This is a genomic window from Franzmannia qiaohouensis (genome assembly GCF_031451695.1).
Taxonomy (GTDB): Bacteria; Pseudomonadota; Gammaproteobacteria; order Pseudomonadales; family Halomonadaceae; genus Franzmannia; species Franzmannia qiaohouensis.
This window is the reverse complement of the sequence record NZ_JARWAM010000015.1, coordinates 56,716-111,763: the sequence shown is the minus strand read 5'-3', so window position 1 is coordinate 111,763 and position 55,048 is coordinate 56,716. Positions and strand designations below refer to the sequence as shown.

61 protein-coding genes (2 of these 61 running past the window's edge) are annotated in these 55,048 nt (G+C 65.1%); 43 read left to right on the top strand and 18 right to left on the bottom strand.

The window, feature by feature from the left end:
* The 34 genes from rpoB to rplQ all read left to right on the top strand — a co-directional run.
* Nucleotides 1-2,490 carry the 3' portion of a DNA-directed RNA polymerase subunit beta gene (rpoB, locus tag QC821_RS18355; protein WP_309724452.1) on the top strand. Its footprint begins 1,587 nt before the window's first position, so only the last 2,490 of its 4,077 coding nucleotides appear in the window; its start codon lies off the left edge, out of view; its stop codon occupies nt 2,488-2,490.
* A 10-nt stretch (nt 2,491-2,500) separates the two neighbouring features.
* Complete coding sequence (gene rpoC / locus QC821_RS18350) at nt 2,501-6,718, top strand: DNA-directed RNA polymerase subunit beta' (protein ID WP_309724450.1); 4,218 nt, start codon at nt 2,501-2,503, stop codon at nt 6,716-6,718.
* 163 nt (nt 6,719-6,881) lie between these two features.
* Nucleotides 6,882-7,256: a 30S ribosomal protein S12 gene (gene rpsL, locus QC821_RS18345; protein WP_095623214.1), complete on the top strand. Its 375-nt coding sequence runs from the start codon at nt 6,882-6,884 to the stop codon at nt 7,254-7,256.
* Nucleotides 7,257-7,366: 110 nt separating this feature from the next.
* Complete coding sequence (gene rpsG, locus QC821_RS18340; protein ID WP_076749619.1) at nt 7,367-7,837, top strand: 30S ribosomal protein S7; 471 nt, start codon at nt 7,367-7,369, stop codon at nt 7,835-7,837.
* 78 nt (nt 7,838-7,915) lie between these two features.
* Nucleotides 7,916-10,036 carry an elongation factor G gene (fusA, locus tag QC821_RS18335; RefSeq protein WP_309724447.1) on the top strand — a complete coding sequence of 707 codons (2,121 nt, stop codon included), beginning with the start codon at nt 7,916-7,918 and terminating at the stop codon, nt 10,034-10,036.
* Nucleotides 10,037-10,065: 29 nt separating this feature from the next.
* The gene (gene tuf / locus QC821_RS18330) at nt 10,066-11,259 is read left to right on the top strand and encodes an elongation factor Tu (RefSeq protein WP_163501189.1); all 1,194 of its coding nucleotides are present in this window, start codon (nt 10,066-10,068) and stop codon (nt 11,257-11,259) included.
* Between the two features lie 167 nt (nt 11,260-11,426).
* Nucleotides 11,427-11,738, top strand: coding sequence for a 30S ribosomal protein S10 (gene rpsJ / locus QC821_RS18325; protein WP_016419080.1), 312 nt, complete (start codon nt 11,427-11,429; stop codon nt 11,736-11,738).
* 154 nt (nt 11,739-11,892) lie between these two features.
* Complete coding sequence (rplC, locus tag QC821_RS18320; protein ID WP_163501188.1) at nt 11,893-12,531, top strand: 50S ribosomal protein L3; 639 nt, start codon at nt 11,893-11,895, stop codon at nt 12,529-12,531.
* A gap of 14 nt (nt 12,532-12,545) precedes the next feature.
* Entirely contained in the window at nt 12,546-13,154 is a 609-nt protein-coding gene (gene rplD, locus QC821_RS18315) for a 50S ribosomal protein L4 (protein WP_095623211.1), read from the top strand.
* Nucleotides 13,151-13,447 carry a 50S ribosomal protein L23 gene (gene rplW / locus QC821_RS18310; protein WP_076749611.1) on the top strand — a complete coding sequence of 99 codons (297 nt, stop codon included), beginning with the start codon at nt 13,151-13,153 and terminating at the stop codon, nt 13,445-13,447. The genes rplD and rplW overlap by 4 nt, the downstream gene beginning before the upstream one ends.
* A gap of 17 nt (nt 13,448-13,464) precedes the next feature.
* On the top strand, nt 13,465-14,292 hold the full coding sequence (gene rplB / locus QC821_RS18305; protein ID WP_095623210.1) for a 50S ribosomal protein L2: 828 nt from the start codon (nt 13,465-13,467) through the stop codon (nt 14,290-14,292).
* Between the two features lie 22 nt (nt 14,293-14,314).
* On the top strand, nt 14,315-14,590 hold the full coding sequence (gene rpsS, locus QC821_RS18300) for a 30S ribosomal protein S19 (protein ID WP_008959165.1): 276 nt from the start codon (nt 14,315-14,317) through the stop codon (nt 14,588-14,590).
* A gap of 18 nt (nt 14,591-14,608) precedes the next feature.
* The gene (gene rplV, locus QC821_RS18295; protein ID WP_076749609.1) at nt 14,609-14,941 is read left to right on the top strand and encodes a 50S ribosomal protein L22; all 333 of its coding nucleotides are present in this window, start codon (nt 14,609-14,611) and stop codon (nt 14,939-14,941) included.
* A gap of 11 nt (nt 14,942-14,952) precedes the next feature.
* Nucleotides 14,953-15,651, top strand: coding sequence for a 30S ribosomal protein S3 (rpsC, locus tag QC821_RS18290; RefSeq protein WP_076749607.1), 699 nt, complete (start codon nt 14,953-14,955; stop codon nt 15,649-15,651).
* 15 nt (nt 15,652-15,666) lie between these two features.
* On the top strand, nt 15,667-16,080 hold the full coding sequence (gene rplP / locus QC821_RS18285) for a 50S ribosomal protein L16 (RefSeq protein WP_076749606.1): 414 nt from the start codon (nt 15,667-15,669) through the stop codon (nt 16,078-16,080).
* Nucleotides 16,080-16,271 (top strand): 50S ribosomal protein L29, encoded by a 192-nt coding sequence (gene rpmC / locus QC821_RS18280; RefSeq protein WP_076749605.1) that lies wholly within the window; start codon nt 16,080-16,082, stop codon nt 16,269-16,271. The genes rplP and rpmC overlap by 1 nt, the downstream gene beginning before the upstream one ends.
* Nucleotide 16,272: 1 nt before the next feature.
* Nucleotides 16,273-16,533, top strand: a complete 261-nt coding sequence (gene rpsQ, locus QC821_RS18275) for a 30S ribosomal protein S17 (protein ID WP_076749603.1) — start codon at nt 16,273-16,275, stop codon at nt 16,531-16,533.
* A 54-nt stretch (nt 16,534-16,587) separates the two neighbouring features.
* A complete protein-coding gene (gene rplN / locus QC821_RS18270) occupies nt 16,588-16,959 on the top strand; it encodes a 50S ribosomal protein L14 (RefSeq protein WP_008959163.1) in 372 nt (123 codons plus the stop codon).
* 14 nt (nt 16,960-16,973) lie between these two features.
* Nucleotides 16,974-17,288, top strand: coding sequence for a 50S ribosomal protein L24 (gene rplX, locus QC821_RS18265; RefSeq protein WP_009723895.1), 315 nt, complete (start codon nt 16,974-16,976; stop codon nt 17,286-17,288).
* Between the two features lie 18 nt (nt 17,289-17,306).
* Nucleotides 17,307-17,846 carry a 50S ribosomal protein L5 gene (gene rplE, locus QC821_RS18260; RefSeq protein WP_076749600.1) on the top strand — a complete coding sequence of 180 codons (540 nt, stop codon included), beginning with the start codon at nt 17,307-17,309 and terminating at the stop codon, nt 17,844-17,846.
* Between the two features lie 10 nt (nt 17,847-17,856).
* Nucleotides 17,857-18,162: a 30S ribosomal protein S14 gene (rpsN, locus tag QC821_RS18255; RefSeq protein WP_095623208.1), complete on the top strand. Its 306-nt coding sequence runs from the start codon at nt 17,857-17,859 to the stop codon at nt 18,160-18,162.
* A gap of 32 nt (nt 18,163-18,194) precedes the next feature.
* Complete coding sequence (gene rpsH, locus QC821_RS18250) at nt 18,195-18,587, top strand: 30S ribosomal protein S8 (RefSeq protein WP_163501186.1); 393 nt, start codon at nt 18,195-18,197, stop codon at nt 18,585-18,587.
* A 9-nt stretch (nt 18,588-18,596) separates the two neighbouring features.
* Nucleotides 18,597-19,127 carry a 50S ribosomal protein L6 gene (gene rplF / locus QC821_RS18245; protein ID WP_309724434.1) on the top strand — a complete coding sequence of 177 codons (531 nt, stop codon included), beginning with the start codon at nt 18,597-18,599 and terminating at the stop codon, nt 19,125-19,127.
* Between the two features lie 9 nt (nt 19,128-19,136).
* A complete protein-coding gene (gene rplR / locus QC821_RS18240) occupies nt 19,137-19,487 on the top strand; it encodes a 50S ribosomal protein L18 (protein ID WP_095623205.1) in 351 nt (116 codons plus the stop codon).
* Nucleotides 19,488-19,499: 12 nt separating this feature from the next.
* Nucleotides 19,500-20,000, top strand: a complete 501-nt coding sequence (gene rpsE, locus QC821_RS18235) for a 30S ribosomal protein S5 (protein WP_095623204.1) — start codon at nt 19,500-19,502, stop codon at nt 19,998-20,000.
* Between the two features lie 6 nt (nt 20,001-20,006).
* Entirely contained in the window at nt 20,007-20,189 is a 183-nt protein-coding gene (rpmD, locus tag QC821_RS18230) for a 50S ribosomal protein L30 (protein WP_095623203.1), read from the top strand.
* A 3-nt stretch (nt 20,190-20,192) separates the two neighbouring features.
* Nucleotides 20,193-20,627, top strand: coding sequence for a 50S ribosomal protein L15 (rplO, locus tag QC821_RS18225; RefSeq protein ID WP_095623202.1), 435 nt, complete (start codon nt 20,193-20,195; stop codon nt 20,625-20,627).
* Nucleotides 20,628-21,959 (top strand): preprotein translocase subunit SecY, encoded by a 1,332-nt coding sequence (gene secY / locus QC821_RS18220; RefSeq protein WP_309724430.1) that lies wholly within the window; start codon nt 20,628-20,630, stop codon nt 21,957-21,959. It abuts the gene before it with no gap.
* Between the two features lie 28 nt (nt 21,960-21,987).
* Entirely contained in the window at nt 21,988-22,101 is a 114-nt protein-coding gene (rpmJ, locus tag QC821_RS18215; RefSeq protein WP_009099023.1) for a 50S ribosomal protein L36, read from the top strand.
* Nucleotides 22,102-22,368: 267 nt separating this feature from the next.
* Entirely contained in the window at nt 22,369-22,725 is a 357-nt protein-coding gene (rpsM, locus tag QC821_RS18210) for a 30S ribosomal protein S13 (RefSeq protein WP_095623200.1), read from the top strand.
* A 39-nt stretch (nt 22,726-22,764) separates the two neighbouring features.
* Nucleotides 22,765-23,151: a 30S ribosomal protein S11 gene (rpsK, locus tag QC821_RS18205; protein ID WP_011505752.1), complete on the top strand. Its 387-nt coding sequence runs from the start codon at nt 22,765-22,767 to the stop codon at nt 23,149-23,151.
* 12 nt (nt 23,152-23,163) lie between these two features.
* Complete coding sequence (rpsD, locus tag QC821_RS18200; protein WP_095623199.1) at nt 23,164-23,784, top strand: 30S ribosomal protein S4; 621 nt, start codon at nt 23,164-23,166, stop codon at nt 23,782-23,784.
* Nucleotides 23,785-23,865: 81 nt separating this feature from the next.
* The gene (locus QC821_RS18195) at nt 23,866-24,864 is read left to right on the top strand and encodes a DNA-directed RNA polymerase subunit alpha (RefSeq protein ID WP_095623198.1); all 999 of its coding nucleotides are present in this window, start codon (nt 23,866-23,868) and stop codon (nt 24,862-24,864) included.
* Nucleotides 24,865-24,903: 39 nt separating this feature from the next.
* The gene (gene rplQ, locus QC821_RS18190) at nt 24,904-25,290 is read left to right on the top strand and encodes a 50S ribosomal protein L17 (protein ID WP_076749583.1); all 387 of its coding nucleotides are present in this window, start codon (nt 24,904-24,906) and stop codon (nt 25,288-25,290) included.
* A gap of 205 nt (nt 25,291-25,495) precedes the next feature.
* Here the strand turns inward: rplQ and uvrA are convergent, their stop codons facing one another.
* Nucleotides 25,496-28,357, bottom strand: a complete 2,862-nt coding sequence (gene uvrA, locus QC821_RS18185; RefSeq protein WP_309724417.1) for an excinuclease ABC subunit UvrA — start codon at nt 28,355-28,357, stop codon at nt 25,496-25,498.
* Nucleotides 28,358-28,537: 180 nt separating this feature from the next.
* On the opposite strand from uvrA, the gene QC821_RS18180 reads away from it, so the two are divergent.
* The 4 genes from QC821_RS18180 (at nt 28,538) to QC821_RS18165 (ending at nt 32,229) form a co-directional block, all read left to right on the top strand.
* Nucleotides 28,538-29,923, top strand: coding sequence for an MFS transporter (locus QC821_RS18180; RefSeq protein WP_309724468.1), 1,386 nt, complete (start codon nt 28,538-28,540; stop codon nt 29,921-29,923).
* A gap of 67 nt (nt 29,924-29,990) precedes the next feature.
* Entirely contained in the window at nt 29,991-30,599 is a 609-nt protein-coding gene (ssb, locus tag QC821_RS18175; RefSeq protein WP_309724415.1) for a single-stranded DNA-binding protein, read from the top strand.
* 2 nt (nt 30,600-30,601) lie between these two features.
* A complete protein-coding gene (locus tag QC821_RS18170; protein WP_309724413.1) occupies nt 30,602-31,474 on the top strand; it encodes a sugar nucleotide-binding protein in 873 nt (290 codons plus the stop codon).
* Nucleotides 31,471-32,229 carry a lysophospholipid acyltransferase family protein gene (locus QC821_RS18165; RefSeq protein ID WP_309724411.1) on the top strand — a complete coding sequence of 253 codons (759 nt, stop codon included), beginning with the start codon at nt 31,471-31,473 and terminating at the stop codon, nt 32,227-32,229. Before QC821_RS18170 ends, QC821_RS18165 begins: the two co-directional genes overlap by 4 nt.
* Nucleotides 32,230-32,306: 77 nt before the next feature.
* On the opposite strand, the gene fabB is transcribed toward QC821_RS18165, so the two are convergent.
* Both fabB and fabA read right to left on the bottom strand, forming a co-directional pair.
* Entirely contained in the window at nt 32,307-33,524 is a 1,218-nt protein-coding gene (gene fabB, locus QC821_RS18160; RefSeq protein ID WP_309724409.1) for a beta-ketoacyl-ACP synthase I, read from the bottom strand.
* Between the two features lie 12 nt (nt 33,525-33,536).
* Nucleotides 33,537-34,052, bottom strand: a complete 516-nt coding sequence (gene fabA / locus QC821_RS18155; protein ID WP_309724407.1) for a 3-hydroxyacyl-[acyl-carrier-protein] dehydratase FabA — start codon at nt 34,050-34,052, stop codon at nt 33,537-33,539.
* A 226-nt stretch (nt 34,053-34,278) separates the two neighbouring features.
* Here fabA and QC821_RS18150 point away from each other — a divergent pair, with 226 nt between their 5' ends.
* Nucleotides 34,279-36,108: a putative bifunctional diguanylate cyclase/phosphodiesterase gene (locus QC821_RS18150; protein ID WP_309724405.1), complete on the top strand. Its 1,830-nt coding sequence runs from the start codon at nt 34,279-34,281 to the stop codon at nt 36,106-36,108.
* Here QC821_RS18150 and QC821_RS18145 read toward each other — a convergent pair.
* The 9 genes from QC821_RS18145 to QC821_RS18105 all read right to left on the bottom strand — a co-directional run bounded on the left by QC821_RS18145 (nt 36,081) and on the right by QC821_RS18105 (nt 44,777).
* Nucleotides 36,081-36,614 carry a DUF2878 domain-containing protein gene (locus QC821_RS18145; protein WP_309724403.1) on the bottom strand — a complete coding sequence of 178 codons (534 nt, stop codon included), beginning with the start codon at nt 36,612-36,614 and terminating at the stop codon, nt 36,081-36,083. The genes QC821_RS18150 and QC821_RS18145 overlap by 28 nt on opposite strands.
* Nucleotides 36,611-37,879, bottom strand: coding sequence for a class I SAM-dependent methyltransferase (locus tag QC821_RS18140; protein WP_309724401.1), 1,269 nt, complete (start codon nt 37,877-37,879; stop codon nt 36,611-36,613). Before QC821_RS18140 ends, QC821_RS18145 begins: the two co-directional genes overlap by 4 nt.
* Complete coding sequence (locus QC821_RS18135; protein ID WP_309724400.1) at nt 37,876-38,637, bottom strand: DUF1365 domain-containing protein; 762 nt, start codon at nt 38,635-38,637, stop codon at nt 37,876-37,878. Before QC821_RS18135 ends, QC821_RS18140 begins: the two co-directional genes overlap by 4 nt.
* Complete coding sequence (locus QC821_RS18130) at nt 38,634-39,809, bottom strand: NAD(P)/FAD-dependent oxidoreductase (protein ID WP_309724398.1); 1,176 nt, start codon at nt 39,807-39,809, stop codon at nt 38,634-38,636. Before QC821_RS18130 ends, QC821_RS18135 begins: the two co-directional genes overlap by 4 nt.
* A complete protein-coding gene (locus QC821_RS18125) occupies nt 39,806-40,606 on the bottom strand; it encodes an SDR family NAD(P)-dependent oxidoreductase (protein WP_309724396.1) in 801 nt (266 codons plus the stop codon). The genes QC821_RS18130 and QC821_RS18125 overlap by 4 nt, the downstream gene beginning before the upstream one ends.
* Before the next feature lie 90 nt (nt 40,607-40,696).
* Nucleotides 40,697-41,143, bottom strand: coding sequence for a nuclear transport factor 2 family protein (locus tag QC821_RS18120; protein WP_309724394.1), 447 nt, complete (start codon nt 41,141-41,143; stop codon nt 40,697-40,699).
* Between the two features lie 33 nt (nt 41,144-41,176).
* On the bottom strand, nt 41,177-42,589 hold the full coding sequence (gene phrB / locus QC821_RS18115; RefSeq protein WP_309724392.1) for a deoxyribodipyrimidine photo-lyase: 1,413 nt from the start codon (nt 42,587-42,589) through the stop codon (nt 41,177-41,179).
* Nucleotides 42,590-42,658: 69 nt separating this feature from the next.
* Entirely contained in the window at nt 42,659-43,570 is a 912-nt protein-coding gene (locus tag QC821_RS18110; RefSeq protein WP_309724390.1) for a MerR family transcriptional regulator, read from the bottom strand.
* Between the two features lie 184 nt (nt 43,571-43,754).
* Nucleotides 43,755-44,777, bottom strand: coding sequence for an NAD(P)/FAD-dependent oxidoreductase (locus QC821_RS18105; protein WP_309724388.1), 1,023 nt, complete (start codon nt 44,775-44,777; stop codon nt 43,755-43,757).
* Nucleotides 44,778-44,885: 108 nt separating this feature from the next.
* Here QC821_RS18105 and QC821_RS18100 point away from each other — a divergent pair, with 108 nt between their 5' ends.
* Nucleotides 44,886-45,803 carry a TIGR01777 family oxidoreductase gene (locus QC821_RS18100; RefSeq protein ID WP_309724386.1) on the top strand — a complete coding sequence of 306 codons (918 nt, stop codon included), beginning with the start codon at nt 44,886-44,888 and terminating at the stop codon, nt 45,801-45,803.
* Between the two features lie 17 nt (nt 45,804-45,820).
* Here QC821_RS18100 and rapA read toward each other — a convergent pair whose 3' ends face one another.
* Together rapA and QC821_RS18090 are read right to left on the bottom strand one after the other, a co-directional pair.
* Entirely contained in the window at nt 45,821-48,769 is a 2,949-nt protein-coding gene (rapA, locus tag QC821_RS18095) for an RNA polymerase-associated protein RapA (protein ID WP_309724384.1), read from the bottom strand.
* A 136-nt stretch (nt 48,770-48,905) separates the two neighbouring features.
* Nucleotides 48,906-49,706, bottom strand: a complete 801-nt coding sequence (locus QC821_RS18090) for a redoxin family protein (protein WP_309724383.1) — start codon at nt 49,704-49,706, stop codon at nt 48,906-48,908.
* Between the two features lie 135 nt (nt 49,707-49,841).
* Here QC821_RS18090 and QC821_RS18085 point away from each other — a divergent pair, with 135 nt between their 5' ends.
* Genes QC821_RS18085 through QC821_RS18075 form a run of 3 tightly spaced genes read left to right on the top strand, consistent with a single transcriptional unit; the run spans nt 49,842 to nt 52,677 of the window.
* Entirely contained in the window at nt 49,842-50,069 is a 228-nt protein-coding gene (locus tag QC821_RS18085) for a hypothetical protein (RefSeq protein ID WP_309724381.1), read from the top strand.
* Nucleotides 50,070-50,075: 6 nt separating this feature from the next.
* Nucleotides 50,076-51,647, top strand: coding sequence for a phospholipase D family protein (locus tag QC821_RS18080; RefSeq protein ID WP_309724379.1), 1,572 nt, complete (start codon nt 50,076-50,078; stop codon nt 51,645-51,647).
* Nucleotides 51,648-51,681: 34 nt separating this feature from the next.
* Complete coding sequence (locus QC821_RS18075) at nt 51,682-52,677, top strand: GlxA family transcriptional regulator (RefSeq protein WP_309724378.1); 996 nt, start codon at nt 51,682-51,684, stop codon at nt 52,675-52,677.
* On the opposite strand, the gene QC821_RS18070 is transcribed toward QC821_RS18075, so the two are convergent.
* From QC821_RS18070 to QC821_RS18055, 4 genes are all read right to left on the bottom strand, one after another.
* A complete protein-coding gene (locus tag QC821_RS18070; protein ID WP_309724376.1) occupies nt 52,674-53,399 on the bottom strand; it encodes an ABC transporter permease in 726 nt (241 codons plus the stop codon). The two genes, QC821_RS18075 and QC821_RS18070, sit on opposite strands and share 4 nt — an antisense overlap.
* A gap of 1 nt (nt 53,400) precedes the next feature.
* On the bottom strand, nt 53,401-54,108 hold the full coding sequence (locus tag QC821_RS18065; protein ID WP_309724374.1) for an ABC transporter permease: 708 nt from the start codon (nt 54,106-54,108) through the stop codon (nt 53,401-53,403).
* Between the two features lie 76 nt (nt 54,109-54,184).
* A complete protein-coding gene (locus QC821_RS18060) occupies nt 54,185-54,958 on the bottom strand; it encodes a transporter substrate-binding domain-containing protein (RefSeq protein WP_309724372.1) in 774 nt (257 codons plus the stop codon).
* Nucleotides 54,959-54,992: 34 nt separating this feature from the next.
* Nucleotides 54,993-55,048: the 3' end of an ABC transporter ATP-binding protein gene (locus QC821_RS18055; RefSeq protein ID WP_309724370.1), read on the bottom strand. 736 nt of this gene lie beyond the right edge of the window; only the last 56 of its 792 coding nucleotides appear in the window; its start codon lies off the right edge, out of view; its stop codon occupies nt 54,993-54,995.

The window sequence follows — 55,048 nt, the reverse complement described above, 5'->3', positions numbered from 1 at the left end:
ACCCACAAGCGTCGCGTGTCGGCACTCGGCCCGGGCGGCCTGACCCGCGAGCGCGCCGGTTTCGAGGTGCGTGACGTTCACGCCACCCACTACGGTCGCCTGTGCCCGATCGAGACGCCGGAAGGCCCCAACATCGGCCTGATCAACTCGCTGGCCACCTACAGCCACACCAACAGCTACGGTTTCCTTGAGACACCGTACCGCAAGGTCGTGGATCGTCAGGTCACCGACGATGTGGTGCACCTCTCGGCGATCGAGGAGGGCGACTTCATCATCGCCCAGGCCTCGGCCACCGTCGACGAGTCGAACAAGCTGATCGACGACCTGGTGCAGGTCCGCCACCGCGGCGAGACCACCTTCATGGCGCCCGACAAGGTGACCCTGATGGACGTCTCGCCGCGCCAGGTGGTCTCGGTGGCCGCGGCGCTGATCCCGTTCCTCGAGCACGATGACGCCAACCGCGCCCTGATGGGGTCGAACATGCAGCGTCAGGCGGTACCGACCCTGCGTGCCGACAAGCCGCTGGTGGGGACCGGCATGGAGCGCTTCGTGGCCCGCGACTCCGGCGTTTGCGCCGTGGCCGGCCGCGGCGGTGTGATCGACTCGGTCGACGCCAAGCGCATCGTGGTGCGGGTCAACGAGGACGAGATCATCGGCGGCGAAGCCGGCGTCGATATCTACAACCTGACCAAGTACGTGCGTTCCAACCAGAACACCTGCATGAACCAGCGTCCCATCGTGCGCCCCGGCGACGAAGTGGCGCGCGGCGACATCCTCGCCGACGGCCCGTCCGTCGACATGGGTGATCTGGCCCTGGGCCAGAACATGCGCATCGCCTTCATGCCCTGGAACGGCTACAACTTCGAGGACTCGATCCTGGTCTCGGAGCGCGTGGTGCAGGAAGATCGCTTCACCACCATCCACATCCAGGAACTGACCTGCGTGTCTCGCGACACCAAGCTGGGCGCCGAGGAGATCACCTCGGACATTCCCAACGTGGGTGAGTCGGCCCTCGGCAAGCTCGACGAGGCCGGCGTGGTCTACATCGGTGCCGAAGTCGGCCCCGGCGACATCCTGGTCGGCAAGGTCACGCCCAAGGGCGAGACCCAGCTGACCCCGGAAGAGAAGCTGCTGCGCGCGATCTTCGGCGAGAAGGCCAGCGACGTGAAGGACACCTCGCTGCGCGCGCCGACCGGCATGCGCGGTACCGTGATCGACGTCCAGGTCTTCACCCGCGACGGTGTCGAGAAGGACTCACGGGCCCTCTCCATCGAGCAGATGCAGCTCGACGAAGTGCGCAAGGATCTTCAGGAGACCTACCGCATCGCCGAAGACGCCACCTTCGAGCGCCTCAAGCGCACCCTCGACGGCCAGGCCGTCAACGGTGGGCCCAAGCTCAAGAAGGGCGACGTGCTCAGCGACGAGTACCTCGAGGAGCTGCCGCGTCAGCAGTGGTTCAAGCTGCGTCTGCAGGACGAGTCGCTCAACGAGCTGCTGGCCCAGGCCGACGAACAGCTCGAGAATCGTCGCAAGGAGATGGACGAGCGTTTCGAGGACAAGAAGCGCAAGCTGACCCAGGGCGACGATCTGGCGCCGGGCGTGCTCAAGATCGTCAAGGTCTACATGGCGGTCAAGCGGCGTATCCAGCCGGGTGACAAGATGGCTGGGCGTCACGGTAACAAGGGCGTCATCTCGGCCATCATGCCGATCGAGGACATGCCCTTCGACGCCGGTGGCGAGCCGGTCGACGTGGTCCTCAACCCGCTCGGCGTGCCGTCGCGGATGAACGTCGGTCAGGTCCTCGAGACCCACCTCGGCATGGCCGCGCGTGGCCTGGGGATGAAGATCGAGCGCATGCTGCGCGAGGCTCGCGACCAGCAGGTCGGCGAGATCCGCGAGTTCCTCGGCAAGATCTACAACACCGCTGGTACCCGTCATGAGGACATCGATTCGCTGTCCGACGACGAGGTGATCGCCCTGGCCAAGAACCTGCAGGGCGGCGTGCCCATGGCGACCCCGGTCTTCGACGGCGCCAAGGAGCACGAGATCAAGCACCTGCTGACCCTTGCCGACCTGCCGGATTCCGGTCAGATGACGCTGTTCGACGGGCGTACCGGCGAATCCTTCGACCGGCCGGTGACGGTGGGCTACATGTACATGTTGAAGCTCAACCACCTGGTCGATGACAAGATGCACGCGCGTTCTACCGGCTCCTACTCGCTGGTCACCCAGCAGCCGCTGGGCGGCAAGGCGCAGTTCGGTGGTCAGCGCTTCGGCGAGATGGAGGTCTGGGCGCTGGAGGCGTACGGCGCAGCCTATACCCTCCAGGAGATGCTCACGGTCAAGTCCGACGACGTCGAAGGGCGGACCAAGATGTACAAGAGCATCGTCGACGGCGACCACACCATGCAGGCAGGCATGCCGGAGTCCTTCAATGTGCTGGTGAAGGAAATCCGCTCGCTGGGCATCGATATCGAGTTAGAGAGCTAGGAGCCCCCCAATGAAAGATTTGGTGAAAGTCCTCAAATCGCAGGCTCAGTCCGAAGAGTTTGACGCGATCAAGATCACGCTCGCGTCACCGGAAATGATCCGCTCCTGGTCCTACGGCGAAGTGAAGAAGCCCGAGACCATCAACTACCGCACCTTCAAGCCGGAGCGGGATGGCTTGTTCTGCGCCAAGATCTTCGGTCCGGTGAAGGACTACGAGTGCCTGTGCGGCAAGTACAAGCGCATGAAGCACCGCGGCATCATCTGCGAGAAGTGCGGCGTCGAGGTGACCAAGGCTGCGGTGCGCCGCGAGCGCATGGGCCATATCGAGCTGGCCAGCCCCGTCGCGCACATCTGGTTCCTCAAGTCGCTGCCGTCGCGCATCGGCATGTTCCTCGACATGACCCTGCGCGACATCGAGCGCGTGCTCTACTTCGAGAGCTTCGTGGTCATCGACCCGGGCATGACCACGCTGGAGCGCGGCCAGCTGCTCAACGACGAGCAGTACTTCGAGGCCCTCGAGGAGTTCGGTGACGACTTCGACGCCCGCATGGGCGCCGAAGCGGTCCAGGCGCTGCTCAAGGACATCGATCTGGCCGAGGAGATCGATCGGCTGCGCGAGGAGATTCCGCAGACCAACTCCGAAACCAAGATCAAGAAGCTGTCCAAGCGCCTCAAGCTGCTCGAGGCCTTCTACAAGTCCGGCAATGCGCCGGCGTGGATGGTCATGGAAGTGCTGCCGGTGCTGCCGCCGGACCTGCGTCCGCTGGTGCCGCTGGACGGCGGCCGCTTCGCGACCTCGGATCTCAACGATCTGTACCGCCGGGTGATCAACCGCAACAACCGTCTCAAGCGGCTGCTCGACCTCAATGCGCCGGACATCATCGTGCGCAACGAGAAGCGCATGCTGCAGGAGTCGGTGGACGCGCTGCTCGACAACGGCCGTCGCGGCCGGGCCATCACCGGGTCCAACAAGCGCCCGCTGAAGTCGCTGGCCGACATGATCAAGGGCAAGCAGGGGCGCTTCCGTCAGAACCTGCTGGGCAAGCGCGTCGACTACTCCGGCCGTTCGGTGATCACCGTGGGCCCGACCCTGCGCCTGCACCAGTGCGGCCTGCCCAAGAAGATGGCGCTGGAGCTGTTCAAGCCGTTCATCTACTCCAAGCTGCAGTCGCTGGGCTACGCCTCGACGATCAAGGCGGCCAAGAAGATGGTCGAGCGCGAGCTGCCCGAGGTGTGGGACATCCTCGCCGATGTCATCCGCGAGCACCCGGTGCTGCTCAACCGCGCGCCGACCCTGCACCGCCTCGGCATCCAGGCCTTCGAGCCGCTGCTGATCGAGGGCAAGGCGATCCAGCTGCACCCGCTGGTATGTGCCGCCTACAACGCCGACTTCGACGGTGACCAGATGGCGGTCCACGTACCGCTGACGCTGGAAGCCCAGCTCGAGGCGCGGGCGCTGATGATGGCCACCAACAACGTGCTGTCACCGGCCAACGGCGAGCCGATCATCGTACCGTCCCAGGACGTGGTGCTGGGTCTGTATTACATGACCCGCGAGAAGATCAACGCCAAGGGCGAGGGGATGGTCTTCTCCAACCTCAAAGAGGTCGAACGCGCCTACGGTACCCAGAGCGTCTCCATGCACGCTCGCGTCAAGGTGCGTCTGACCGAGTACCTGGCGGAGGAAGATGGCGGCGAGAAGATCGAACAGACCTCGATCTTCGATACCACCGTGGGCCGTGCCCTGCTGTTCCGTATTCTGCCCAAGGGGGCGCCTTTCGAGCTGGTCAACCAGCCGATGAAGAAGAAGGCGATCTCCAAGCTGATCAACGAGGTCTACCGCCGCGCCGGCCTCAAGGAAGCGGTGATCTTCGCCGACCAGCTGATGTACACCGGCTTCCGCATGGCGACCTGGTCGGGTGCCTCGATCGGCGTCAACGACTTCGTCATCCCCGAGTCCAAGAAGGGCATCGTCGATGCCGCCGAGGACGAGGTGAAGGAGATCGAGGACCAGTTCTCCTCGGGCCTGGTTACCGCCGGCGAGAAGTACAACAAGGTCATCGACATCTGGTCCAAGGCCAACGACAAGGTGGCCAAGGCGATGATGGCGGGGATCTCCAAGGAGACCGTGGTCGACCGCGACGGCAACGAGGTGGAGCAGGACTCGTTCAACAGCGTGTTCATCATGGCCGACTCCGGGGCGCGTGGTAGTGCCGCCCAGATCCGCCAGCTGGCGGGCATGCGTGGCCTGATGGCCAAGCCCGACGGCTCGATCATCGAGACCCCGATCACCGCCAACTTCCGTGAGGGTCTGAACGTACTGCAGTACTTCATCTCCACCCACGGCGCGCGTAAGGGCCTGGCGGATACGGCACTCAAGACCGCCAACTCCGGCTACCTGACCCGTCGCCTGGTCGACGTCGCCCAGGATCTGGTGATTACCGAGACCGACTGCGGCACCGAAGAGGGCCTGACCCTGCACCCGGTGATCGAGGGTGGCGACATCATCGTCTCCCTGGCGCAGCGTGTGCTGGGCCGTGTGGTGGCGCAGGACGTCATCGACCCGGCCACCGACGAAGTGTTGATTCCGCGCGGCACCCTGCTCGACGAGAAGTGGTGCGCCGACCTCGACACCATGGGTGTCGACGAGATCGTGGTGCGCTCGACCATCGCCTGTGAGACCGCTCACGGCGTCTGCTCGGCCTGTTACGGTCGCGACCTGGCGCGTGGCCATCAGGTCAATATCGGTGAGTCGGTGGGCGTCATCGCCGCCCAGTCGATCGGCGAGCCGGGCACCCAGCTGACCATGCGTACCTTCCACATCGGTGGTGCCGCCTCGCGGGCCTCGGCGGTGGACAGCGTGCAGGTCAAGCACGGTGGGCGCGTGCGCCTGCACAACATCAAGTCGGTAGAGCGCGCCGACGGCAAGCTGGTGGTGGTTTCACGCTCCAGCGCCCTGGCCGTCGCCGACGACCACGGCCGCGAGCGCGAGTACTACAAGCTGCCCTACGGCGCCGAGCTGTCGGTCAAGGACGGCGATGCCGTCGACGCCGGGCAGGCGGTGGCCAAGTGGGATCCGCACACCCACCCCATCGTTGCCGAGGTCGAGGGCAAGGTGCAGTACATCGACATGGACGAAGGCATCTCCATCCACCGCAGTGTGGACGAGATGACCGGCCTGTCGTCGATCGAGGTGATCGAGTCGGCGGCGCGTCCCGCCGCCGGCCGTGAAAAGCGCCCGATGATCATGCTGACCAACGATGCTGGCGAGCACGTGGCACTGCCGGGCTCCAACACGCCGGTGCAGTATCTGCTGCCGGGCAAGGCGATCATCTCGGCGGAGAACGGCGCCAAGGTTGGTATCGGTGAGGTAGTGGCGCGCATTCCGGTGGAGGCGTCCGGCAACAAGGACATCACCGGTGGTCTGCCCCGCGTGGCCGACCTGTTCGAAGCGCGCAAGCCGAAAGAGCCGGCGATCCTGGCCGAGATCAGCGGCGTGATCAGCTTCGGCAAGGAGACCAAGGGCAAGCGCCGCCTGGCGATTACCCCGGAATCCGGCGATCCGTTCGAGATGCTGATCCCCAAGTGGCGCCAGATTGCGGTGTTCGAGGGCGAGACCGTCGAGAAGGGCGAAGTGATCTCCGATGGTCCCAGCAACCCCCACGATATCCTGCGTCTGCTGGGTGTGGCGGAGCTGGCCAAGTACATCACCGCCGAAGTCCAGGAGGTCTACCGCCTGCAGGGCGTCGGCATCAACGACAAGCACATCGAAGTGATCGTGCGTCAGATGCTGCGCAAGATCGAGATCACCGATGCCGGTGACTCCAGCTTCATCACCGGCGATCAGGTCGAGCTGGTGCGGGTGCTGGAAGAGAACGCGCGGCTGGCGGCGGAGGACAAGTTCCCCGCCAAGTACGACCGCCTGCTGCTCGGCATCACCAAGGCCAGCCTGGCCACCGAGTCGTTCATCTCCGCGGCCTCCTTCCAGGAGACCACGCGGGTACTGACCGAAGCGGCGGTGACCGGCAAGCGCGACTACCTGCGCGGCCTCAAGGAAAACGTGGTGGTGGGACGCCTGATCCCGGCCGGTACCGGCCTCACCCACCACGCCGAGCGCAAGCGCAAGCGTGAAGACGCCGAGCTTACGCTCAGCCCGTCGGCCTTCGACGTCGAGCAGGAGTTGGGCGCTCAGCTCACCGCCCTCGATGCCGATGACGACGACATCTAGGCAGTGTCTTGCATTGCGGCGCCGGCAACGGCGCCGCACTGGTCGGGCCTAGGCTTGACGGGCATTGCAGCAAGACAGTAGAATGCGCAGCCTTTAATAGTGGGGTGGGTACGCCCGCACCCACAGGAAAGGCTAAGGCAATCATTGGAGTCAGCAACAGACCATGGCAACTATCAATCAGCTCGTGCGCAAGCCGCGCAAGCGTCCCGTCGCCAAGAGCGACGTGCCGGCGCTGCAGGCCTGCCCGCAAAAGCGCGGCGTTTGCACCCGCGTCTACACCACCACCCCGAAGAAGCCGAACTCGGCCCTGCGTAAGGTATGCCGCGTGCGCCTGACCAACGGCTTCGAAGTGTCGTCCTACATCGGCGGTGAAGGCCACAACCTCCAGGAGCACTCCGTGGTCCTGATTCGCGGTGGCCGCGTCAAGGATTTGCCCGGTGTGCGCTATCACACCGTGCGCGGCGCTCTCGACACCTCGGGTGTCCAGAACCGTAAGCAGGGCCGTTCCAAGTACGGCACCAAGCGTCCCAAGTCCTAACTCGGGACGTCACGACACACAGCATTGCAACGGTCAGATAAGAGTAAGGTCGAGCGGCCCGCTGGGCGTGTCTCGGGTTTACCTGAAGGACCCTTTACTGAGGGCTTATCATGCCTAGAAGAAGAGTAGCAGCGAAGCGCGAGATTCTGCCGGATCCCAAGTTCGGAAGTGAGCGCCTGGCTAAGTTCATGAACCACCTGATGATCAGCGGCAAGAAGTCTGTTGCTGAGAAGATCGTCTATGGTGCGCTGGATATCGTCATCGAGCGCAGCAAGGAAGAGCCGCTGGAGATTTTCGACAAGGCGCTGGAAACCATCCAGCCCATGGTCGAGGTCAAGTCTCGTCGGGTCGGTGGTGCAACCTACCAGGTGCCCGTGGAAGTTCGTCCCTCTCGCCGTCAGGCCCTGGCCATGCGCTGGCTGGTAGACGCCGCTCGCAACCGTGGTGAAAAGACCATGGTGCAGCGTCTCGCCGGCGAAATGCTGGATGCTGCCGAAGGCAAGGGTGCGGCAGTCAAGAAGCGCGAAGACGTGCACCGCATGGCAGAAGCCAACAAGGCCTTCTCCCACTACCGGTTCTAAGCACGGCGCGCTCGCCGACTTCCATACACGACGTGCTGCCCTGACGGGTAGCACGTGCAACCAATGGGGAATTCCATCGTGGCACGCAAGACTCCGCTCAAGCGTTACCGCAACATTGGTATCGTCGCCCACGTTGACGCCGGTAAGACAACTACCACCGAGCGTGTCCTGTTCTATACCGGCCTGTCGCACAAGGTTGGCGAGGTTCATGATGGCGCCGCCACCATGGACTGGATGGAGCAGGAGCAGGAGCGTGGTATCACCATCACCTCCGCAGCGACCACCTGCTTCTGGCAGGGCATGAACAAGCAGTTCGATGAGCACCGCATCAACATCATCGACACCCCGGGGCACGTCGACTTCACCATCGAAGTCGAGCGTTCGCTGCGCGTGCTCGACGGCGCGGTAGTGGTGCTGTGCGGCTCCTCCGGCGTGCAGCCGCAGACCGAGACCGTGTGGCGTCAGGCCAACAAGTATGAAGTGCCGCGCATGGTGTTCGTCAACAAGATGGACCGCGCCGGCGCCGACTTCTTCATGGTCGTCGACCAGCTCAAGGAGCGCCTCGGTGCCAATGCGGTGCCGATCCAGATCAACTGGGGCACCGAGGAAGACTTCAAGGGCGTCATCGACCTGCTGCAGATGAAGGCGATTCTGTGGAATGAAGAAGACCTGGGCATGAGCTATGACCTGGCCGACATCCCCGCCGAGCTGCAGGAAACCGCAGAGAAGTATCGCGAGGAGATGGTCGAGGCCGCTGCCGAAGGCTCCGAGGAGCTGATGGACAAGTACCTCGAGGGCGGCGAGCTGACCATCGAAGAGATCAAGGCCGGCCTGCGCGCGCGCACCCTGGCCAACGAGATCGTGCTGGTCACCTGCGGTTCGGCGTTCAAGAACAAGGGCGTCCAGGCCGTGCTCGACGGCGTCATCGAGTTCATGCCGTCACCCACCGAGGTCAAGGCCATCGAGGGTGAGCTGGACGACAAGGATGGCACCATCGCCACCCGCGAAGCTGACGACAGCGCGCCGTTCGCGGCCCTGGCGTTCAAGATTGCCACCGACCCGTTCGTCGGCACCCTGACCTTCATCCGCGTCTACTCGGGCGTGCTGAAGTCGGGCGACAGCATCTTCAACTCGGTCAAGAGCAAGAAGGAGCGCGTCGGCCGTATCGTGCAGATGCACTCCAACTCGCGCGAGGAGATCAAAGAGGTCTACGCCGGCGACATCGCCGCCTGTATCGGCCTCAAGGATGTCACTACCGGTGACACCCTGTGCGACCTGAACGACAAGATCGTGCTGGAGCGCATGGAGTTCCCGGATCCGGTGATCTCGGTGGCCGTCGAGCCGAAGTCCAAGGCCGACCAGGAGAAGATGGGCGTGGCACTGGGCAAGCTGGCCCAGGAGGATCCGTCGTTCCGCGTCAAGACCGACGAAGAGACCGGCCAGACCATCATCTCCGGCATGGGTGAGCTGCACCTCGACATCATCGTTGACCGCATGCGTCGCGAGTTCAAGGTCGAGGCCAACATCGGCAAGCCGCAGGTCGCCTACCGCGAAACCATTCGCGGCAGCGTCGAGCAGGAAGGCAAGTTCGTGCGCCAGTCCGGCGGTCGTGGCCAGTTCGGCCATGTCTGGCTGCGCATCGAGCCGTTTACCCAAGCGGAAAAGGAAGAGGACGAAGAAGTCCACTTCAAGTTCTCCTCCGAAATCGTCGGCGGCGTGGTTCCCAAGGAATACGTGCCCGCTGTCGAGAAAGGGGCCTACGAGCAGCTGCAAAACGGTGTCATCGCGGGCTACCCGATGATCGACGTCAAGGTCACGCTGTATGATGGCTCCTATCACGACGTGGACTCCAACGAGACCGCGTTCAAGATCGCCTCTTCCATGGCGATCAAAGAAGGTGCCAGAAAGGCCAAGGCCGTGCTGCTGGAGCCGATGATGAAGGTCGAAGTCGTGACCCCCGAGGAATTCATGGGTGACGTCATGGGCGACCTGAACCGTCGTCGCGGTCTGGTGCAGGGCATGGATGACTCGTCTTCGGGCAAGATCATCCGCGCAATGGTGCCGCTGGGCGAGATGTTCGGTTATGCGACCGACCTGCGCTCTCAGACCCAGGGCCGCGCAAGCTACTCCATGGAGTTTGCAAAGTACGACGAGGCGCCCTCCAGCGTCGTTGAAGCCGTCATCAACCAGAACGGTTAACCGTTAGCTAACGTAAAGAGGTTATAGCAGTGGCTAAGGAAAAATTTGAACGTTCCAAACCGCACGTCAACGTCGGCACCATCGGTCACGTCGACCACGGTAAGACCACACTGACTGCGGCCCTGACTCGCGTGTCTGCCGAGGTGTTCGGCGGCGAATGGCGCCAGTTCGACAGCATCGACAACGCTCCGGAAGAGCGTGAGCGCGGCATCACCATCGCCACCGCTCACGTCGAGTACCAGTCCGAAGAGCGCCACTACGCGCACGTCGACTGCCCGGGCCACGCCGACTACGTCAAGAACATGATCACCGGTGCTGCCCAGATGGACGGCGCTATCCTGGTCTGTTCCGCCGCCGACGGCCCCATGCCGCAGACCCGCGAGCACATCCTGCTGTCGCGTCAGGTCGGCGTGCCGTACATCGTCGTGTTCCTGAACAAGGCCGACATGGTCGACGACGAAGAGCTGCTCGAGCTGGTCGAGATGGAAGTGCGTGAACTCCTCTCCGAGTACGACTTCCCGGGTGACGACACCCCGATCATCATCGGCTCTGCGCTGATGGCGCTGAACGGTGAAGACGACAACGGCATGGGCACCACCGCCGTTGCCAACCTGATCAAGGCCCTGGACGAGTACATCCCGGAGCCGGAGCGTGCCATCGATCAGCCGTTCCTGATGCCGATCGAGGACGTGTTCTCCATCTCGGGTCGCGGCACCGTGGTTACCGGTCGTATCGAGCGCGGTATCGTCAAGGCTGGCGAAGAGATCGAGATCGTCGGTATCAAGGACACCACCAAGACTACCGTCACCGGTGTCGAGATGTTCCGCAAGCTGCTCGACGAAGGTCGTGCCGGTGAGAACGTCGGCGCCCTGCTGCGTGGCACCAAGCGTGACGACGTCGAGCGTGGCCAGGTACTGGCCAAGCCGGGCACCATCAACCCGCACACCGTCTTCGAAGCCGAAGTCTACGTGCTGTCCAAGGAGGAGGGTGGTCGTCACACGCCGTTCTTCAAGGGCTATCGTCCGCAGTTCTACTTCCGTACCACCGACGTGACCGGTACCTGTGAACTGCCGGAAGGTGTCGAGATGGTCATGCCGGGCGACAACGTCAAGATGGTTGTCACCCTGATCGCTCCGATCGCCATGGAAGACGGCCTGCGCTTCGCGATCCGCGAAGGCGGTCGTACCGTCGGCGCCGGTGTCGTCGCCAAGATCATCCAGTAAGCCTTAGGCTCACCCGATGATCGAAGGGGGCTCCTGCGGGGGCCCCCTTTCTGCGCATGTTTTCGCCAGAGTGTTTGACTCCGGCTGACACCATGCCTATAATGCGCATCCTTTGAATGCGTGGGTAGACGGCTCGCGCCGTCGACATCCATTGGAGTTTAGGGCTAATGCAGAACCAAAAGATTCGCATTCGGTTGAAAGCGTTCGACCATCGCCTGATCGACCAGTCCGCCGCGGAGATCGTAGAAACCGCCAAGCGTACCGGTGCTCAGGTTCGTGGTCCGATCCCGCTGCCGACCAATCGTGAGCGCTACACCATTCTGATCTCGCCACACGTCAACAAAGACGCGCGCGACCAGTATGAGATCCGCACTCACAAGCGTGTGCTCGACATTGTCGAACCCACAGAAAAGACCGTTGACGCACTGATGAAGCTCGACCTCGCCGCTGGCGTGGACGTGCAAATCAAACTCGACTGAGACCTCACTAGACACTTGCGGCCCAGCGCCCGGCATACAGATCGCCGAGCAGCAGCCGCCACGCCGAGATGGCGTCATACAACGTGCTAGTGGAATGCTCTGGAAAGGGCAGCCATAGCGGGTGATAGCCCCGTACACTATTAGGAGACTGAACATGACTATCGGTTTGGTCGGTAAGAAGGCGGGCATGACCCGTGTCTTCACCGAAGATGGCGCATCCGTGCCCGTAACCGTTATCGAGGTTGAGCCTAACCGCGTGACTCGCGTCAAGACCGTCGATGCCGACGGCTACAGCGCAGTCCAGGTTACAACCGGTTCCCGCAAGGCCAAGCACCTGACCAAGGCGCAAGCTGGACAGTTTGCCAAGGCAGGTACCGAGGCCGGTCGTTCACTGATGGAATTCCGTCTCGCCGAAGGCGACGAAGCTCCGGAAGTGGGTGGCGAACTCACCGTATCCCTCTTCGAAGCTGGTCAGATCATCGATGTGACCGGTACCTCCAAGGGCAAGGGCTTCCAAGGCGCCGTCAAGCGCTGGAACTTCCGCACCCAGGACAACACCCACGGTAACTCGCTGTCGCATCGCGCGCCGGGTTCCATCGGCATGTGCCAGACCCCGGGTCGCGTCTTCAAGGGCAAGAAGATGGCCGGTCAGATGGGCAATGTCCGCTGCACCGTGCAGAGCCTGGAAGTCGTCCGTGTCGACGCCGAACGCAACCTGCTGCTGATCAAGGGCGCTGTCCCTGGTGCGCCGGGTAGCGATGTCGTCGTGCGCTCTTCCGTCAAAGCTCGCTGAGGGGGTTGGAACCGATGAATTTGAATCTCGCAGGTGCCAGCGCCGGCACTGTCGAAGTGTCCGATGCGACCTTTGGCAAAGAATTCAACGAAGCACTGGTACACCAGGTCGTCACCGCCTATCTGGCCGGTGGTCGCCAGGGTAGCCGTGCCCAGAAGAACCGCTCTGACGTGCGCGGCGGCGGCAAGAAGCCGTGGCGCCAGAAGGGCACCGGTCGTGCCCGTGCCGGTACCATCCGCTCGCCGCTGTGGCGTAGCGGCGGTGTGACCTTTGCAGCGCGTCCCCAGGACCACTCGCAGAAGGTCAACCGCAAGATGTACCGTGCGGCGATGCGTTCGATCCTCTCCGAGCTGGTGCGTCAGGAGCGTCTGGTGGCGGTCGAAGAGATCACCGTCGACGCGCCCAAGACCAAGCAGCTGGTCGCCAAGCTCGGCGAACTGGGTCTGGAGAAGGTGCTGATCGTGACCGAAGAGGTCGACGAGAAGCTTTACCTGGCCGCCCGCAACATCCCCAACGTGGATGTCGTGGACGTTGCCGCTGCCGACCCGGTGAGCCTGGTCGCCTTCGACAAGGTGCTGGTCACCGTCTCTGCTCTGCGTAAATTCGAGGAGAAGCTGGCATGAACCAGGAACGTGTATTCAAGGTTCTGCTTGGTCCGCACATGACCGAGAAGGCCGCCTTCGCCGCTGAGCGCAATCAGTATGTGTTCAAGGTGGCGGATGATGCGACCAAGCCGGAAATCAAGAAAGCCGTCCAGGCTCTCTTCGGCAAGAAGGTCGATCGCGTGCAGGTCTTGAACATGAAGGGCAAGACCAAGCGCACCGCACATGGCATCGGCCAGCGCAAGGGTTACCGCAAGGCGTATGTGACCCTGGCCGCGGGCGAGACGCTCGAAGACTTCTCTGGCGCCGAATAAGGGCAGGAGTACGGATCATGGCAGTAGTCAAGACTAAACCCACTTCCGCCGGTCGTCGTCACGTCGTCAAGATTGTCAACGACGAGATCTACAAGGGCCGCGCTTACGCGCCGCTGCTTGAGAAGAAGTCCAAGTCCGGTGGACGTAACAATAACGGTCGCATCACCACCCGCCACGTGGGCGGTGGTCACCGTCAGCACTATCGTATGGTCGACTTCAAGCGCACCAAGGATGGCGTTCCCGCCGTCGTTGAGCGCATCGAGTATGACCCGAACCGCAGTGCCCACATTGCACTGCTCAAGTACCTGGACGGCGAGCGCCGCTACGTCATCGCGCCCAAGGGCGTGAAGGCTGGCGATACCCTCGAGTCCGGCGTCAACGCAGCCATAAAGCGGGGCAATACCCTGCCGCTGCGTAACATCCCGGTGGGCTCCACCGTGCACTGCATCGAGCTGAAGCCCGGCAAGGGCGCACAGATCGCACGCAGCGCCGGTACCAGCGCGCAGCTGGTCGCCCGCGAAGGCAACTATGCTTCGCTGCGTCTTCGCTCCGGCGAGATGCGCAAGGTCCTGGCCGAGTGCCGTGCGACCCTGGGTGAAGTGAGCAACTCCGAGCACAGCCTGCGTCAACTTGGCAAGGCCGGTGCGAAGCGCTGGAGAGGTGTGCGTCCGACTGTTCGCGGCGTGGCAATGAACCCGGTGGATCACCCGCACGGTGGCGGTGAAGGCCGCACCAGCGGTGGTCGTCACCCGGTCTCCCCGTGGGGTATCCCCACCAAGGGCCACAAGACCCGTAAGAACAAGCGCACCGACAAGCTTATCGTTCGTCGCCGCAAGGCCAAGTAACACACATTAAGGGGTAACGGCTGTGCCACGTTCACTGAAGAAAGGTCCTTTTATCGACCTTCATCTGCTGAAGAAGGTTGAGGCTGCAGTGGAGAAGAGCGACCGCAAACCGATCAAGACCTGGTCGCGTCGCTCCATGATCCTGCCGAACATGGTGGGCCTCACCATTGCAGTCCATAACGGTCGCCAACACGTCCCGGTGCATGTCTCCGAGGAAATGGTTGGCCACAAGCTGGGCGAATTCGCTGCCACCCGCACTTATCGCGGTCATGCGGCGGACAAGAAAGCCAAACGGTAAGCCAGAGAGGATTGAGAGATGGAAGTCACAGCTAAGCTGCGTGGCGCTCGTTTATCCGCCCAGAAGGCCCGTTTGGTGGCTGACCAGGTGCGCGGTAAACCGGTCGCCGAAGCTATTGACCTGCTGACCTTCTCACCGAAGAAGGCTGCCAAGCTGGTCAAGAAAGTGCTTCAGTCCGCCATCGCGAATGCGGAAGAAAACAACGGCATGGACATCGACGAGCTGCGTGTCTCGACCATCTGTGTCGATGAGGGCATGACGCTCAAGCGCATCCAGCCGCGCGCCAAAGGCCGTGCGGATCGTATCTTGAAGCGCACCTGCCACATCACCGTCAAGGTAGCCGAGAAGTAGGAGTCGACCAGATGGGTCAGAAAGTAAATCCGACAGGTATTCGGCTGGGTATCGTCAAAGACCATACCTCGGTGTGGTACGCCGAGCGCGGTGCCTATGCCGACAAGCTGAACAACGATCTCGAAGTGCGTCGCTTCCTCGAGGAGCGTCTGAAGAATGCGTCCGTGAGTCGCATCCACATCGAGCGTCCGGCCAACAACGCCCGTATCACCATTCACACTGCCCGTCCGGGCATCGTGATTGGCAAGAAGGGTGAAGACGTCGACAAGCTGCGTCGCGACGTCACCCAGATGATGGGTGTGCCGGTGCACGTCAACATCGAAGAGGTCCGCAAGCCGGAACTCGACGCCCAGCTCGTCGCGCAGAACATCGCCGGCCAGCTCGAGCGCCGTGTGATGTTCCGTCGCGCCATGAAGCGTTCCGTACAGAACGCCATGCGCCTCGGCGCAGGCGGCATCAAGGTGATGCTGTCCGGTCGTCTTGGCGGTGCGGAAATCGCACGTACCGAATGGTACCGCGAAGGCCGTGTGCCGCTGCATACCCTGCGTGCGGACATCGACTACGCCACCTACGAAGCCAAGACCACCTACGGCATCATCGGTGTCAAGGTCTGGGTCTTCAAGGGTGAAATCCTCGGGGGCATCGAAGAGGTTCGCGCCAAGGCTAAGCAGCCGACGAACGCGCCCTCCAAGAAGAAAGGTTCCAGGTAAGGGGAGAGCGAATCGATGTTACAACCCAAGCGTATGAAATTCCGCAAGATGCAGAAAGGCCGCAACCGTGGCCTGGCGCATCGCGGTAGCAAAGTGAGTTTCGGTGAGTATGGCCTCAAGGCCACGGGTCGCGGTCGCGTTACCGCCCGCCAGATCGAAGCGGGTCGTCGTGCCATCAGCCGTCACGTCAAGCGTGGTGGCAAGATCTGGATCCGTGTGTTCCCGGATAAGCCGATCTCCAAGAAGCCCCTGGAAGTCCGTATGGGTAAGGGGAAGGGCTCGGTCGAGTATTGGGTCGCTCAGATCCAGCCAGGCCGTGTCCTGTACGAGATCGAAGGCGTTTCTGAAGAGCTGGCGCGTGAGGCATTCAGCCTGGCCGCTCAGAAGTTTCCGGTCTCCACCACCTTTGTGAAACGGACGGTGATGTGATGAAAGCCCAGGAAATTCGTGAAAAGTCAGTAGAAGAGCTTAATGAGCAGCTCTTTGAACTCCTCCGCGAGCAGTTCAACCTGCGCATGCAGAAGGCCACCGGCCAACTGAGCCAGACTCATCTGCTCAAGCAGGTCCGTCGGGATATCGCCCGCGTCAAGACTGTGCTCAACGAGAAGGCAGGTGACTGAGATGGCCGAAGAAAAGAAAGCCCGTACGCTCACCGGCAAGGTGGTGAGCGACAAGATGGACAAGTCCATCGTCGTTATGATCGAGCGCCGCGAGCGTCACCCGATCTACGGTAAGTACATGAAGCGCTCCACCAAGCTGCACGCCCATGACGAGGCGAATCAGGCTAAGGACGGCGACACCGTTTCCATTCAGGAATCGCGTCCCCTGTCCAAGAAGAAAGCCTGGACGTTGGTCGAGGTGGTCGAGCAAGCCAAGGGCTAAGTTCGACAAGCGCCTTCGAAACCAGTGCAGTCAGATTAGGTTTGGAGAAAACCGATGATTCAGACTCAGACAATGCTGGATGTCGCCGACAACAGCGGAGCGCGCCGGGTGCAATGCATCAAGGTGCTGGGCGGTTCACACCGTCGCTACGCCCGAGTGGGTGACATCATTAAGGTAACGGTGAAAGAAGCCATCCCGCGGGGCAAGGTCAAAAAGGGCCAGGTTCTCAAGGCGGTGGTCGTTCGCACCCGCAGCGGCGTCCGTCGTCCCGACGGTTCGCTGATCCGCTTCGATGGAAATGCGGCGGTTCTGTTGAACAACACCAACGAGCAGCCGATCGGAACCCGTATTTTTGGGCCGGTCACTCGTGAACTTCGTAATGAAAAGTTCATGAAGATCATTTCCTTGGCGCCTGAAGTGCTGTAAGGAGCGAGGCGGATATGCAAAAGATCAAACGTGATGACGAAGTAATCGTCATCGCCGGCAAGGATAAGGGCAAGCGTGGCACCGTTAAGCGGGTTCTCGAAAACCGCTTCGTGGTGTCCGGTGTGAACATGATCAAGCGTCACACCAAGCCCAATCCCATGGCGGGCAATCAGGGCGGTATCGTCGAGCGCGAGGCTCCGATTCACGCGTCCAACGTAGCCATCTTCAATTCGGAGACCGGTAAGGCGGATCGCGTCGGCTTCCAGGTGAAGGAAGACGGTACCAAGGTACGTATCTACAAGTCGACGCAGACGCAGATCGACGCCTAACGCGAGTCGGGTAGCAAAATGGCGAACTTGAAAGAACGTTATCAGAACGAGGTGGTGGCTCAACTCAAAGAGCAGTTCAGCTACGCCAACGTTATGCAGGTACCCCGGATCACCAAGGTGACCCTCAATATGGGTATCGGCGAAGCGACCAGCGATAAAAAGCTGATCGAAAATGCCGTCGGTGACCTGGAGAAGCTCTCCGGTCAGAAGCCGATGGTCACCAAGGCACGCAAGTCCATCGCGGGCTTCAAGGTGCGTGAAGGCTGGCCCATTGGTATCAAGGTCACACTGCGCAGTGCGCGCATGTGGGACTTCCTGGACCGCCTGGTGAATATCGCGATCCCCCGCGTACGTGACTTCCGTGGTCTCAACCCGAAGTCCTTCGACGGTCGTGGCAACTACTCGATGGGGGTGCGTGAGCAGATCATCTTCCCGGAGATCGAATATGATAAGATCGACCGGATCCGTGGTCTGGACGTCACCATCACCACCACTGCCAACACCGATGAAGAAGGTCGTGCGCTGCTGAGCGCGCTGAACTTCCCGTTCAAGAAATAAGGGTGGGATCATGGCAAAGAAAAGCATGGTAGAGCGCGAACTCAAGCGTACCAAGATGGTCGAGAAGTACGCTGCCAAGCGGCGCGAGCTCAAGGCTATCATCAACGACGTGAACGCTTCCGACGAAGAGCGCTTCGACGCGCAGCTCAAGCTGCAGCAGCTGCCGCGCGACTCCAGCCCGGTGCGTCAGCGTAACCGCTGCCGGATCACTGGCCGTCCGCACGGCTTCTACAACAAGTTCGGCCTCGGCCGTAACAAGCTGCGTGAAGCCGCCATGCGTGGCGACGTCCCTGGACTCAAAAAGTCCAGCTGGTAACGGCCACGTAGAATCATCAGGAGCGCAACGTAATGAGCATGCAAGATACGCTGGCGGATATGTTTACTCGTATCCGCAATGCGCAAATGGCCACCAAGGAGACGGTCACCATGCCGTCCTCCAAGCTGAAGGTCGAGGTGGCCCGCGTATTGAAGGAAGAGGGCTACATTCACGACTTCGCCGTCGCTGAAGGTGCCAAGCCCGAGCTGACCGTGACCCTCAAGTACTTCGAGGGCAAGGCCGTCATCGAGCACATTCAGCGGGTGTCCAAGCCGTCCCTGCGCCAGTACAAGGGCAAGGCTTCACTGCCGAAAGTCGCCGATGGCCTGGGTATCGCGATCGTTTCCACCTCCAATGGCGTGATGACCGATCGTGCGGCCCGTCAGGCTGGTGTCGGTGGCGAAGTCATCTGCACCGTATTCTAGGAGTTTGGAATGTCCCGCGTAGCCAAATATCCGGTTAAATTGCCTAGCGGCGTCGAGGCTAAACTCGACGGCGACCAGCTGAGCGTCAAGGGCGCTCAAGGCACGTTGTCCATGAGCATTCATGGCGACGTGATCATCGGCCAGGAAGAGGGTCAGCTGACCTTCGTGCCGAGTGAGTCCGCCAAGAGCTGGGCAATGGCCGGCACTACCCGTGCACTGGTCCAGAACATGGTCACCGGTGTAAGCGAGGGCTTCACCAAGTCCCTCGAGATCAATGGCGTCGGCTATCGTGCCCAGGCAAGTGGCAAGACGCTCAACCTGACACTCGGCTTCTCCCACCCGGTCGAATACACGCTGCCGGAAGGTGTCTCTGCGGAAACCCCGAAGAACACCATCATCGTGCTGAAGAGCGCGAGCAAGCAGCAGCTCGGCCAGGTCGCCGCGGAAATCCGCGCCTTCCGTCCGCCCGAACCCTATAAGGGCAAGGGTATCCGGTACGGCGACGAGCAGGTCCGCCGCAAAGAAGCCAAGAAGAAGTAAGGCAGGGTTATGAACGCGAAGAAAGAATCTCGTCTCCGTCGTGCCCGCCGCGCTCGCGCCAAGATTCGCGAGCTGGGCGTGTTCCGCCTGTGCGTAAACCGTACCCCACGCCACATCTATGCGCAGATCATCTCGCCGGATGGTGGCAAGGTCCTGGCCAGCGCTTCGACGCTGGACAAGGCCCTGCGCGAGGGTGCGACAGGTAATTCGGACGCCGCCTCCAAGGTTGGCGCGCTGATTGCCGAACGCGCCAAGCAAGCGGGCATCACTCAGGTTGCCTTCGACCGGGCCGGTTTCAAGTACCACGGTCGAGTCAAGGCCCTGGCCGACGCCGCTCGTGAAGGCGGCCTGGAATTCTAAAGGGTTTTTACGATGGCGAAGAACGAACAGAACAACGGCGATCTGCAAGAGAAACTCGTGCAGGTCAACCGTGTCGCCAAGGTGGTCAAGGGTGGCCGTATCTTCGGTTTCACCGCACTGACCGTCGTTGGTGATGGCAATGGTCGTGTCGGCTTCGGCCGCGGCAAGGCGCGTGAAGTGCCGGTCGCGATCCAGAAAGCCATGGACCAGGCGCGCCGTAACATGATCAAGGTCAGCCTCAGCGGCCACACGCTGCAGTACCCGGTGAAGGCCCGTCACGGCGCCTCCAAGGTATTCATGCAGCCGGCCTCAGAGGGTACCGGGATCATCGCCGGTGGTGCCATGCGCTCCGTGCTCGAGCTGGCTGGCGTCCATGACGTCCTGGCCAAGTGCTACGGTTCCACCAACCCGGTGAACGTGGTGCGCGCGACCATCAATGGTCTCGCCTCCATGCAGTCTCCGGACGACATCGCCGCCAAGCGCGGCCTGTCTGTCGAAGCGATCTCGGGGTAAGACACCATGGCAGCAACACTCAAGGTTACCCAGACCCGCAGCACCATCGGCATTCTGCCCAAGCACAAGGCCACCATGAAGGGTCTCGGGCTGCGCAGGATCGGTCATGCGGTCGAACTGGAAGACACCCCCGCCGTACGCGGCATGATCCACAAGGTGAACTACCTTGTGCGCGTTGAGGGAGAGTAATCCATGAAACTCAATAGCCTGAGCCCGGCACCGGGCTCCAAGCACGCCGAGAAGCGCGTCGGTCGTGGCATTGGCTCCGGTCTGGGCAAGACCGGTGGCCGTGGCCACAAGGGCCAGAAGTCGCGCAGCGGTGGCTCGGTCAAGCCCGGTTTCGAGGGCGGTCAGATGCCGCTGCAGCGTCGTCTGCCCAAGTTCGGCTTCACTTCCATGAAGTCGCTGGTATCCGAGGAAGTGCGCCTGGCCGAGCTGGCCAAGGTCGCGGGTGGCGACGTCACCCTGCAGTCCCTCAAGGATGCCAACGTGCTCAAGGACGCCACGCAGCATGCGAAGGTGATCCTCTCCGGCGAACTGAACACGGCGGTTACCGTTCGCGGCATCAAGGTCACCAAGGGTGCCCGTGCTGCGATCGAAGCTGCCGGCGGCAAGGTAGAGGACTAAATGGCTAAGTCAGGAAAAATGCCGGCGATGGGCAGCGGTCTGGGTGAACTGTGGGCGCGTTTGCGCTTCGTGCTCCTCGCCATCGTGGTGTACCGGATCGGTGCCCACATCCCCGTGCCCGGTATCAATCCTGACCAGCTTGCTGCCTTGTTCAGGGAGCAGCAGGGCACCATCCTGGGCATGTTCAACATGTTCTCGGGTGGCGCCCTGGAGCGCATGAGTATCTTCGCCCTCGGCATCATGCCGTACATCTCGGCGTCGATCATCATGCAGCTGCTGACTGCGGTCTCGCCCCATCTTGAACAGCTCAAGAAGGAAGGCGAGGCCGGCCGCCGCAAGATCAGCCAGTACACGCGCTACGGTACGGTGGTGCTGGCCTTCATCCAGGCAGTCGGCATGTCCGTCGGCCTGGCCGGCCAGGGCATCGCCTACACTCCCGACTTCAGCTTCTATTTCACGGCAGTGACGACCTTTGTCGCCGGCGCCGTGTTCATGATGTGGCTGGGCGAGCAGATTACCGAGAAGGGCATCGGCAACGGCATTTCGCTGCTGATCTTCGCCGGGATCGTCGCAGGTCTGCCGGGTGCTGTGGGTCAGGCGTTCGAGCTGGCGCGCAACGAAGGCGCCTGGAACGTACTGCCGCTGCTGGCGCTGTCGGTACTGGGTATCGCCACCGTGGCGTTCGTGGTGTTCATCGAGCGCGGCCAACGCCGTATCACGGTGAACTATCCGCGCCGTCAGGTGGGAAACAAGATGTATGCCGGCCAGAGCAGCTATCTGCCGCTGAAGGTCAACATGGCGGGTGTCATCCCGGCCATCTTCGCGTCGAGCATACTGCTGTTCCCCGCCTCGCTGGGCCAGTGGGTCAGCGCCGGCGAGGGCATGGAGTGGCTGCAGACGGCGTCGTTGGCTCTCGGGCCGGGACAGCCACTGTATATCTTGCTTTTCGGCGCGGCGGTGATATTCTTCTGCTTCTTTTACACAGCGCTGGTCTTCAACCCCAAGGATGTCGCTGACAACCTCAAGAAGTCAGGGGCCTTCCTGCCGGGCATACGCCCTGGTGAGCAGACTGCTCGCTATGTCGACAAGGTCATGACCCGTCTGACCCTGTTCGGTGCCTTGTACATCACTGCGGTTTCCCTGATGCCCCAGTTCCTGATCGTGGCGTGGAACGTGCCGTTCTTCTTCGGCGGTACCTCGCTTCTGATCGTGGTCGTGGTCATCATGGACTTCATGGCCCAGGTGCAGTCGCATCTCATGTCGCACCAGTATGAGTCGGTGATGAAGAAGTCCAACCTGAAAGGCTACGGTAGCGGCGGCATCATGCGCTGAGGCGCGCCGTTGCGATTTGGAGAGAACGATGAAAGTTCGAGCTTCCGTAAAGAAAATGTGCCGTAACTGCAAGATCATTCGACGCAATGGCGCCGTGCGCGTCATCTGCATCGAACCGCGGCACAAGCAGCGCCAGGGTTGATTCCTGGTCTGTGATTCAACCGGGTGCCGGCATGCCCCTTGCCCTCTGGTAGGGAAAGGGGTATGCTGTTGCGCCTTTTGTAGATGATTAATCGAGCAAGCCGCTCAGAAAACGCCGACTGAATCGGCGAGCGGAGTGAAGCGCTAGGCGCACGGCGCGCAGGAACCAGAGCCTATTGGTATAGGCGAGGATTTCGAGCACCGCGCAACGCAGCGATTCGCCCGCGCAGCCATTCAAGCGGTTTTTCGCAAACTTCGGAGTAAGCTGATGGCCCGTATTGCAGGCGTCAATATCCCGGACAACAAGCATGCGGCGATCTCGCTGACCTATATCTTCGGGATTGGCCGCACTCGTGCACAGGAAGTCTGTGCTGCTGCCGGTATTGCGCCGACCACCAAGATCCAGGAACTGTCCAACGAAGAGCTGGACACCCTGCGTTCTGAAGTCGGCAAGTACACCGTAGAAGGTGACCTTCGTCGTGATGTGACGCTGAATATCAAGCGTCTCATGGACTTGGGTTGCTACCGTGGTCTGCGTCATCGTCGTGGTCTTCCGCTGCGTGGTCAGCGTACCAAGACCAATGCGCGTACCCGCAAGGGCCCGCGCAAGCCGATCCGCAAATAACACGCATGTTCTGGCGTTAAGACAGGAAGAAACATCAACATGGCTAACCCGCGTAGTAACCGTAAAAAGGTGAAAAAGCAGGTAGTGGATGCGGTTGCCCACATCCATGCCTCTTTTAACAACACGATCGTGACGATCACAGACCGCCAGGGCAACGCTCTGTCATGGGCGACTGCCGGTGGTTCGGGTTTTCGTGGTTCTCGCAAGAGCACCCCGTTCGCTGCTCAAGTGGCAAGCGAACGTGCAGCGACTGCTGCAGCCGAGTATGGTGTGAAAAACGTCGACGTGCTGGTCAAGGGCCCCGGTCCAGGCCGTGAATCCGCCGTGCGCGCGCTCAACGCCGCCGGTTTCCGCGTGCAAAGCATCACCGACGCGACGCCCGTTCCCCACAACGGCTGCCGTCCGCCGAAGAAACGCCGCGTTTAAGGAGACAGATTCATGGCTCGTTACATTGGACCGAAGTGCAAACTGTCTCGTCGTGAGGGTACCGACCTCTTTCTGAAGAGCGGTGTCACTCCCTTCGAGAAAAAGTGCAAATCCGAGCAGATCCCGGGTGTGCACGGCCAGCGCCGTCAGCGTCTTTCCGACTACGGCTTGCAGCTTCGTGAGAAGCAGAAAGTGCGTCGTATGTATGGCGTACTCGAAAAGCAGTTCCGCAACTACTACAAGGAAGCGGCCCGCATCAAGGGCGCGACCGGTGAAGTGTTGCTGCAGCTGCTCGAATCCCGACTGGACAATGTCGTCTACCGCATGGGCTTCGGCTCGACTCGCTCTGAAGCGCGTCAGCTGGTCAGCCACAAGGCGATCGTCGTCAATGGCAAGACCGTCAACGTGGCGTCCTACAAGGTCAAGCCGGGTGACGTGGTGTCCGTTCGTGAGAAGGCCAAGAACCAGGCTCGCATCCAGTCGGCACTGGCGATCTCCGCCAACCGCGGCGATGTGGCATGGATCGACGTCGACTCCAAGAAGATGGAAGGCACTTTCAAGGCCCTGCCTGAACGTGGCGACTTGTCTGCCGACATCAACGAAAACCTGATCGTCGAGCTGTACTCGAAGTAATCACCCGACGGGTGATGCCGGGCCCGCAAGGGCCCGGTGCAGAGTACCGAGTATCCGTTTGGCAGCCTGAAAGGTGTTCATATGCAGCGTTCAGTGACAGAGTTTCTCCGTCCTCGCGATATCAAGGTCGAAGAGATCAGCGCGCACCACGCGAAGATCGTGCTCGAACCGTTCGAGCGCGGCTTCGGTCACACCCTGGGGAATGCTCTGCGTCGCATCCTGCTCTCGTCGATGCCCGGCTGTGCCGTGGTGGAAGCCGAGATCGCGGGTGTCGATCACGAGTACAGTGCGATCGAAGGGGTCCAGGAAGACGTCATCGAGATCCTCCTGAACCTCAAGGACGTGGGGATCAAGATGCACAGCCGCGACGAGGCGGTGCTCTCGCTGAACAAGCAGGGCCCGACCATCGTGACCGCGGGTGACATCGCCACCGACCACGACGTCGAGATCGTCAACCCCGAGCACGTCATCGCCCACGTCAACGAGGGCGCCGAGCTGCAGATGCAGCTCAAGATTGCTCGCGGTCGTGGCTATGAGCCGGCGGATACCCGCCTTGGTGCGGATGACGAATCACGGGCCATTGGTCGCCTGCAGCTGGATGCGACCTTCAGCCCCGTTCGCCGGGTTTCCTACGCCGTTGAAGCGGCGCGTGTCGAGCAGCGTACTGACCTCGACAAGCTGGTCATCGACCTGGAAACCGACGGCACCCTGGATCCGGAAGAGGCGATCCGTCGCAGCGCGACCATCCTGCAAGAGCAGTTGGGTGCGTTCGTCGACCTGGAAGCCGACAAGGAACAGGAAGTGGAGGAGGAAGAGGATCATATCGATCCCATCCTGCTGCGTCCCGTAGACGATCTCGAGTTGACCGTCCGCAGTGCCAACTGCCTGAAGGCCGAGAATATCTACTACATCGGCGATCTGATCCAGCGCACCGAGGTGGAGCTGTTGAAGACCCCGAATCTCGGCAAGAAGTCGTTGAATGAAATCAAGGACGTGTTGGCTGCGCGCGGTCTGTCCCTAGGCATGCGGTTGGAGAATTGGCCGCCGGCAAGCCTGAAGGACGACAAGGCCTCCGCGTGAGCGTCGACTCGAGTCCCAGTTTGGTAAGGAATCACAACCATGCGTCATCGTAAGAGTGGTCGCCACTTAAACCGTACCAGCTCGCATCGCCAGGCCATGTTCAAGAACATGTGCGTGTCGCTGGTCGAGCATGAAATGATCAAGACTACCCTGCCCAAGGCCAAGGAACTGCGTCGTCATATCGAGCCGCTGATCACCCTGGCCAAGCAGGACAGCGTCGCCAACCGTCGTCTGGCCTTCAGCCGCACCCGCTCGAAAGAGACGGTCGGCAAGCTCTTCAACGAGCTGGGTCCGCGTTACGTCGAGCGTCCGGGCGGTTACGTCCGTATTCTCAAGTGCGGTTTCCGCACCGGCGACAACGCGCCCATGGCCTACGTCGAACTGGTCGACCGTCCGATTGCCGAAGAGGCTGCCGCCGAGGAGTGATCCCCGGCGTTGCCTTCGGCACGGCAGACAAAACCGGCTCCTTTCGAGGAGCCGGTTTTTTTACAGGCAGCCGGAGGCCAGCTGTTCTTGCCGCGTACAACGCTCACACGCTGTGAACCCCTCCTTGGGCGCTCCATTCTTCATCCATGAAGAATGAGGTTCGCTTGTGTACGCGCCAAGCGCTGGCCTGATGGCACTTGGCGATTTAAGCGGTGGCCTCCGGCTCGGTTTTGTGGGTCTTGGCACGTGCCAGCAGCGGCTTGAGGAAGTGGCCGGTGTGAGACCCTGCCATCTTGGCGACCTGCTCCGGGGTGCCCTCGGCAATGATCTGACCGCCGCCGGAGCCGCCTTCCGGGCCGAGGTCGATGATCCAGTCGGCGGTTTTGATCACATCCAGGTTGTGCTCGATGACCACGATGGTGTTGCCGTGGTCGCGCAGGCGGTGCAGCACGGTAAGCAGCTGGCGGATGTCCTCAAAGTGCAGGCCGGTGGTGGGCTCGTCGAGGATGTAGAGCGTCTGGCCGGTATCGCGCTTGGCCAGCTCGCGAGCCAGCTTGACGCGCTGCGCTTCGCCGCCGGAGAGCGTGGTGGCGCTCTGGCCGAGGCGAATGTAGGAGAGCCCGACGTCGAGCAGGGTCTGCAGGCGGCGGGCAATGGCGGGTACCGGTGAGAAGAACTCCAGCGCCTCCTCGACGGTCATCTCCAGCACCTCGTGGATGCTCTTGCCCTTGTAGTTGATCTCCAACGTCTCGCGGTTGTAGCGCTTGCCCTTGCAGACGTCGCAGGGCACGTAGATGTCGGGCAGGAAGTGCATCTCGACCTTGATCATGCCCTCGCCCTGGCACGCCTCGCAGCGCCCGCCCTTGACGTTGAAGCTGAAGCGTCCCGGCTTGTAGCCCCGCGAGCGCGCCTCCTGGGTGCCGGCAAACAGCTCGCGGATCGGCGTGAAGATGCCGGTGTAGGTGGCCGGGTTGGAGCGCGGCGTGCGGCCGATGGGGCTCTGGTCGATGTCGATGACCTTATCGAGCTGCTCGAGGCCCTCGATGCCAACATGGGGAGCCGGGGTCAGGGTGGTGGCGCGATTGAGCTCGCGTGCAGCGATCGGCATCAGGGTGCCGTTGATCAGCGTCGACTTGCCGGAGCCGGAGACGCCGGTGATGCAGACCAGCAGCCCCAGCGGCAGCGTCAGGGTCACGTCCTGAAGGTTGTTGCCCGTGGCGCCGGTGAGGCGCAGCTGCTTCTCGGGGTTGCCGGGAATCCGCCACGGCGGTACCTCGATGCGCCGTGTGCCGGCCAGGTACTGGCCGGTCAGCGACTGCTTGCACTCCTTGATCTGCTGCGGGGTACCCTGGGCGACGATCTGGCCGCCGTGGACGCCGGCGCCCGGGCCGATGTCGAGCACATGGTCGGCGGCGAGGATCGCCTCCTCGTCGTGCTCGACCACGATCACGGTATTGCCCAGGTCGCGGAGATGCACCAGGGTCTTGAGCAGGCGGTCGTTATCGCGCTGGTGCAGGCCGATGGAGGGCTCGTCGAGGATATACATCACCCCCACCAGGCCGGCGCCGATCTGGCTGGCCAGGCGGATGCGCTGGGCCTCGCCGCCGGAGAGGGTCTCGGCGCTGCGCTCCAGGTTGAGATAGTCGAGGCCGACGTTGACCAGGAACTCCAGGCGCGCCTGGATCTCGTTGACGATCTTGACGGCGATCTCGCCCTTGCGCCCGGGCAGTGCCAGCTGCTGGAAATAGCGCAGCGCCTCGCCGATCGGCATGCGCACCATCTCCGGCAGCGTGCGATCGTCGATATAGACGTGGCGTGACTCCTGGCGCAGCCGGGTGCCGTGGCAGCTGGGGCAGGGCTGTACGGCGAGGTACTTGGCCAGGTCCTCGCGCACCATGTTGGATTCGGTCTCGCGGTAGCGGCGCTGCATATTGGGTAGCACGCCCTCGAAGGGGTGCTCGCGGGTGACCTTGCGACCGCGGTCGTTGACGTAGCTGAAGGCGATGTCGTCGTGACCGCTGCCGTGGAGGATCACCTCCTGTTCGTGGCGGGCGAGATCCTGCCAGGGCGTCTCCAGAGCGAAGCGGTAGTGGCTGGCCACCGCCTGCAGCTGGTTGAAGTAGTAGACGCTGCGTCGGTCCCAGCCCTTGATCACGCCCTCGGCCAGCGACAGTTCGGGGTGGCTGATCAGCTTGGCCTGGTCGAAGAACTGCTGAACGCCAAGGCCGTCGCAGCTCGGGCAGGCGCCGGCGGGGTTGTTGAACGAGAACATCCGCGGCTCGAGCTCGGCGATGGAGTAGCCGCAGACCGGGCAGGCGAAGCGCGCCGAGAAATTGATATCCTCGTGCTCGCCGTCCATGAAGTGAATCACCGCCACGCCGTCGGCCAGGCCTAGTGCGGTCTCGAATGACTCGGCGAGGCGCTGCTGCAGGCCGTCGCGGACCTTGATGCGGTCGACCACCACGCTGATGTCGTGTTTCTTGTTCTTGTCCAGCGGCGCGATGTCGTCGAGCTCGAGGATCTGGCCGTCGATCCTGGCGCGCACGAAGCCCTGGGCGCGCAGCTCGGCGAGCAGCTGCAGGTGCTCGCCCTTGCGGCCGCTGACCACCGGTGCCAGCAGCATCAGCTTGCTGCCCTCGGGCAGCGCCACCACCTGGTCGACCATCTGCGAGATGGTCTGGGCCTCGAGGTCTTCGCCGTGCTCCGGGCAGCGCGGGGTGCCGGCGCGGGCGAACAGCAGGCGCAGGTAGTCGTAGATCTCGGTGATGGTGCCGACGGTGGAGCGCGGGTTGTGGGAGGTGGACTTCTGCTCGATGGAGATTGCCGGCGAGAGGCCCTCGATATGGTCGACGTCGGGCTTCTCCATCATCGACAGGAACTGCCGGGCGTAGGTCGAGAGCGACTCGACGTAGCGGCGCTGGCCTTCGGCGTAGAGCGTATCGAAGGCCAGCGACGACTTGCCGGAGCCGGACAGCCCGGTGACCACGATCAGCTTGTCGCGGGGCAGCTCGACGTCGACCTGCTTGAGGTTGTGGGTGCGCGCACCCCTGACCAGAATCCTGTCCATTACCACCTCATGCGCAGCGCAAAAGCTCGATTATACGGCCCCGCCATGAGTCGCGGCAAAGGCGCATGTCATGCAGCGGCATTACGGCATGGATTCCCTGTACGGCGGCGAGTGGGTAGAATACTCGGTCCGTCATCCTCGGGCGTCCCGCGCCCGTCCACACGAGTTCGACACGTTGCACTGCGCATGCTCTCTGGTCTGCTGTTAGCCACCGAACGCCGTGCCATCATCGGCCTGGCCAGCCTGTATGCCTCGCGCATGCTGGGGCTGTTCATGGTGCTGCCGGTGCTGGCGCTATATGCCGACGACCTGGCCGGCGCCACGCCGCTGCTGATCGGCCTGGCGCTGGGTGCCTACGGGTTGACCCAGGCGATCCTGCAGATTCCCTTCGGCCTGCTCTCCGACCGCATTGGACGCAAGACGGTGATCGCCGCCGGGCTGGTACTGTTCATGCTCGGCAGCGTGGTCGCCGCACTGGCCGACAGCATTGGCGGGGTGATTCTGGGCCGCTGCCTGCAGGGCAGCGGGGCGGTGGCGGCGGCCATCATGGCGCTGCTCGCCGACCAGACCCGCGAGCAGGTGCGCACCGCGGCGATGGCTACCATCGGCATGTCGATCGGCGTGGCCTTTGCCTTGGCAATGGTCATCGGCCCGTGGCTGGCCAGCGGCTTCGGCCTGTCCGGGGTGTTCTGGTTCACCGCGCTGCTGGCGGCGCTGAGTCTGCTGGTGCTGTGGCGGCTGGTGCCCCAGGCGCCGCGCCGGCTGCGCCATCGCGACGTGCTGCTCGACCGTGCCCAGCTCAAGGCGACCCTGGGGCGCAGCGACCTGGTGCGACTGGATATCTCGATCTTTGCCCTGCACCTGATCCTGATGGCGATCTTCGTTGCCGTGCCGTTCCGCCTGCTGGAGGTGGGCATCGCCCTGCCGCACCATGGCTGGGTCTACTTTGCGGTCATGGCGCTGGCCTTCGTGGTCATGGTGCCGCTGGTGATCTTTGCCGAGAAGCGTCACCGCATGCGCGGCGTGTTCCTGCTGGCGGTAGCCGGCATGGCGCTGTGCCTGCTGGGGCTCGGTGCGTTGCCCGTTGGTCTGGTGTCGATGAGCCTGCTGCTGCTGGGCTTTTTCATCGCCTTCAATCTGCTCGAGGCGACGCTGCCCTCGATGATCAGCAAGCTGGCGCCGGCGGGGGCCAAGGGCACCGCCATGGGGGTCTACTCCACCAGCCAGTTCCTGGGCGCCTTCCTGGGCGGCGTCATGGGCGGTGCCCTGGCCCAACAGTGGGGCTATGATGCGGTATTCTATGGCAGTGCGCTGGTTGGGCTGGGCTGGCTGGCGGCGATCTGGGGGATGCCGGCGCCGCGCCATCTGGCCAGTGAAGTGGTAGCGTTGGACGAGCAGGCGCATGGTGATGCCCTGGAGACGCTGATGGAGCGTTTTGCCGACGTGGCTGGGGTGGAGGACGTGCTGGTGGTGCCTGAAGAGCGGCTGGCCTATCTCAAGGTCGACCGCCAGCGCCTCGACAGCGATGCCCTGGCGCGAGTGGTGGGGATCAAGCGAAACCACTAGCCGTTGGCTGGTGGTCAACAAGACATCGGGGGCGTCATGGCGTCGCCCGGCAATCAAGGAGCGAGACATGGCTCGTGGAGTAAATAAAGTCATCTTGATCGGTAACCTCGGTCAGGATCCGGAGGTGCGCTTCCTGCCCTCCGGCAACCCGGTGGCCAATCTGCGTATCGCCACCACCGACAGCTGGACCGACCGTCAGAGCGGCCAGCGTCAGGAGCGCACCGAATGGCACACCGTGGTGCTGTTCAACAAGCTGGCCGAGATCGCCCAGCAGTACGTCAAGAAAGGCTCGCGGATCTACATCGAAGGGCGCCTGCAGACGCGCAAGTGGCAGGGCCAGGACGGTCAGGATCGCTACAGCACCGAGATCGTCGCCAACGACATGCAGATGCTCGATAGTCGCGGCGCTGGCCAGGGCGGCGACTTCCAGCAGCAGGGCAACTATGCCGGCGGCATGCCCCAGCAGGGTGGCTACCCTCAGCAGGGCGGCAATGCGCCGCAGCCGCCCCCCCAGGGCGGTGGGTTTGGCCAGGGCCAGCAGCCGCGGCCGCAGCAGCCGACGCCGCAGCCGGCTCCCCAGCAGCCGCCGGCCCAGGGCGGCCAGCAGCAGGGCAATAACTATGGAGCGCCGGCGCCGGGTAGCTTCGACGACTTCGACGACGAAATCCCGTTCTGATCGTGAGGCTGCTGATACTCGATGCCGGCCACTGCCTGAGCCTGGCACTGGCGCGTGAGGCCAATCGGCGCAGCGATACCCGGCTGATGATCGAGGAGCGCCAGGCGATCAGCGCCGAGGCGCTCGCCGAGCTGGCGCCCGACGCGCTGGTGATCCCGCCGCTGGCCAGGCCGATCAGCGCCGAGCCGGCGGCGGTCGTTGCCCACGCCGAGGCGGTGGAAGCGTGTCTCGAGGCGTGTCGTGCCACGCATACGCCGCTGGTGTGGTGCGTCTCCGACCAGCTCTACGAAGATGGCCACGACGCGCCTATCGACGAGCACGTGATACCTGCGCCGCGCGACGAGAGCCTGCGGCGCTTGATCCAGGTCGGCGACCGGATTCGCCAGCAGTACGCCGAGCACCTGATCGTGCGCCTGGGGCCGCTGTTCGCGCTGGATGGCGCCAGCGCCTGGCTCAGCGAGCTGATCGACAGCCTGCTGGCCGGCGATGAGGTGCGGGTGGCCGAGGACGTGATCTTCTGCCCGACTTCGGCGGATGCCGCGGCCATGGCGCTACTCGGCATGCTGCACCAGCAGCACTGCGGTGCCAAGGCGTGGGGCGCCTACCACCTGGCGGGCACCGAGCCGGTCAGCGGCTACACCTTCGCCTCGATGGTGCGCACCCAGCTTGCCACGCGCCTCGAAGGGCTTGGCGAGCAGGTCGAACTGGGGCCGCTCAAGGCGCTCAATCACCACCACGACCAGCCGCTGCGCCGGGTGCTCAACTGCCGGCGGGTACTGGAGGCCTTTGGCGTGCACCAGAAGCCGTGGCGGCTGGAGGTGGGGCGCATGCTCGACACCTGGTGCCACGGGCGCAGCGCTGGAGAGGCATCATGAACCTGCTGCGTAGTCTGCTGTTCTATGCCGGCTATTTCCTGACCATGCTGGTGTGCGGCGTGCTGTTCCTGCCGCTGGCGCCGCTGCTGCCGCTGGCCGGACGCTACCGCCTGCTCAACCTGTATAACCACGCCATCATTGCCTGGTTTCGGATCAGCTGCGGCGTGCGCTACGACATTCGCGGTCGCGAGCGACTGCCTGACGCGCCCTGCGTGATCCTCTCCAACCACCAGTGCGAATGGGAGACGCTGTTCCTGCAGGTGCTCAAGCCGCCGGTGTGCACGGTGCTCAAGCGCGAGCTGCTGAATATTCCGGTGTTCGGCTGGGGGCTGCGCCTGCTGCACCCCATCGCCCTTGATCGCTCTCGGCCGGCCCGCGCCATGCGTCAGGTGCTGACCCAGGGCAAGCAGCGTCTGGAGGCGGGGCTGTCGGTACTGATCTTTCCCGAGGGTACGCGGGTCGCGCCGGGCCAGCGTCGCCACTACAACAAGAGTGGTGCAGTGATCGCCTGCCGTGCCGGCATGCCGGTGCTGCCGGTGGCGCACAACGCCGGAGAGCGCTGGCCGGGGCGCCACTGGGTCAAGAACCCCGGGCGGCTGTCGGTACGCGTCGGTGAGCCGATCGACACCCGTGGTCGCACGCCTGAAGACGTACTGGTCGAGGTCGAAGCGTGGATCGAGGGCCAGCTGGCGGAGATTTCCGAAGTGCCGCGGCCCGCTGCCCCGGTGGGGCGTGGTGAGCCGCTGCCCGGCTGAGCGGTTGCATGGACCTTGACGACGAACGGCGCCCCGCGGGGCGCCGTTCATCGTTATGCGGTTGCTGCGCGTGACGCTCAGTCGCTGAGCTTCTCCAGCACCAGGCAGGCATTGGTGCCGCCAAACCCGAAGCTGTTGGAGAGCACACGGTTGACCTGGGCACCGTCGCGCCGCTGGGTCACGATATCGAAGCCGGCGGCCTGCTCGTCGAGGTCATCGACGTTGGCCGAGGCGGTGATGAAATCGTGCTCCATCATCAGCAGCGAGTAGATCGCCTCCTGCACGCCGGTGGCGCCCAGCGAGTGGCCGGTCAGCGACTTGGTCGAGCTCATCGCCGGGGTCTTGTCGCCGAACACCTCACGCACCGCCTTGAGCTCGGCGACATCGCCCACCGGCGTCGAGGTGCCGTGGGTGTTGATGTAGTCAATGCTGCCGTTGACGGTGGCCAGTGCCTGACGCATGCAGCGCGCCGCGCCCTCGCCGGACGGTGCCACCATGTCGTGGCCGTCGGAGGTGGCGCCGTAGCCGGTGACCTCGGCGTAGATCTTGGCGCCGCGGGCCTTGGCGTGCTCGAGCTCCTCGAGCACCAGCATGCCACCGCCGCCGGCGATGACGAAGCCGTCGCGGGCCTTGTCGTAGGGGCGTGAGGCCTTCTCCGGGGTGTCGTTATAGTGGGTCGATAGCGCGCCCATGGCGTCGAACAGGCAGGAGAGTGTCCAGTGCTCCTCCTCGCCGCCGCCGGCGAAGACCACATCCTGCTTGCCGAGCTGGATCTGCTCCACGGCGCTGCCGATGCAGTGCGCCGAGGTGGCGCAGGCCGAGGAGATCGAGTAGTTGACGCCCTTGATCTTGAACGGTGTGGCCAGGCAGGCCGAGACGGTACTGCCCATGGTGCGCGTCACCCGGTAGGGGCCCACGCGGCGCAGGCCCTTGTCGCGCATCACGTCGGCGGCCTCGACCTGGTTGGCGCTGGAGGCGCCGCCGGAGCCGGCGATCAGGCCGGTGCGCTCGTGGGAGACCTGGGCCTCGCTGAGGCCGGCATCTTCGATGGCCTGGGCCATGGAGACATAGGCGTAGGCCGCGGCATCGCCCATGAAGCGGCGCAGCTTGCGGTCGATCAGGGCATCGAGGTCGATATCGACCACGCCGGCGACCTGACTGCGGAAGCCACGCTCGGCGTATTCATCCTTGAAGCGAATGCCCGAGCGCCCTGCCTTGAGCGCATCGAGGACCTGGTGCTGGTCGTTGCCGAGGCAGGACACGATGCCCAGTCCGGTGACTACCACTCGTCGCATGGGAGCCTCCTGTCAGAAATTCGCGGTAGAGGTAAACAGGCCGACACGCAGGTCGTTGGCCTGATAGATGTCGCGGCCGTCGACGGTCACGGTGCCGTCAGCCATGCCCAGAATCAGGCGCCGGGTGATGATGCGCTTGATATTGATATGGTAGGTGACCTTCTTGGCCTCAGGCAGGATCTGGCCGGTGAACTTGACCTCACCGCAGCCCAGTGCACGGCCGCGACCGGGATGGCCGAGCCAGCCGAGATAGAAGCCGACCAGCTGCCACATGGCGTCGAGGCCCAGGCAGCCGGGCATCACCGGATCGCCGGGGAAGTGGCAGTCGAAGAACCACAGGTCGGGGACGATATCGAGCTCGGCGATCAGCTCGCCTTTACCGTGATCACCGCCTGCCTCGTTGATGCGCACGATGCGATCGAGCATCAGCATGTTGGGGGCCGGCAGCTGAGCATTGCCTGGGCCGAACAGTTCGCCTCGGCTGCATGCCAGCAGCTCGTCACGGCTATAGGATTCTTGCTTGGTCACTGAGTCGTTCCGAGAGTCGAATTTATTGTGGCGCGCGCTGCACGCGGATTGGCTGCATTCTACTGACAGCGGGCAGCGATTGCACGCCGGCCGTATGTCGCTGCGTTGGCGGGCATTTTTTGCATTGCCCTTCAGCCTGGGGGCATGATGCCGATAAACCAGTGATGATGACAAACCGCCACGAGGCAGGGCAACGCATTGACCCCCGATTTCACGACACTGTGCCATGTGGCCACACTTCTCGCTTAGCCGGCCGCTAGTCTGGCTGGCTCTGGCCGGCCTGGCGGCGGTGAGCTGGCTGCCGGGCGTGTGGCTACGCCTTACGGTGGTGGCGATCATTGCGTTGGGCCTGTTCGATGCCTGGCGCCAGGTGCGCAGGGAGCATCGCCGTGCGCGGCTCTCCGAGGCGGCGCTGATGCTCTCCGAGGATGGCGTGATGATCAGCGATGCGCGCAATCGCATCGTTGCCGTCAACCCCGCCTTTACCAAGATCACCGGCTACGCCAGAGAAGACGTCGAGGGCCAGGATCCGTCGATGCTCTCCGCCGGGCGTCACGACAAGGTGTTCTACGAGCGCTACTGGCAGTCGTTGACCACCACCGGCCGCTGGGAAGGTGAAATCTGGAACCGCCGCAAGCACGGCGACGAATACCCCGAGTGGCTGCGCGTCCAGGCGTGCCCGGATGAGCGCGGTCGTATCAGCCACTACGTCGGCATGTTTACCGATATCTCCCGCCACAAGGCCCGCGAGCAGGATCTGCGCCGGATCGGCTTCGAGGATCCGCTCACCGGCCTGCCCAACCGGCGCCGCCTGCATGACCTGATGACCTCGCGACTGCGCCACCTGCGTGCCGGCGAGGGCCTGGATATCGCCCTGATCGACATCGACGGTTTCAAGGCGGTCAACGATGCCATGGGCGTCGATCTTGGCGACCGGCTGCTGGCGCGCTTCGGCCAGCGCCTGGCCGGCCACGTCGCCGGTGGGGTGGTCGGGCGGCTCGGCGGCGACGAGTTCATGGTGATTCGTACCACCACATTCGATGACCACGACAAGTGGGTCGCCGGCCTGCGTGCGCATCTCAGCGAGCCGTTCGAGCTCAACGGTCATAGCCTGCGCCTGGGGTTGACCATAGGCAGCTGCCGCGCGCCGGAGGATGGCCGCGACTCCGGGGTGCTGTTTCAGCGCCTGGAGTCGGCGCTGTACAGCGCCAAGCGTCACGGACGCAATCACGACCAGCGCTTCCGCCCGTCGCTGGACGTTGCCGGTGACCGCCAGCTGGCACTGGTCAACGACCTGCGCGCAGCCCTGGCCAGCGGCGGTCAGCTCGAGCTTCACTACCAGACCCAGCACCGTCTCGACAGCGGCGAGCTGGTTGGCATGGAGGCGCTGCTGCGCTGGCGCCATCCCCAGCACGGCATGATCTCGCCGGCTGATTTCATCCCGCTGGCCGAGCGCCACGGCATGATGAGTGCGCTGGGCAACTGGGTGGTCGAGCGCGCCGCGGCGCAGCTGGCCAACTGGCGCCTGGCCGGTATGCCGGCGGTGCCGATATGGGTCAATATCTCGGCCATTCAGCTGATCCAGGGCGATCTCGAGTCGCGGCTGGCGGCCTGCCTGTCTCAGCATCAGCTGCCGGCCAGCCTGTTGGGGCTGGAGCTCACCGAGTCGGTGCTGCTCGACGAGCGTGCCGGCGATATCTACCCGCGCATGGCGGCGCTGCGCGCGCTGGGCCATCAGATCGCCATCGACGACTTCGGCACCGGCTATTCGTCGCTGAGCTACTTGAAGCGCCTGCCGGTGGACAAGCTCAAGCTCGACCGCGCCTTTGTCAGTGCCCTGCCCGACGATCCGGCCGATGCCTCGATCGTCAGTGCGGTGCTGGCCATGGCACGCGGTCTCGATCTCGAGGTCATCGCCGAAGGGGTGGAGACCGAGGCCCAGCGCCAGTTCCTGCTCGAGCACGGCTGCCCGCTGGTGCAGGGCTTCCTGTTCTCCAGGCCGTTGCCGGCGGCAGAGGTCGAGGCACATCAGCTGGGCACCCCGCAGCCGGCCTGAGCCTCTCGACCGAGGCGCCGACATAGCCACAGGCACAGCAAAGCCCACACCGCGGCCTGGGCCGGCAGCAGCCACGTGGCCAGCTCGACGCCGGCCAGGTGCGCGCCGGCAAAGTACGACGACGGGCCGCTGGTGGCGCCGCCCAGCATGGCCAGCCACGGATGCTGCCACAGCCAACGCAGCGGGTGGTGCAGCAGGGTGGCGAACAGCGGCCACAGCAGCCATAGCCACAGCGGTAGCACCCCCCACTGGTCGGCGCCGAAGTCGAAGCCGCCGGCCAGGCTCAATCCGCCGTCGATCGCCAGCCCCAGCGCGGCGAACCCCGCCAGCCAGCGCCACTCCCCAGCGCCCGCCAAGCAGCGCAGGTGGACGCCGATGACCAGCGCAGCCACCAGCGCTCCGATCAGCGAGCCGCCCAGCACGCAGCTGAACCAGCCGACCTGAAAGGCCGCCACGTTATACACCGCCCGCCGCACCTGCGGATCCTGCAGGCGAGCCAGGATCATACCGCGCCCGTCAGCGGTGCCGGGCGAGCCCCGGGTTTGGCCAGCAGCAGGTGGCAGGTGCCGATGGTGCGCTCCAGGAAGCCCCCTTCGCAGTAGCACAGGTAGTAGCGCCACATGCGAATGAAGCGCTCGTCGTACCCCATACGGCGGATGCTGTCGAGACTGGCCTCGAAGCGCTGGCGCCACTCGCGCAGGGTGCGCGCGTAGTGCAGGCCGATCTCGTCCAGCGCCAGAACATTGAGGCTGGTACGTCGGCTGAGGCTGGCGAGGATGGCGTGATGCGAGGGCAGAAAACCGCCGGGAAAGATATAGCGCTTGATGAAATCCATGTCGCGCTTGGCGGCCTCGAAGCGCTGGTCGCGAATGGTGATGGCTTGCAGCATGGCCTGGCCGTCATCGGTGAGCAGACGGTCGAGGGTCGTCAGGTAGGTGTCGAGGTACTGATGGCCGACGGCTTCGATCATCTCCACCGAGATCAGCCGGTCGTAGCGCCCCTCCAGCTCGCGATAATCCTGCTGCAGCAGGGTGATTCGGTCGCCGAGGCCTTCCGCGGCGATGCGTTGAGCGGTATGCGCGTACTGCTCGGCGGAGATGGTGGTGGTGGTCACCCGGCAGCCGCGGGTCTTGGCGGCGTGGATCGCCAGGCCACCCCAGCCGGTGCCGATCTCCAGCAGATGGTGCTGGGGGCCGACATCGAGCTTGTCGAGCATCACGTCGAGCTTGTGGGTCGAGGCCTGCTCCAGGCTCGCCTCGGCGTGGGGGAACAGCGCGCTCGAGTACATCCAGTGCTGGCGGTCGAGAAAGGTCTCGAACAGATCGTTGCCGAGATCGTAGTGGGCCGAGATATTGCGCTTCGAACCGCGCAGGGTATTGCGCTGCAGGCCGTAGAGCGCATTCAGCAGCCAGCGCCCGAGCCGCGCGCTGCCGTTCTCGACCTCGCCGTTGACGCGCTCCAGGTTGATGGCGAACAGTCGCGTCAGGGCGACCAGGTCGTCGCAGTCCCAGTCGCCGTCCATGTAGGCCTCGGCGGCACCCACCGTGCCGCCCAGCGCCAGGCGCTTCCAGGCTCCGTGGCGGTGCACCCGCAGGGTGACGTGCAGCGGGCCCCCGCGGCCCAGCTGCTGGCAGTGGTCGCCCTCGATCAAGGTGACCTGACCGCCTTCCAGGGCGTCCAGCTGGGCCAGCAGGCGCGGCTTGACGAGACGAATCAGACGGCTGCCGTGGCGTGGCAGGTCCTGTGAGGTGGCAGAGCGTGTCGTACTCACGACGGTGTCTCCTCGCGATGGGGGTGATCATGAACGGGGACGCCCTTGGCCCACAGCCGCAGCGCCTCGAAATGGATGCCGGCCAGGGTCTTGAGGCTCATCCACGGCTGCCGCGCCAGGCTGGCAAGCAGCACGCCGCGGGTTGCCGGACGTGCCTCGAGGGTCAGGGTGGCGTCGAAGTGGCAGCGCTCGTCCTTCCAGTTCTCCATGTGCAGCAGCAGCTGCTCGCCGGGGGCGTTGAAGCGCCAGCGGTAGGTCATGTCCATGGGATTGAAGGGTGACACGTGCATGGCCTTGGCGAACTCGGCGGCATGGCTGTGACGCTGCGGATCGACTGCGCAGGCGTAGCGCACCCGCTCACCCCAGGGGGTGTTGCTGACCTCGCCGAGCACCGCGCGCAGGGCGCCGTCGCGGTCGTAGGCGTAGTAGACCGAGATCGGGTTGAAGCCCATGCCGAGGGTGCGCAGCTGGGTCAGCACGCAGATGCGCCCACCCGGGGCCGCACCGAGCTGGCGCTCGAGCTCCTCGCGCACCACCGTCGCCAGCGGTCGGTCGTGGGGCGTCAGGTAGTCCTTGCGTCGGAAGCGTGCCAGTGCCGGGCGCCGCGCGCTGAAACCCGGCACGCCGTCGAACAGCGCGGGCAGCTCGTCGAGGTCGAGCCAGGCCATCCACACCTGGTAGCTGAAGGCGTGGGCGCGCGGGGTGAAGCGCCGGTGGCGCAGTTCGCCGCGGTAGATGCGCGAGTGTGGCTGACTCATGCGCGCTCCTCGGCCAAGGGCTGGGTGCCGGCCGGAGATGCTGCGTCGCTGCCCAGCGACCGGGCCACGCGCAGCGCACTCCATACGCCGTCTTCGTGAAAGCCGCTGCGCCAGTAGGCGCCGCAGAAGTGGGTCCGCCGCTGGCTGCCGGAGATCTCGGCGTGGCGCGCCTTGGCGGTCTCGCCGGCGAGGGTGAACTGGGGATGGGCGTAGTCGAAACGCCCCAGCACCTTCTGCGGGTCGATGGCCTGGCTGTCGTTGAGCGTCACGCAGAAAGTGTGCGGGCTCTCGAGGCGCTGGAGAATATTCATGTCGTAGGTCACCGAGACCCGGGCATCGGCGTCGCGGCCATCGAGCCGATAGTTCCAGCTGGCCCAGGCGCGCCGGCGGCGTGGCAGCAGGCGGGTATCGGTATGCAGGACCACGTCGTTGGATTGATACGGCAGCGCCGCGAGGATCTCGCGCTCGGCGTCGCTCGGGTCGCTGAGCATGGCCAGCGCCTGGTCGGCGTGGCAGGCCAGCACTACCTGGTCGAAACGCTCCTCGCCGTGGCGGCTGGTCAGCGTCACGCCCTGGGCGTCGCGGCGTATTGCGCGTACCGGGCTCGCCAGGCGAATGCGCTCGCGATAAGGCGCGGTGAGTGCCGGAATGTAGGCGCTTGAGCCGCCCACCAGGGTGTACCACTGGGGACGGTTGCTGACCGACAGCAGCCCGTGATGGCGGAAGAAGCGCACGAAGAACTGCAGCGGAAAGGCCATCAGGTCGCCGATGCTCGCCGACCAGATCGCCGCGCCCATGGGCAGCAGGTAGCGGGTGCGGAAGTCATCGCCGTAGCCGCCGGCCGAGAGATAGTCGCCAAGGGTCATGGCCGGGTCGAGGCGCTCGGCGTCGAGGTCGGCGCTGGCCTGGCGGTTGAAGCGCAGGATATCGCGCAGCATGCGATGGAAGCGCAGGCTCACCAGGTTGCGCCGCTGGGCGAACAGCGACGTGAGGGTGTGGCCGTTGTACTCGAAGTCGCGGCCGTCGAGGCTGACGTCGATGGTCGCGGTATGGCCGCCGAGCCGGGACTCGGCCTCGAACAGGGTTACCTCATGCCGAGGCGTGAGGTAGTAGCCGGCGGCCATGCCGCTGATGCCGCTGCCGACGATGGCGATACGCTGTCGCGACGTCATGCGTTACCTCCGCTGGTGTGGCCGTCGCCTTGCACCATGCGCAGGCCGAGGCGCCGCCGCAGACGCGGTGGCAGGATGCCCATCAGCCGTACCAGGTTGGTGAAACGGCGTGGGAAATGGATGTCGAGCTGGCGCCGGTCGAGGCCCTTGACGATGGCCGCTGCGGCCTGCTCGGCGCTGATGCGCATCGGCATCGGGAAGTCGTTGCGGTCGGTGAGCGGCGTCTTGACGAAGCCGGGATGAATCACGCTGACGTCGATGCCTTCGGCGTCGAGATCGAGGCGCAGCGACTCCAGGAAGTAGCTGAGGGCGGCCTTGGAGGCACCATAGGCCTCGGCGCGGGGCAGCGGCACATAGGCCGAGGCGCTCGAGGTGGCGGCCAGCAGCGGGCGAATGCCGTCATGGTCGCGGGCGCGGCGCAGCAGCGGCAGCGCCGTCTCCATGGCGTACAGGGCACCGAAGAAATTGGGCGCAAAGACGCGTTCTACCAGGTCCACGTCAAAACGGCGCGCATCGAGATACTCGCAGGTGCCGGCATTGAGTATCGCCAGGTCGAGCCCGCCGAGCTGTGCCTCGAGGCGCTGGCCGGCGGCGCGTACGGCGCTGCGATCGGCGACGTCGAGGGGGACCACCAGGGCGTTGTCGGAGCTCGCCGCCAGGGCATTGAGCTTATCGACATTGCGCGCGCTCAGCGCTACGCGGTGGCCATCGGCCAGCAGCCGTTCGGCAAGCGCCAGGCCAATGCCGGACGTAGCCCCCGTCAACCAGATGCGCCGCGGTTGTTGCAGTGTGGTCATGCCTCCTCCTGGCCAGCGATTCGACGGCGCCGGCCGTCCTGATCATGTACGTGGCCAGGGCGAGGCTGGATGCACTGCCTGTCTCAGTGCCTAGCCGACGCGACGCTTGACCTGGCGGATCACGCTGCCCAGCAGCGGTAGCCGCTCGTAGAGCATGGCGCCGGCATCGAAGTAGTCGCGATGCTGGCAGACCCGCTCGCCGTGGGGGCCGTCGCTGGCGGCGAAGCGCAGCCGCGAACAGCCCTCTACGTGGTAGTCCCGTCCGCCCTCGAGCCGGGGATGACGCAGTGACATGGTCCAGGTCACGAAGGCGGTGTCGGCCAGGCGCTGGCGCTCGCCAAAGGCGAAGCGGCAGGTTTCGACGTTGGCGTAGAGCCCCTCGAAGTAGCCGGTCAGAGCCGCGATACCGTCGATACGGTGCAGCGGATCTTGGAATACCACGTCACTAGTGTATACCTCTGGCAGCAGATGTGTAGAGGTTTTGTCTAGCTTATTGAAGAAGTCGCAGAACGACTCCAGGGCAGGATCCTGGTGCATGGCGGGCTCCGTTAGAGGTGGCCGGGTAGGGGGCTAGTTCTTCAGGGTCTTGAAAGCGTCCAGTGCGCGCGCCCGGGCGGCCTTGTGGTCGACGATGGGGGCTGGGTAAGCGGCGCTGTCGAGGAGGTCGCCCACGGGGGCATGGCGCTTCTTGGTCGCCAGGTTGGACAATTCGGGTACAAATTCAGTAATGAAATCGGCCTGCGGGTCAAAGCGCGTCGATTGGGTGGTGGGGTTGAAGATGCGGAAATAGGGGGCGGCATCGGTACCGGTGGAGGCCGCCCACTGCCAGCCGCCGTTGTTGGCGGCAAATTCGCCGTCGACCAGGTGGCGCAGGAAGAAGCGCTCGCCGCGGCGCCAGTCGATCAGCAGGTGCTTGGTCAGGAACATCGCCGTGACCATGCGCAGGCGGTTGTGCATCCAGCCGGTCTGCACCAGTTGGCGCATGGCGGCGTCGACCAGCGGATAGCCGGTGCGCCCTTCGCACCAGGCGGCGAAGCCGGCATCGTCGTCGCGCCAGGCGAGGGCTTCGGTGTGCTGCTGAAAGGCGCGGTGCCGGCACACGCGGGGAAAGCCGACCACGATGTGCTGGTAGAACTCGCGCCAGATCAGCTCGCTGACCCAGGCGCTGAGGCCAGCGTCGCCGTCGGCCAGCTGGCCGCCGTTCTCGCTCATCACCGCCTGCAGGCACTGGCGATGCGAGATCATGCCCAGCGCCAGGTAGGGCGATAGCTCGCTGGTGCCGCGCACCGCCGGGAAGTCGCGCTGCTGGTGATAGTGCTTGCCGCGGTAGCGCAGGAAGCGCTCCAGGCGATCGGCGGCGGGGCCCTGGCCTGCCGGCCAGTGGCGGCCGTCGATGGGGGTGTCGACGAGGCTCGGCAGGGCCGGTAGCGGATCGCTTTCGATCGCCAGGCGCGCCTGGGGAGCGGGTGTCTCGCGCAGGGCGAGGCGCTCCGCATCGACCTGGCGATGCCAGGCCTTGGCGAAGGGCGTGAACACGCTGTAGTAGTCGCCCTGCCCGGTGAGCAGTTCGCCGGGGTCGAAGGCCACGGCGTCGCGGTGGGCATGAAACGCCAGGCCAGCCTCGTCGAAGGCGGCGGCCACCTGTTGGTCGCGGCGCCGTTCGTCGAGGGGATATTCGGCGTTGACGTGGAGTGCCTCGGCAGCGTGCTCGCGGGCGATCGCCAGCAGCGCCTGAGGGGCGGCACCGAAGTGGCCGATATCGCGGTGCAGCAGGGGGATGTTGAGCCCGGCCAGGTCGTCGCGCAGCGCGGCCACGCCGCGCGCCCAGAAGTCGAGCTTGTTGGCACCGTGGCCATGCTGTTGCCACTGGCCGAGACAGCGCAGGAACACGGCGATCACCGGGCCGCGTGCGGCGGCCTCGGCGAGGGCGGTGTTGTCGTGGGTGCGCAGGTCGCTACGAAACCAGACCAGGCGAGGCGTCATGGCGGGCATCCTTGTTCGGCAGTCGTGTTCGACATGGCGGCCGGCGATGCTGCGGGGCTGGGGCGCGGCTCAGGCGCGCAGCAGCGGCGCCAGACGCGACATGGCCTGCAGCGGGTCATCGCCAAGTACCGCGACCTGGCTGTCAGCGAGATCACCGGCGCGGATCCGGGCGATGGGCCCGCACAGCCCCACCGGTACCTCGAGCTGCTCGGCCAGTCGCGGCAGCTGGCGGCGCACCAGATCGGCGCGCTCGGAGTGGCCGCTGCAAAGCAGCAGCGCGCCGGCGCGCAGGCGCTCCACCGCCAGCGGCAGCTCGTTGAGCGGCAGCGGCGCATCGAACAGTTGCACTCGGTAGCCGGCCTGGCTAGCGGCTAGCGCCACCAGCAGATCCCACAGCGTGCCGTGATCGTCGGGCAGGCGGTTGATCAGCAGCGTGGCGCCCTGGCTATTGAGGTTGGCGTGGTAGAGCCGCGTACCGATGCGGGTGCGCAGGAACGCCTCGAGGGTCCGCCGCTGCAGGGCGGCGCCGAGCTGCTCGTCCCAGTGCTCCTCGAGCGCCTCGACCACCGGCTTGAACAGTTCGCTTAGGCAGGTGCTGACCGGATAGAGCGCCATGCACTGGTTATAGAGCGTATCGAGGCGCACCAGGTCGAGGCTCTCGACGGCGGCGATCAGCTGCTGGCGCTGGCTGGGCCAGTCGCCGGCGGCGGGCTCCGGGGCTTCGACGGTGCGTGGCTGGTCGAGTAACTCGCGCACCTGGCTGACCGGCACCCCGCGATTGAGCCACTGCAGAATGCTCTCGATGCGCTGGATGTCATCGCGGGCATATAGGCGGTGCCCCTTGGGCGTACGCTGCGGGCAGATCAAGGCGTAGCGGCGTTCCCAGGCACGCAGTGTGACCGAGTTCACGCCGGTCAGGCGCGAGACCTCGCGGATCGGATAGAGCGGCGCATCGGCCGGATGGGTCGCCTTGTCACTCATGCGCTCTGATGCCTCTCGTTCATAGTGGTGATCAATGGCGGCGATCACCTTAACGTATATGATGCTCAGGATGGTGCAAAATGTTGTACAAGGCAATGCCCCTGTACAAAGCGAGGCTATTCTAGCGCTGCTGCCGGCCAACGGCGAGGCTTGTTGTGTTAACGCCCAATGCACTGATGTCCGGTCAGCCGGTCACCCCGAGCCAGCGTTCGGCGAGGCGCCTGCCGGAACACCAGGCGTCTTCGACCCGTGGGCCCAGCCAGCCATCGCCGCATAGCGCCAGCCCCTGCTCGCCGAGTCGATAGCCTGGGCCCATCGCGGCATGGAGCGGCTGAGCGTAGCGCCAGCGGTGGGCCGCCAGAAGCCGTGGTGTCGGCGGCCGAAGCGTGCCGGGGAGCTGCTCGAGGAGGGCCGCATAGAGCGCCTCGGCGACCTGCTCGGCGGACCGTTCCAGCCACGCCTGGCTCCACTCGGCGGTGGCCAGCAGGGTCAGGCTCTCGCCCTGCTCGGCGCGGCCGGGTTTATGATGGTTGCGCGCCACGAAGCGCAGTGGCCCCTGATTGATAAACGCCGCCTGCCAGCTGCCATCGACACCGGGCAGCTCGGGCAGCGGCGCGTCGAACAGCGCATAGCCGGCCCAGCAGGGCGACTGTTCGAGGCTGCGACAGGCCTCGGCCAGGGTGTGATCATGGGCGGCGATCAGCGCCTCGGCCTGGGGCGCCGGGGCACTGATCGCCACGCGCTGGAAAGGGCCGTGGCGGCGCTGCTGGTCATCCTCGAGGTACCAGCCGTTGGCCCGCCGTTCGAGGCCAAGAACGCGCGCGCCGGCGTTGAGCTCGAGGCCCTCGGCGAGGTGCCGGGACAGGGCGCTCATGCGCGGTACCGCGCAGTAGCGCGGCAGGTCGTCGCTGTGCTGCTGCCAGCCATGGGCGTCGACGCGCCATAGCGCGGTGGGCCAGGGCGCCACCAGGCCACGTTCGAGCCAGCCTGCCAGCTCGGCCTGGAAGGCGGGGTCGCGGGCGGTAAAGTACTGGGCGCCAAGATCGACGATGGCGCCGGGTGCGCGGCGGCTGGACAGCCGGCCGCCGGGGCCGCGGGCCTTGTCGAACAGCGTCACGGCATGGCCGGCGTCATGCAGGCTACGGGCGCAACTCAGGCCGGCGATACCGGCGCCGATCACCGCTATGCTTGAAGAGGGCGAAGGCATGGCGTTATCCATGTCGGTATGAGAATGTCGGATAGATTATCAGGTATAGTACAAGCACTGTATAACTTTTGGCGAACCCGTCACTGACTTGGCAAGGAGAGCTTGGCCATGCGCATCTTGATCACCGGCGGCAGCGGTTTCGTGGGGCAGCGACTGTGCCAGCGACTGGCCGCCAACCACCAGCTGATGGTGGTATCTCGCGACCCGGCGGCAGCCCGCCGCCGCTTGCCCGAGGGCACGCAGGTCATCGCCAACGTGCTGGAAGCGCTCGACGCGGCGCCCGAAGCCCTGGTCAACCTGGCCGGAGAATCGATCGCCGCCAAGCGCTGGAGCGACGAGCAGAAGCGGCGCCTGATCGACTCGCGGGTCGACGTCACTCAGGACCTGGTGATGCTGTGCGCCAAGCTGGCGGCCAACGGCCAGGCGCCGCGTGTGCTGGTATCGGCCTCGGCGATGGGCTTTTACGGCGCCCAGCCGAAACAGGGCGAGCCTGGCCAGCAGCCGGTTACCGAGGAGACTGCGCCCCACGACGAGTTCGCCCACCGGCTGTGCGAGCGCTGGGAGAGTGTGGCACGCGGCGCGGCGGAGCACGGCACCCGTGTCGCGCTGCTGCGCATCGGCCTGGTGCTCGACCAGGGTGGCGGCAGCCTGCAGAAGATGCTGCCGCCGTTCAAGCTGGGGCTGGGGGGGCGCTTCGGCGATGGCCGCCAGTTCATGCCCTGGGTGCACCGCGAGGATCTGGTACGCGCCATCGAGTTCCTGCTCGAGCGCGACGACCTCGAGGGGCCCTTCAACGGCTCGGCGCCGCATCCGGTGACCAACGCCGCCTTCAGCCGCAGCCTGGCGCGCCAGCTGGGGCGCCCGGCCATCTTCCCGGTGCCGGCGATGGTGCTCAAGGCCGCCTTCGGCGAGATGTCGAGGCTGCTGCTGACCGGTGCCGACATGCGCCCGGCGCGCCTCGAGGAGGCCGGCTTCACCTTCACCTATCCGACCCTGGACAAGGCGCTGGCGGCGATTCTCGACTAGCCGTGGCCAGCGCCGCCTCAGCGGCTGTCGTGGTCCACGGTGACGATCACGCGCACTGCGTCGAGGCGCAGGCGCGTGCCTTCGATGGCCGCGTCGAGGGCGCGGCGTTCGTCGACCAGCGCGCGGAGTTCATCTGCGCGTACCGCCGGGTTGCGCTCGGCCAGCGCCTGCAGGCGCGCCAGCTCGCCGTCGAGGGCCTCGCGCATGCGGATCTGCGCCGCCTCGACGATGCTGGGTAGTTCGCGCTCGGCCTCGGCTTCGCCCTGGATCAGCAGCCCGCGCAGCTGGTCGTGGCGGCTCTTGATCAGATCGCGGGCCACCGCCTTCTTGACCTTCTGCAGGTTCTTGGACAGCCCGCTGAACGACACCTTGTCGGAGAGATTGGCGCCGGACTCATCGAGCAGCACACGCACCGCGGTGGCCGGCAGGAAGCGGTTGAGATGCAGCCGCCTGGGCGCCGGGCAGTGGGTGCGGAACACCAGCTCGACCATCAGCCGGCCGGCGGGGATAGCCGGATGCTTGAGCAGCGCCAGGGCGGTGTTGCCCATCTGACCGTCGAGGATGCGGCCCATCATCTCGCGCAGCAGGGGGTGCTCCCAGGAGAGGCGCTGGACGTCGTCGCGGGCCAGGGCCACGCTGCGCGACAGGGTCGCCGAGAAGCCCTCTTCGCCTTTGACCAGCCCCGGCAGGCCGTCGATCATGTGCTGGCTGGGCTGCAGGTGCAGTACCCGTCCGCCGAGCTCCTGGCTGTCGACGCCGAAGATATCCATGGCCTGGTCGAGATAGCGCGGCAGCGCCTTGTCGTGGTCGAGTTCGCGGATGGCGTCGATCACCGCATCGGCGCGGGCCGGGCGACACGCCCCCCACTCCAGCAGGCGGTTGCGGCCGGCATCGTGCTCGGCCAGGCGCGCCTCGAACAGGGTGCGGGTCTCGTCGATCACCTCGGCGAGGCTCTCCTCGTCGAGCAGGGCGTCGGCGAGGGCGTCGCCGAAGGCCGCGAACAGGTCGCTGCCGATGCCTTGGGGCGCGCTGAAGGCATCCATGCCGTCGCGGTACCAGCGCAGCAGGCGCTCTCCCGGACTGGTCTCGAACACCGGCACGTGGAGTTCGATGGCGTGGCGCTGGCCGATGCGGTCGAGGCGGCCGATGCGCTGCTCGAGCTGGTCGGGGTGTAGCGGCAGGTCGAACATCACCAGGTGGCGGCAGAACTGGAAGTTGCGGCCTTCCGAGCCGATCTCGGAACATACCAGCACCTGGCAGCCGTCGTCCTCCAGGTCGGCAAAGGCCGCCGCGGCGCGGTCGCGCTCGATCAGCGACAGCCCCTCGTGGAACACCGGCGCGTGGATGCCGCCCAGCGCCTGCAGCGCCTTGGCCAGGTCGGTGGCGGTGTCGCGGTCATGGGCGATCACCAGCAGCTTGTCGCGGCCGACCTCGGTGAGCAGCTCGAGCAGCCAGGTGACGCGGGGGTCGATGCGCCACCACGGCTCCTCGTTGAGCGGATCGTGGGGCAGGGCGCGATACATGGCGTCGAGATAGAGCACTACCTCGGGGTGGTCGAGGCCGGTTTCGATCAGCAATTCGTCGAGCGCGTCCTCGTCGCGCTCGATGCGGCGCAGCACGCGGCGATACGCCGAGGGCAGCGCCAGCGGCGTGACGTGTAGCCGGCGCGCCGGGAAGCCGCCGACGTGGCGGCGGCTGTTGCGGAACATTACCCGGCCGGTGCCGTGGCGGTCGAGCAACTGTTCGCGCAGCTCGCGGTGCGCCACCTGGCGCTGCTCAACGCTACTCTCGGCGGAGACCAGCACCGCCAGCAGCGCCTGGCTGTCGCTGTCGTCGATCACCGCCGCCACGCTGTCGCGGTCGGCGTCGCGGGGGGCATCCTCACCGGCCAGCCGTTCGAGGGCGTCCACCGCCTCGGCGACCTGGGCATAGCCGAGCTCCTCGGCCTTGAAGTGCTCGAGATCCTGATAGCGCTCGGGGTCGAGCAGGCGCAGCCGCGCGAAGTGACTCTCCACTCCCATCTGCTCCGGGGTGGCGGTGAGCAGCAGCACGCCTTCGGTGCGGGCCGCCAGCGCCTCGACGCAGGCGTAGCCGGGGCCGACGTGCTCGGGATGCCAGTCGAGGTGGTGGGCCTCATCGACGATCAGCAGGTCCCAGTCGCAGGACTGGGCCTGGGTCTGGCGCTGCGGGTTGGCGAACAGCCACTGCTGGCTGGCCAGGATCAGCTGCGCCGACTCGAAGGGGTTGCCGTCGAGGTGGGCCAGGCTCTGGTGCTCGTCGAGCAGCCGCACGTCGAGGGCGAAGCGGCGCAGCAGCTCGACCAGCCACTGGTGAGTAAGGCTGTCGGGGACCAGGATCAGGGCGCGCTCGGCGCGGCCGGTGAGCAGCAGGCGGTGCAGGATCAGCCCCGCCTCGATGGTCTTGCCCAGGCCCACTTCGTCGGCCAGCAGCACCCGCGGGGCGTGGCGCCGGGAGACCTCGTCGGCGATGTAGAGCTGGTGAGGGATCAGGTCGATCTTGGGCCCGGCCAGGCCCAGCGCCGGGTTCTGTTCGATGCGCTGATGGTGGTGCAGGGTGCGAAAGCGCAGGTCGAACCAGTCGTTGCGGTCGACCTGGCCAGTGAGCAGGCGGTCGCGGGCCTGGTCGAACTGCATGCTGTCGGCGAGCCGTACTTCGGGCAGCTCGCGCAGGTTGCCCTGGTCGTCCTCGCCGATGTAGACCACCAGGCCGTCGAGCTCCTTGCTGTCGTCGACGGTCATCTGCCAGCCCTCGGCGGACTGCACGCGATCGCCGGGGGCAAACGCCACCCGGGTCAGCGGCGCCTGACGCACGCTGTAGGTGCGGGTTTCCTGGCTGGCGCTGAATAGCACGGTGACGCTGCGGAAATCGACGTTCAGGATGGTGCCCAGGCCCAGCTCGGCTTCGCCGTCACTGATCCAGCGCTGACCGGGAGAAAATTCGCTCATGATGCCTCGGATGCTCAACGAAAACGCGCCCCGCTGTCACGGCGGTGGGCCGACGACGCTGGCGGGGCGCGGTATGGTAACGGAAACTGGCGCGGCACTTAAGCGCTGATCGTAGCGCGTGCGGCTGCCCCGCCGTTCAGTGGCGGTCGAGCCAGCCGTCGAGCTGGGCGCGGGTCAGCTCACCGATGTGCTGTTCGAGGACGCGGCCATCGGCGTCGAACAGCAGGGTGGTGGGCAGCCCCGGCGATTCGGTGAGCACGGTCAGCTCCTGATGCGGATCGAGCAGCGGGTAGCTGAGCACGAACTCCTGCTCATCGAGATAGCGCATGGCCTGCATCAGGTCCTCGCCCTGGTTGGCGATCACCACGCTGACGCCGTCGCGCTGGTCGGCCTCGACCAGCAGCGGCATCTCGCGCAGGCAGGGCGGGCACCAGGTGGCCCACAGGTTGACGATCACCAGCTCGTCCTGGATCTCGCTGAGGGTGACAGGCTCGCCGTCGAGGTTGTCCAGGGTCAGGTCGGGCAGTTCGCGCAGGGCAATCTCGCCGCCCAGCGGCGAGACGGTCACCACGGCAAGCCACAGTGCCGAACTGCCGATCACCAGTGCCATGCCGCCGAGCATCTTGATCAGGTGCTCGCGCAGCGCCCAGGCGGTCCAGATCAGCGCCGCCAGCAGCCCCCACAGGCCGTGGAAGCCGGGCTGCCAGAACTTGACGATATCCAGCGGCGCCGTGGCATAGGCATCGGGGTGGCTGAGCACGTGGCCAAGCCGCGCGCCGATCAGCCATACGATCACCAGGGTATTGAACCAGCGGGCATGGGTGCCCTTGGGCAGGCCGAGCAGCATCAGGCTCACCAACAGCAGGATCAGCCCCGCGCCGAAGGCGTACAGGCGGGGCAGGGAAAGCAACACTGGGCCAATGGCGATGGCATCCATCCGGCGGGCTCCAACAGGTCAGGACAGCGGCAGGGGGCAGCGACGACGAGCGGCCACTGTTACACTATGGCCGCGCAGCATTGTGCGCAAGAAGCGTACTGTTGCATTGCTCGACTGTCACCCCCGGAGCTGCACATGGCCAAGCCTGCCTTCGATATTCTGCGCGTCCTGGCGATCGCCAGCCAGGCACTCGGCTTCATCGTGATCATCACCCTGGAAACGCTGCTCGGCGACGCCGCCCGCGCCTGGCAGGGCGTGACCCTGGCGCTGATGGTGGCCGTGGCGCTGGGCATTGCGCTGGCGCGACTCTACCGGCGCAACAAGCGACGCAAGCAGCAGGTGGCGCACCAGCATGACGAGTGACCTGCGGTGATTGGTCGCGCCAGGAGCGGCGCGCGTCTCGTCCTGACATCGCTGCTGGTTGCCTGCCTGCTGCTGGCGGGCTGTGCACCGGTGCCGGTGGCGCGCAGCCACTCCTGGACCCTGCCGCTGCACGAGAGCGAGGCGACTGCGCTGGGCGGCTGGGTGGCCGATCAGCAGGCGCAGCAGGCCCCCGAGCAGAGTGGCTTTCGCTTGCTGGTCGACGGCGATGAGGCCTTCGCCCTGCGTGCCGCACTGCTGGCGCGCAGCGAGCGTAGCCTCGACGTGCAGACCTATATCGCCGACGACGGCCTCACCTCGCGGGTGCTGCTGGTGCGGATGCTGGACGCCGCCGAGCGCGGTGTCAGGGTGCGGCTGCTGCTCGACGACCTGGCCAGCCTCAACAACGAAGCCCTGCTGGTCGCCATCGACAGTCACCCCCAGGTGGAGGTGAGGCTGTTCAATCCGCTGCTGCGGGGGCGCGGCACGCTGCTGAGTCGCGGGGTGATGATGGCCGCCGACCTGCGCCGCCAGCATCGCCGCATGCACAACAAGCTGTGGCTGAGCGATGGCGCGGTGGCGATTACCGGCGGGCGCAACCTCGGCGACGAGTACTTCAACGCCGATGAGCAGCGCAACTTCGCCGACCTCGACCTGCTGGCGGTGGGGCCGGTGGCGCGCGACCTGTCGCGCAGCTTCGACGACTACTGGCGCCATCACCTGGCGCTGCCGCTGGCGCGCTTCCGCCAGGCCGAACCCGGCGCCTGGCGCGAGCTGCGCGACGACCTGGCGGCGTGGCTCGAGGAGCAGCGCCACGATTCGCCCTACCTGGTGGCGCTGCGCCAGCGCTTCGCCGAGACCAGCCCCGGGGCGCTGCTGGCGCCGCTGACCTGGGCGCCGGGGCAGGCGCTGTGGGATCCGCCCGGCAAGCTGGCGGGGCGCGGGCGGCCGGCGCTGGAGGAGACCCTCTCCGGGGAGTTGGTCGAGGTCATCGATGAGCTGGAGCAGCGACTGCTGATCATCTCGGCCTACTTCATCCCCACTCCCCAGGGCGCCGCCCAGCTGCAGCGCCTGGCACGGGATGGCGTCGAGGTAGCGGTGATCACCAACTCGCTGGAAGCCACCGACGTGCCGCCGGTGCATGGCGCCTACGCCGGCTACCGCCCGGCGCTGCTCGAAAGCGGCGTGCGCCTCTATGAGCTGCGGGCCGATCACCAGGAGAGCGCCAGCCTCGGCGTGCCGGGGGCGTCGTCGTCGAGCCTGCATATCAAGGCGCTGGGCTTCGACCGCGAGCGGCTGTTCGTGGGCAGCTACAATATCGACCCGCGCTCGATCTGGTGGAACAGCGAAGTGGGCGTGCTGGTGGAAAGCCAGGCCCTCAACCGTGAGCTATGGGCACTGGCCGAGCTGGGCATGAGCCCTGCGCTGAGCTATGCCGTGGGCCTGGATGAGGCCGGCGGGCTCGAGTGGCATACCGATAACGCCGACCAGCCCGAGGTGCTGCGCCGCGAGCCGGGCAGCTGGCTGCGCCGGCTGGGGGCCTGGAGCAGCCGGGCACTGCGCCTCGAGGACTGGCTCTAGACGTCTGTTGGGCGCCCACCGGGAGGAGGAGAGATTGCGACTCGATTATCGCGGCGCGCTACCCGAAACCGTCGGCTACCTGCTCTTGCCGAGTTTCTCGATGATGGCTTTCTTCGCCGCGGTGGAGCCGCTGCGCATTGCCAACCGCCTCAGCGGCCGACCGCTGTTCGACTGGACGCTGATCAGCGAGGATGGCGCGCCGGTCACCGCCTCCAACGGCATGACCCTGCTCGTCGATCAGGCCGTCGGCGAGGTACATGACCTGCCGTCATTGGCAGTGTGCAGCGGCTTTGCGCCGGAGCAGCACCTCAAGCGCCCGCTGCTGGCCTGGCTGCACCACCTCGACCAGGCCGGCTGTGTGCTGGGCGGGCTCGATACCGGCTGCTTCCTGCTCGCCGCGGCGGGGCTGCTCGGCGGCGAGCGGGTGACGCTGCACTGGGAGAGCCTGCCGGCCTTTCGCGAGCGCTTCCCGGCGATTGCCACCTCCGACGAGTTGTTCGAGCTCGGTTCGCGGCGCTTCTCCTGCGCCGGCGGGGCCGCGGCCATGGACATGGCGCTGGAGGTGATCGCCCGGCGCCATGGCACCAAGCTGGCCATCGATGTCTCCGAGCAACTGGTGCATGAGCGCATGCGCACCCGCGATGACCAGCAGCGCATGTCGCTGGTACGTCGTCTGGGGACACACAATCGCCGCCTGATAGAGGCCGTGGCGCTGATCGAGCGCCACCTCGAAGAGCCGCTGAGCCTCGCCGAGGTGGCACGCCGCAGCGGTGTCTCGCCGCGTCAGCTGCAGCGGCTCTTCGAGCAGCATCTCGCCACCTCGCCGCGCCAATGGTACCTGCGGCGGCGGCTCGAGCGAGCCAGGCAGCTGCTCGAGGAGACCGACCTCGACGTGCTCGCGGCGGGGCTCGCCTGTGGCTTCACCTCGAGTTCGAGCTTCGCCCGCGCCTTCCGCGCCCAGTTCGGCATGTCGCCGCGGGAGGTGCGAAACCGGCCGGACGGCAGTGGCAGCAAGCCGCGGCGTGCTTAGCGCATGGGCAGCCAGCGGCGCCGGGTCGGCTGCATGCCGGGAAAATTCAGTTCCACCAGGCGCAGCACCAGGGTCAGCACCACGGTGGTGGCCAGGTAGATGCCGGCGATCAGCAGCAGCGGCTCGTAGACCAGGAAGGTCTCGTCGCGGATGATATTGGCCGCCTGCAGCAGGTCCATCATGGCGATGGTGGAGACCAGCGGCACCGACTTGAGCAGCAGGATCATCTCGCCGGTGAGGGTTGGCAGGCAGAGCTGGATGGCCCGCGGCAGCCACAGCCGGGTCAGCACCTGGAAGGACGACAGGCCGAAGGCGCGGCCGGCTTCCAGCTCGCCCCGCGGCACGCTCTGCATGGCGCCGCGGATCACCTCGCCGGAGTAGGCGCCGACGCTGAGGGTGAAGGTCAGGGCGCCGAAGAAGAACGGCTCGCGCAGCAGTGGCCAGAAGAGGCTGTCGCGGATGCCTGGTACGCCCTCCAGCAGCCGCCCCACCCCGTAGTAGAAGAAGAACAGCTGCACCAGCAGCGGCGTACCGCGGATCACGGTGGTAAAGGCCCAGGCCAGCCAGGCCAGCGGGCGCGGGCCGCGCAGCCGGGCCAGGGCCACCGCCACGGCGAGGAGCAGGCCGCCCAGCGCCGAGACCAGCAACAGCCACAGGGTGTTGACGAAGCCTTCCCACAGGTAGGCCTGGTAGAAGGGATCGCTCAGCCAGGAAAAGTCCATCTCAAGCCTCCGTGGGTTGGCCGCGGCGCACATGGCGCTCGAGGTGGGCGAACAGCGCCGTGGAGGTCAGGGTCATCAGCAGGTAGATGACGCCGGCGGCGGCATAGAAGAGGAAGTAGGCGCGGCTGCTGGCGGCGGCCTGCTGGATGGTGAAGAACAGCTCGTTGAAGCCGATCACGCTGATCAGGGCGGTGTCCTTGATCAGAATCAGCCACAGGTTGGACATGCCCGGCAGGGCGTTGGGCAGCATCCCCGGCAGTACGATGCGGTTAAAGCGCGTCCAGCGCGAGAAGCCGAAGGCGTCGGCGGCCTCCAGCTGGCCTTGCGGGATGGCCAGGATGGCGCCGCGGAACACCTCGGTCATGTAGGCGCCCTGGACGAAGGCCAGAACCCCCACGGCGGTGGCGAAGCCGGTGATCTGCACGGCCCCGGCCATGCCCAGATGCGCCAGTAGAGCCTCCAGCGCCTGGGCGCCGGCATAGTAGAGCAGAATGATTAGCAGCAGCTCGGGCACCGCGCGAATCAGCGTCGAGTAGCCGGTGGCCAGGCCGCGCAGCGGCGCCCACGGGCTGAGCTTGGCGCCGGCGCCAAGCAGTCCCAGCAGCAGGCCGATGGCGTAGGCCAGCACGGCGATCTGCAGCGTGGTCAGGGCCCCGGCCATGATCGGGCCAGCCCAGTCGCCGAGCCCCTCCGGTGTCATCGCAGTCATGGTTGAGCCTTTCCTCGGTCACACAACGAAGTCCCCCGGCGCTGCTGGCACCGGGGGTATGGCAGCCGTAGAAGGCTCAGTCGTAGACGCAGACGTCGGTGCCCAGGTACTGCTCGGAGAGGTCGCCACAGGTGCCGTCCTCGATCACCGCGGTAATGCCTGCGTTGAGCGCCTCGCGCAGGTCGTCCTCCTCCTGACGCAGGCCAATGCCGATGCCCTCGCCGTAGGCCTCGTGGTGGGGTGCCGTGGCCTTGACCTCGAAGCCTCCGGCTTCCTCACGACCGAGAAACTGCAGCATGGCGATCTCGTCGGCTAGGATCAGATCCAGGCGCCCGGCCAGCATGTCGTTGTTGACCTGTTCCGCCTGGTCGTAGAGGCGGATATCCACGCCGCTGTCGCCTAGCTCGCGGCGCGCGTAGGTAGCGTTGGTGGTGGCGCTCTGCACCCCCATCACCAGGCCGTCCAGGCCGTCGGGGATATCCAGCGCCAGATCGCTGGCGGCGACATAGGCGCCGGGGGTGAAGTAGTAGGGGCGGGTGAAGTCGATGACCCGCTGACGCTGCTCGGTGATCGACATGGAGTTCATGATCATGTCGATGCGTCCGGCATTGAGGGCGGGAATGATACCGCTCCAGCCGGTGGGCGTGATCTCGCAGTCGCGGCCCATGGCGTCGCAGATGGCGTGGGCCAGCTCCACCTCGAAGCCGGTCCAGTCGCCGCTGGCGGCCTTGTAGGTGAAGGGCGGGTAGGGCTCGCCGGAGATGCCCACCTTGAGCGGGTCGGCGGCCTGGGCGGTGAGGCCGAGGCTGATGGCGGCCGCGGCGCTAGCGATCATCAGGGGGAACTTCATGGTCTTCTCCTGTCGTTATGGTTAGGTGGAGCCTTCAGGCCGCGGGCGCCACGAAGTGGCGACAGCGGGGATCATCGAAAACGTCTTGCG

Coding starts and splice junctions, on each gene's coding strand:
- rpoC (WP_309724450.1), top strand. CDS start 2,501: ATGAAAGATTTGGTGAAAGTCCTCAAATCGCAGGCTCAGTCCGAAGAG.
- rpsL (WP_095623214.1), top strand. CDS start 6,882: ATGGCAACTATCAATCAGCTCGTGCGCAAGCCGCGCAAGCGTCCCGTC.
- rpsG (WP_076749619.1), top strand. CDS start 7,367: ATGCCTAGAAGAAGAGTAGCAGCGAAGCGCGAGATTCTGCCGGATCCC.
- rpsJ (WP_016419080.1), top strand. CDS start 11,427: ATGCAGAACCAAAAGATTCGCATTCGGTTGAAAGCGTTCGACCATCGC.
- rplC (WP_163501188.1), top strand. CDS start 11,893: ATGACTATCGGTTTGGTCGGTAAGAAGGCGGGCATGACCCGTGTCTTC.
- rplD (WP_095623211.1), top strand. CDS start 12,546: ATGAATTTGAATCTCGCAGGTGCCAGCGCCGGCACTGTCGAAGTGTCC.
- rplW (WP_076749611.1), top strand. CDS start 13,151: ATGAACCAGGAACGTGTATTCAAGGTTCTGCTTGGTCCGCACATGACC.
- rplB (WP_095623210.1), top strand. CDS start 13,465: ATGGCAGTAGTCAAGACTAAACCCACTTCCGCCGGTCGTCGTCACGTC.
- rplV (WP_076749609.1), top strand. CDS start 14,609: ATGGAAGTCACAGCTAAGCTGCGTGGCGCTCGTTTATCCGCCCAGAAG.
- rpsC (WP_076749607.1), top strand. CDS start 14,953: ATGGGTCAGAAAGTAAATCCGACAGGTATTCGGCTGGGTATCGTCAAA.
- rplP (WP_076749606.1), top strand. CDS start 15,667: ATGTTACAACCCAAGCGTATGAAATTCCGCAAGATGCAGAAAGGCCGC.
- rpmC (WP_076749605.1), top strand. CDS start 16,080: ATGAAAGCCCAGGAAATTCGTGAAAAGTCAGTAGAAGAGCTTAATGAG.
- rpsQ (WP_076749603.1), top strand. CDS start 16,273: ATGGCCGAAGAAAAGAAAGCCCGTACGCTCACCGGCAAGGTGGTGAGC.
- rplN (WP_008959163.1), top strand. CDS start 16,588: ATGATTCAGACTCAGACAATGCTGGATGTCGCCGACAACAGCGGAGCG.
- rplX (WP_009723895.1), top strand. CDS start 16,974: ATGCAAAAGATCAAACGTGATGACGAAGTAATCGTCATCGCCGGCAAG.
- rplE (WP_076749600.1), top strand. CDS start 17,307: ATGGCGAACTTGAAAGAACGTTATCAGAACGAGGTGGTGGCTCAACTC.
- rpsN (WP_095623208.1), top strand. CDS start 17,857: ATGGCAAAGAAAAGCATGGTAGAGCGCGAACTCAAGCGTACCAAGATG.
- rpsH (WP_163501186.1), top strand. CDS start 18,195: ATGAGCATGCAAGATACGCTGGCGGATATGTTTACTCGTATCCGCAAT.
- rplF (WP_309724434.1), top strand. CDS start 18,597: ATGTCCCGCGTAGCCAAATATCCGGTTAAATTGCCTAGCGGCGTCGAG.
- rplR (WP_095623205.1), top strand. CDS start 19,137: ATGAACGCGAAGAAAGAATCTCGTCTCCGTCGTGCCCGCCGCGCTCGC.
- rpsE (WP_095623204.1), top strand. CDS start 19,500: ATGGCGAAGAACGAACAGAACAACGGCGATCTGCAAGAGAAACTCGTG.
- rpmD (WP_095623203.1), top strand. CDS start 20,007: ATGGCAGCAACACTCAAGGTTACCCAGACCCGCAGCACCATCGGCATT.
- rplO (WP_095623202.1), top strand. CDS start 20,193: ATGAAACTCAATAGCCTGAGCCCGGCACCGGGCTCCAAGCACGCCGAG.
- secY (WP_309724430.1), top strand. CDS start 20,628: ATGGCTAAGTCAGGAAAAATGCCGGCGATGGGCAGCGGTCTGGGTGAA.
- rpmJ (WP_009099023.1), top strand. CDS start 21,988: ATGAAAGTTCGAGCTTCCGTAAAGAAAATGTGCCGTAACTGCAAGATC.
- rpsM (WP_095623200.1), top strand. CDS start 22,369: ATGGCCCGTATTGCAGGCGTCAATATCCCGGACAACAAGCATGCGGCG.
- rpsK (WP_011505752.1), top strand. CDS start 22,765: ATGGCTAACCCGCGTAGTAACCGTAAAAAGGTGAAAAAGCAGGTAGTG.
- rpsD (WP_095623199.1), top strand. CDS start 23,164: ATGGCTCGTTACATTGGACCGAAGTGCAAACTGTCTCGTCGTGAGGGT.
- QC821_RS18195 (WP_095623198.1), top strand. CDS start 23,866: ATGCAGCGTTCAGTGACAGAGTTTCTCCGTCCTCGCGATATCAAGGTC.
- rplQ (WP_076749583.1), top strand. CDS start 24,904: ATGCGTCATCGTAAGAGTGGTCGCCACTTAAACCGTACCAGCTCGCAT.
- uvrA (WP_309724417.1), bottom strand. CDS start 28,357: ATGGACAGGATTCTGGTCAGGGGTGCGCGCACCCACAACCTCAAGCAG.
- ssb (WP_309724415.1), top strand. CDS start 29,991: ATGGCTCGTGGAGTAAATAAAGTCATCTTGATCGGTAACCTCGGTCAG.
- QC821_RS18165 (WP_309724411.1), top strand. CDS start 31,471: ATGAACCTGCTGCGTAGTCTGCTGTTCTATGCCGGCTATTTCCTGACC.
- fabB (WP_309724409.1), bottom strand. CDS start 33,524: ATGCGACGAGTGGTAGTCACCGGACTGGGCATCGTGTCCTGCCTCGGC.
- QC821_RS18150 (WP_309724405.1), top strand. CDS start 34,279: ATGTGGCCACACTTCTCGCTTAGCCGGCCGCTAGTCTGGCTGGCTCTG.
- QC821_RS18145 (WP_309724403.1), bottom strand. CDS start 36,614: ATGATCCTGGCTCGCCTGCAGGATCCGCAGGTGCGGCGGGCGGTGTAT.
- QC821_RS18135 (WP_309724400.1), bottom strand. CDS start 38,637: ATGAGTCAGCCACACTCGCGCATCTACCGCGGCGAACTGCGCCACCGG.
- QC821_RS18130 (WP_309724398.1), bottom strand. CDS start 39,809: ATGACGTCGCGACAGCGTATCGCCATCGTCGGCAGCGGCATCAGCGGC.
- QC821_RS18125 (WP_309724396.1), bottom strand. CDS start 40,606: ATGACCACACTGCAACAACCGCGGCGCATCTGGTTGACGGGGGCTACG.
- QC821_RS18120 (WP_309724394.1), bottom strand. CDS start 41,143: ATGCACCAGGATCCTGCCCTGGAGTCGTTCTGCGACTTCTTCAATAAG.
- phrB (WP_309724392.1), bottom strand. CDS start 42,589: ATGACGCCTCGCCTGGTCTGGTTTCGTAGCGACCTGCGCACCCACGAC.
- QC821_RS18110 (WP_309724390.1), bottom strand. CDS start 43,570: ATGAGTGACAAGGCGACCCATCCGGCCGATGCGCCGCTCTATCCGATC.
- QC821_RS18105 (WP_309724388.1), bottom strand. CDS start 44,777: ATGCCTTCGCCCTCTTCAAGCATAGCGGTGATCGGCGCCGGTATCGCC.
- QC821_RS18100 (WP_309724386.1), top strand. CDS start 44,886: ATGCGCATCTTGATCACCGGCGGCAGCGGTTTCGTGGGGCAGCGACTG.
- rapA (WP_309724384.1), bottom strand. CDS start 48,769: ATGAGCGAATTTTCTCCCGGTCAGCGCTGGATCAGTGACGGCGAAGCC.
- QC821_RS18090 (WP_309724383.1), bottom strand. CDS start 49,706: ATGGATGCCATCGCCATTGGCCCAGTGTTGCTTTCCCTGCCCCGCCTG.
- QC821_RS18085 (WP_309724381.1), top strand. CDS start 49,842: ATGGCCAAGCCTGCCTTCGATATTCTGCGCGTCCTGGCGATCGCCAGC.
- QC821_RS18070 (WP_309724376.1), bottom strand. CDS start 53,399: ATGGACTTTTCCTGGCTGAGCGATCCCTTCTACCAGGCCTACCTGTGG.
- QC821_RS18065 (WP_309724374.1), bottom strand. CDS start 54,108: ATGACTGCGATGACACCGGAGGGGCTCGGCGACTGGGCTGGCCCGATC.
- QC821_RS18060 (WP_309724372.1), bottom strand. CDS start 54,958: ATGAAGTTCCCCCTGATGATCGCTAGCGCCGCGGCCGCCATCAGCCTC.